This is a genomic window from Agromyces aerolatus, assembly GCF_031432255.1.
Taxonomy (GTDB): domain Bacteria; phylum Actinomycetota; class Actinomycetes; order Actinomycetales; family Microbacteriaceae; genus Agromyces.
Window position 1 is genome coordinate 1 of the sequence record NZ_JAVKGQ010000023.1, and the last position, 43137, is coordinate 43137.

Sequence of the window (43137 nt, forward strand, 5' to 3'; positions counted from 1 at the left end):
CGATGGTACTGCAGGGGGGACCCTGTGGGAGAGTAGGACACCGCCGGACATTCTTCGAGAGAAATGGGCACCCACGACGTTCAACGGCGAACGTCTGTGGGTGCCCATTTTTCAGTTAAGGGCCCAGTGCCCAGATCCCCCAGTAGCGTTGAACAGACAAGCCCCAATAGCGACAGGAACGAGCACGTGACCGATTCGCGTCAACCAGACAAGGACGAGAACCGTCCCGATCGAAACCGGTCGCGCTCGGACGGGGGTGCGTCGCGCGCAGATCGATCAGGCGGACACCGATCCGGTGGAGATCGATCCGGTGGAGATCGATCCGGTGAAGACCGCGGCGGGCGGAACGCGGGCAGCTCTGGCGACCGACGAGGTGCTTCGTCTGGCGGTCAGCGTCGTGACGGCGATCGCGCCGGGTACGGCGGCCGCGGCCGTGATGGAGCGCCTCGCCGCGATGGCGAGCAGCGTTCGTACGGCTCTCGCCGAGAAGGTGGTGACGGGCCGGGATACGGCGGGCAGCGCCGCGGAGACGCGCCTCGCCGTGACGGCGACCGGCCGGGGTACGGCGGTCAGCGTCGAGATGGCGACCGGCCGGGCTATGGCGGTCAGCGTCGAGATGGCGACCGGCCGGGCTATGGCGGTCAGCGCCGCGAAGACAAGCCTCGCCGCGACGGCGACCGCCCCGGCTATGGCGGTCAGCGCCGTGACGGCGACCGCCCCGGGTACGGCAGTCAGCGCCGAGACGGTGCGCCCCGCCGCGATGGCGAGCAGCGCTCGTTCGGTCCTCGTCGCGACGGAAGCGACCGCGGGTCGTATGGTGGCCCTCGCCGCGATGGCGGTGATCGTGGATCGTTCGGCGGTCAGCGCCGCGACGGCGCGCCGCGGCGGGATGGCGACCGGCGCCCGGGTGGCGCCGATCGCCGTACGTCCGGCCGTTTCGACGGCGATCGTCGGGCCCCCGGCGCCTCGCGGCCGCACACCGACCGCACCGGCGCGCCGGAGTACTCGGATCGACCGCGTCACGATGACCCGTTCGTGCCCGACGAGTTCGAGCCGCGGATGCTCGACCGTGGTGCGCGCGCCGAGCTGAAGACGCTGACGAAGGAGAACGCCGACTGGGTCGCGCGTCACCTCGTCGCCGCGTCCGAGTTCCTCGCGACCGATCCCGAGCTCGCGCACCGGCATGCGCTCGCGGCTTCACGGCGGGCCGGCCGCATCGCGGTCGTTCGTGAGACGGTCGCGATCACGGCCTACGAGACCGGCGATTACGCGCTCGCGCTGCGTGAGCTGCGGACCTACCGGCGCATCTCGGGCAACGAGGACCAGCTTCCGCTCATGGTCGACAGCGAACGCGGCGTCGGCCGGCCAGACCGCGCGCTGGAGCTCGGTCGATCGGTCGACCGCGACTCGCTGCCGGCGGCGGTGCAGGTCGGCCTCGCGATCGCGATGTCCGGGGCTCGACTCGATCTCGGACAGTCGGAGCTGGCGCTCGCTGAGCTCGAGATCCCGCAGCTCGATCCCGACCGTGCCTTCAGCTACAGCCCCGCGCTGTTCTCGGCGTACGCCGAGGTACTCGAGGACCTCGGGCGCCACACGGACGCGGCTGAGTGGCGTGCTCGCGCGGTTCGCGCCGAGGAGGCGCTGGGCGGCCCCGCGGAGGCGGAGGTCTTCGAGGTCTTCGAGCTGGACGAGCCGGTCGAGTCGGTTGCCTCGGTCGAGCACGACGGGCCGGTCGAGTCGGATGTCTCGGTCGAGCACGACGGGCCGATCGAACCGGATGCCTCGATTCGAGGCGAATCCACCGACCGCGCCGGTGTCGACGCCGACGTCGAGGTGGCGAGCGTGGACGAGGTCGTGGCCTCGGCGCAGGTCGCGAGCGTCGATGACGTCGTGGGCTCCCGCGAGGTCGCGAGCGTCGACGAGGTCGTGGGCGCCCCCGGGGTCGCGAGTGTCGAGGATCTCCTCGGCACCGCCGACGTCGCAAGCGTGGATGCGGTCGTGGGTGCCGCGGCCGTCCGCGAGGAGGGCGATCCGGCCGACGCGATCGAGCCCGAGGTCGCCGAGCTCCTCGCCGAGACCGACCCCGAGGCGCAGCCCGCCGATGCCGACCCGCGTGAGGAGCTCGCCGATGGCGCTGTTCCGGACGAGAAGTGAGGATGCGGCGCCGCTCGACGGCGCCGACGCCGTGCTCGCGGACCTGGACGGCGTGGTCTACAAGGGCGCACATGCGATCCCGCACGCGGTGGAGAGTCTGAACCTCGCCAAGCGCGAGCGTGCGGTGGGCTACATCACGAACAACGCGTCCAGGAGCGACGCGACCGTCGCGCGTCATCTCGCCGAGCTCGGGCTCGATGTCGAGCCGGCCGACGTCGTGACGTCGCCGCAGGCGGCCATGCATCTGCTCGCCGAGCGGGTCGAGGCGGGGGCGCTCGTGCTGGTCGTCGGCGGCGAGGGCATCGTCACCGAGCTCGAACGTCGCGGGTACCGCGTGACGCGATCGGCCGACGATGACCCTGCCGCGGTCGTGCAGGGCTTCGCGCCCGACGTCGGCTGGACGCAGCTCGCGGAGGCGGCGTTCGCGCTGAATGCGGCGGGATTCGCGAACGAGGCGGGCATTCCGTGGGTCGCGACGAACATGGACTGGACGATCCCGGTCGCGCGGGGGATCGCGCCCGGCAACGGCACCCTGGTCTCGGCGGTGCACACCGCCGTCGGCCGGTTCCCGGTCGTCGCGGGAAAGCCCGAGACGCCGATCTTCGACGAGGCGCGTCGCCGGTTCGGGGCTGAGCGTCCGCTCGTCGTGGGCGACCGGCTCGACACCGACATCCTCGGCGCCCGCCGTGCGGGCATGTCCTCTGCGCTCGTGCTCACGGGCATCGACCGGGCGAAGCAGGTGCTTGCGGCGCCCGAGCAGAGCCGGCCCGACTACATCCTCGGCGACCTGCGCGGACTGCACACGCCGTATCCGCTGATCGAGCGCACGGGGGAGACGACCCGCGTGCGCCGTGCGAAGGTGCGGATCGAGGGCGCGCGCGTCGTGATCGCGGCCGAGGGCGACGACGAGCTCGATCTGCTCCGCGCCGCGTGCGCGGCGATCTGGGGTTCCGGCCGGGCGATCCACGCGCTGCAGGTCCCCGAACGGCTCTACGCGTGAATCCGGCCTCCGCGTGGGTGGCAGCGGGTAGCGTGGAGCGCATGCACGAGGCATCCGACGCTGAGGTTCCCGTCCCGGGCGCGGACCGCGACGCGAGCGCGGCCGCCGAGCACGCCGCCACGGCCGAGCACGCCGTCACGGCCGAGCACGCCGTCACGGCCGAGCACGCCGGCACCTCGGAGGTCGCCGGCATCGAGGCGCTGCCGCTCGCCGAGCGCGCGGGCCGTTACCAGGACGTCGCCGACCGGTTGCGTGCCGAGCTGGAGCGGTCAGACCCGGCGCGTGGCGACGCCTGACATGGCGGGTCAGCGGCTCGACGCCGCCATCGCGGCGCTCGGCCTGGCGAGGTCGCGCACGCACGCGGCGACGCTCATCGCGTCGGGCGTCGTGAGTGTCGAGGGCCGGCCGGTGGTCAAGGCCTCGCACCGGGTCGAGCCCGGTCAGCGCATCGAGGTCGCGAACGCCGACCACTACGTCAGCCGGGCCGCGCACAAGCTGCTGGCCGCGCTCGACGCGTTCGGGGTCGACCCGGCGGGGCGCGTCGCGCTCGACGCGGGCGCGTCGACGGGCGGGTTCAGTCAGGTGCTGCTCGAGCGTGGTGCGCGGTCGGTGCTCGCGGTCGACGTGGGGCACGATCAGCTCGCGACCGAGCTGCGCGACGCGCCCGGGCTCGTGCTCGTCGAAGGCTGCAACGTGCGCCACCTCGACGCGGCCGCGCTCGCCCGCCTGACCGGTGTCGACGACGCACCGACCCTCGTCACGGCGGACCTCTCGTTCATCTCCCTCACGAACGTGCTGCCCGCCCTGCAGGCGAGCGCGGCCGACGACGCCGATCTGGTGCTGCTCGTGAAACCGCAGTTCGAGGTCGGCCGTGGCGGGGTGCGCGAGGGCGTCGTGCGCGATGCGTCCGCCCGGTCCGACGCGGTGATGGGCGTGCTCTGGGCGGCCTTCGACCTCGGGCTCGGCGTGCTCGGCGTCATCGCCTCGCCGATCGCCGGCGGGCACGGCAATCACGAGTATCTCGTCCACCTTCGCGCCCGAGCGGGATCCGATCCGTCACAATGGACAGGACGAGTCGACCAGCTGACCGGAGGAGGGCGCGCGTGACCGAAGGCCGGCACTTCCTCGTCGTCGCGCACACCGGCCGGCAGACCGCCCTCGAGGCGACCGGTGAGGTGTGCGCCCAACTGCTCGAAGCCGGGGCGATCCCCGTGATCGCGAACGAGCACTGGGACGACGTGCACGAGCACGTCCCGACGCTCAACGGCCGGGTGCGGCGGTTCGAAGACCTCGACGGCACCCACATCGAGCTCGTCATCGTGCTCGGCGGCGACGGCACGATCCTGCGTGCGGCCGAGCTCGTGCGCGAGCACTCGGTGCCGCTGCTCGGCGTCAACCTGGGCCACGTCGGCTTCCTCGCCGAGAGCGAGCGCGACGACCTCGACTACACCGTGCGTCGCGCGCTCTCGCGCGACTACACGGTCGAAGAACGCATGACCCTGTCGGTTCGCGTGAAGGCCGACGACGAGATCGTGTACGAGAGCTGGGCCCTGAACGAGGCCACGGTCGAGAAGGCCGAGCGCGAACGCATGCTCGAGGTCGTCATCGAGGTCGACCGGCGTCCGCTGTCGTCCTTCGGGTGCGACGGGGTGGTCATGTCGACGCCGACCGGGTCGACCGCGTACTCCTTCTCGGCCGGCGGGCCCGTCGTCTGGCCGAGCCTCGAGGCGCTGCTCCTCGTGCCGCTGAGCGCGCACGCGCTGTTCGCGCGCCCGCTCGTCGTCGGCCCCGACTCGTCGCTCGCGATCGAGGTGCTGCATCGCACCGAGGCGGCCGCGGTGCTGTGGTGCGACGGCCGCCGCATGTTCGACCTGCCGCCGGGTTCGCGGGTGATCGTGCGCAGGTCGCCCGTGCCGGTCCGGCTCGCCCGGCTCCACGAGGCGCCCTTCACCGACCGGCTCGTGAACAAGTTCGACCTTCCGGTGGCGGGCTGGAGAGGCCCGGTGGGTCGTGAGTAGCGCGACACCGGGCTCGCACGGCATCGAAGGCAGCTCATGATCGAAGAACTCGGCATCCGCGACCTGGGCGTCATCGCCGACGCGACGCTCCCCATCGGCCCGGGGTTCACCGCGGTGACGGGCGAGACGGGCGCGGGCAAGACGATGGTGGTGACCGCGCTCGGGCTGCTCCTCGGCGCGCGCGCCGACGCGGCAGCCGTCCGGTCGGGCGCGAAGCAGGCGTGGGTCGAGGGCCGCTGGTACCTCCCGGGTCAGCCCGTGATCGAGGAGCGCGTCGCCGACGCGGGCGGTGAGCTCGACGAGGGCGAGCTGCTGCTCGGGCGTTCGGTCTCGGCCGAGGGTCGCAGCCGCGCGGTCGTCGGCGGCCGCAGCGCTCCCGTCGGGCTGCTCACCGAGCTCGCCGACGAGCTCGTGGTCGTGCACGGCCAGGCCGATCAGCAGCGGCTGCGCTCCGCGGTGGCGCAGCGGGACGCACTCGACCGGTTCGCGGGCCGTGACCTGCACGAGGTGCTCGAGGCGTATCGATCGGCGTTCGAGTCGTGGCGCGACGATGCGCGTGAGCTCGACCTGCTGCGCGAGGCGCACGACGCGCGACGGCGTGAGGCCGACGAGCTGCGCGAGGCGCTCGACGAGGTCGAGGCCGCCGACCCTCAGCCCGGTGAGGACGACGAACTGCAGGAGCGCGCCGACCGGCTCACCAATCTCGAGGACCTCCGGCTCGCGGCCGCTCAGGCGCATGAGCTCGTCTCGGCCGAGAACCCGGTCGACGACCAGCCCGACGCGATCGGGCTCGTCGAGCATGCCAGACGTCATCTCGAGCGGGTCGCCCCGTACGATGCGTCGCTCTCGCCGGTCGGCGAGGCGCTCGCGAACGCGGGCTTCCTGCTCGCGGACGCGGCGGCCGAGCTCTCGAGCTACGTCGCCGGCCTCGACGCCGACGGGGCGCGCGAGCTCGAGCTCGTGCAGGAGCGGCGGGCGCGCCTTGCGGCGCTCATCCGCAGGCACGGCACGACGCTCGACGACGTGCTGACGTTCCGCGCGCAGGGCGGTCTCCGGCTGCTGGAGCTCGACGGCGACGATGAGCGCATCGGTCAGCTCGAGGCATCCGTCTCGAGCGCCGCCGCCGAGGTCGACCGGCTTGCGTCGCGACTCACCGAACTGCGGACCGACGCCGCGGCCCGCCTCGGCGCCGCGGTGACGACCGAGCTCGCGGCCCTCGCGATGCCCGACGCGCAGCTGCACGTGACGGTCGAGCCCGCGGCGGAGCCCACGGCCTCCGGTCGTGACCAGGTGTCGATCCTGCTCCGCCCGCATCCCGGCGCCGAGCCGCGGTCGGTGAGCCGGGGCGCGTCCGGCGGTGAGCTGTCGCGGGTGATGCTTGCGATCGAGGTCGTGATCGCGGGCACCGATCCGGTGCCGACGTTCGTGTTCGACGAGGTCGATGCGGGTGTCGGCGGCGCGGCCGCGATCGAGATCGGCCGCCGGCTGGCACGGCTCGCGGAGCGTTCGCAGGTCATCGTGGTGACCCACCTCGCGCAGGTCGCGGCGTTCGCGAACAATCATCTGAGCGTGGTCAAGGGCACCGACGGTCAGGTGACCGCGTCGAGTGTGCGGCAGCTCGAGGGCGCCGAGCGCGAGGCCGAGATGGCTCGCCTGCTCTCGGGGCTCAGCGACTCCGAGATCGGGCTCGCGCACGCGCGCGAGCTGCTGGAGATCGCGACGGGTCGCGCCGCATGAGACGCGACCGCGGGCACGGGCCGACCGCGTCCGTACCCGAAGGCGACACGATGGGAGCGTGGAATGCGGCAGGACGGGGCTGAAGCCCAGGAACGTGGCTTAGACTATAAGCCCGTGGTGAATGAACGCGGCGCAGGCCTCCCGAACGCTGAACTTTCCGATGGCGTGACCAAGCACATCTTCGTGACCGGGGGTGTCGTCTCCTCGCTGGGCAAGGGCCTCACGGCCGCGAGTCTCGGCAATCTCCTGACCGCGCGCGGGCTGCGCGTCGTCATGCAGAAGCTCGACCCGTACCTGAACGTCGACCCGGGCACGATGAACCCGTTCCAGCACGGCGAGGTGTTCGTGACCGACGACGGCGCCGAGACCGACCTCGACATCGGGCACTACGAGCGCTTCCTCGACATCAACCTCTCGCAGGCGGCGAACGTCACGACCGGCCAGATCTACTCGAGCGTCATCGCGAAAGAGCGCCGCGGCGAGTACCTGGGCGACACGGTGCAGGTCATCCCGCACATCACCGACGAGATCAAGCGCCGCATGCGGCTGCAGGCGTCGGAGTCGCCCAAGCCCGACGTGATCATCACCGAGATCGGCGGCACGGTCGGCGACATCGAGTCGCAGCCGTTCATCGAGTCGGCCCGCCAGGTGCGGCACGAGCTCGGCCGGAAGAACGTGTTCTTCGTGCACGTCTCGCTCGTGCCGTTCATGGGCGCGTCGGGCGAGCAGAAGACGAAGCCGACCCAGCACTCGGTCGCGGCGCTCCGATCGATCGGCATCCAGCCCGACGCGCTCGTGCTGCGCAGCGACCGGCCCGTCACCGAGTCGAACAAGCGCAAGATCGCGCTCATGTGCGACGTCGACGAGGCCGCGGTCGTGAACGCGGTCGACGTGCCGTCGATCTACGACATCCCGACGATGCTGCACGATCAGGGCCTCGACGCGTACCTGATCGACGCGCTGGGTCTCGGCGAGCGGGCGGCCGACGTGGACTGGTCGGGCTGGAGCGACCTGCTCCGGGTCGTGCACGACCCGAAGCACGAGGTCACCATCGGCCTCGTCGGCAAGTACATCGACCTGCCCGACGCGTACCTCTCGGTCACCGAGGCGCTGCGCGCCGGCGGGTTCGCGAACGACGCGAAGGTCACGCTCGAGTGGATCCCGTCCGACGAGTGCCGCACGCCCGAGGGTGCTGCGAAGCATCTGTCGCACCTCGACGGGATCTGCGTGCCCGGCGGGTTCGGGGTGCGCGGCATCGAGGGCAAGCTCGGGGCGCTGCGGTTCGCGCGTGAGAACGGCATCCCGGCGCTCGGGCTGTGCCTCGGCCTGCAGTGCATGGTGATCGAGGCGGCGCGCAACCTCGCGGGCCTCGAGGGGGCGTCGTCGAGCGAGTTCGACCCCGACACGCAGTTCCCGGTCATCGCGACGATGGAGGAGCAGGTCGAGATCATCGCGGGCGGCGACCTCGGCGGCACCATGCGGCTCGGCCTGTACCCGGCGAAGCTGCAGGAGGGCTCGCTCGCCGCGAGCCTCTACGAGGCGACGGATGTCTCGGAGCGGCACCGCCACCGGTACGAGGTGAACAACGGCTTCCGTGAGCAGATCGCCGCCGCCGGGCTCGTGTTCTCGGGCCTCTCGCCCGACCGCAACCTCGTCGAGTTCGTCGAGCTGCCGCGCGACGTGCACCCGTTCTACATCGGCACGCAGGCGCACCCCGAGCTGCGCAGCCGCCCGAACGACGCGCACCCGCTGTTCCGCGGGCTCGTGGGTGCGGCGATCGACCGTCGGCGGGCGAGCCTGCTGTTCGACGACGTCGCGAGCGCCTGATGCCCGGGCCCGTGCTCGGCGATGAGCGTGCGCCGGTCGAGGTCGTGTCGACCGAGCTCGCGTTCGAGGGCCGGGTGTGGGACGTCCGCCGGGACACGTTCGAGTACGGCGACGCGCAGATCGTCCGCGACTACGTCGACCACCCGGGCGCCGTCGGCGTCTTCGCGATCGACGACGACGACCGGGTGTTCCTGATCCAGCAGTACCGGCATCCGATCGGGTACCGCGACTGGGAGATCCCCGCGGGCCTGCTCGACGTCGACGGCGAGGACGCGCTCGAGGCGGCCAAGCGCGAGCTCGCCGAGGAGGCCGATCTCGTCGCCTCGGACTGGGCCGTGCTCAGTGAGTTCTGGACGTCGCCCGGCGGCAGCGACGAGTCGATCCGGGTGTATCTCGCGCGCGGCCTGAGCGCCACGGCCGAGGCGTTCGCGCGTGAGGCCGAGGAGGCCGACATGCAGACCGCGTGGGTGCCGCTCGACGACCTCGTCGACGCGGTGCTGGCCCGACGCCTCGCGAACTCGCCGCTGATCATCTCGGCGCTGGCCGCGTACGCGGCGCGCGCACGCGACTGGCGCACGCTGGGCGCAGCGGATGCCCCGTGGCCGACCCGCACGCCGGGCCGCGGCGTCGCACGCTGAGCAGACGCGGATGACCGGCCGGGAGATCGACACGTCGGCGCAGCACTATCTGCGGCACCTGGCCGTGGAGCGCGGCCTCGCCCGCAACACGGTCGCGTCGTACACCCGCGATCTCTCGATCTATCGTGCGTTCCTCGACGAACGGGGCCTGGGCGAGCTCGCGGACGTCACCGAGACCGACCTGTCGGACTTCGTGCGCTTCCTCGCGGCCGAGCGCACGCCGCCGCTCGCGACCGCGTCGGTCGCGCGCGTGCTGTCGGCGGTGCGCGGGCTGCACCGCTTCCTGGTCGAGGAGGGCCGGCTCGAGACGGATGCCACGCGCGAGCTGAAGCCGCCGAAGCTGCCGCTCAGGCTGCCGAAGGCGATCCCGGTCGAAGACGTGGAGGCGCTGCTCGCCGCGACCGTCGGCGACGACCCCGCGGCCCTGCGCGACACCGCGCTGCTCGAGCTCATGTACGCGACGGGCGCCCGGGTGTCCGAGGCGATCGGCCTGAACGTCGACGACCTGGTCGACGAGGAGGTCGTCCGGCTGTTCGGCAAGGGCGGCAAGCAGCGGATCGTGCCCGTCGGCAGCTATGCGCGCGCCGCGCTCGACGCGTACCTCGTGCGCGGCCGGCCCGCGCTGTCGGCGCGCGGGCGCGCGACGCCCGCGCTGTTCCTCGGGGCGCGCGGCGGGCGGTTGAGCCGTCAGGCGGCGTGGGAGACGATCACGCGCTCGGCCGAACGCGCCGGGCTCGAGACCTCGGTCTCGCCGCACACGCTGCGCCACTCGTTCGCGACCCATCTGCTGGCCGGAGGCGCCGACGTCCGCGTCGTGCAAGAGCTGCTCGGGCACTCCTCGGTCGCGACGACGCAGATCTACACGCTGGTCACAGCTGACACACTCCGGGAGATGTACACGCAAGCCCACCCACGTGCTCGCTAGAATCGAGCGAGCCGGTCGCTGAGGGGCCGGTGCTGAAGGAGATGAACCGCACGTGACCGACCGCCTCCAGGACACCGGCGAACGCACCGCGCAGACCGGTGCCGTGCTCGGTCCGACCGGTCGGCCGCTGCGCGAGTTCGCGGTGCCCGAGCCGCTCGCGGCGCACGGCCCCGCCCGCATCATCGCGCTCTGCAACCAGAAGGGCGGCGTCGGCAAGACGACGACCACGATCAACCTGGGCGCGGCCCTCGCCGAGTACGGCCGTAAGGTGCTCGCGATCGACTTCGACCCGCAGGGCGCGCTCTCCGCGGGGCTCGGAGTGCAGACGCACGACGTGCCGACGATCTACGACCTGCTGCTCTCGAAGCAGCACGACCCGGCCGACGCGATCCAGCACACGAGCGTCGAGGGCCTCGACGTGATCCCGGCGAACATCGACCTGTCGGCCGCCGAGGTGCACCTCGTGACCGAGGTCGCGCGCGAGCAGATCCTCGCGAGCGTGCTGCGCCGGGTCTCGGCCGACTACGACGTGATCCTCGTCGACTGCCAGCCGTCGCTCGGGCTGCTCACGGTGAACGCCCTGACCGCGAGCCACGGCGTGATCATCCCGCTCGAGTGCGAGTTCTTCGCGCTGCGCGGCGTGGCCCTGCTCATCGAGACGATCGACAAGGTGCGCGACCGGCTGAACCCCGCGATCGAGCTCGACGGCATCCTCGCGACCATGTACGACGCGCGCACGCTGCACTCGCGCGAGGTGCTCGAGCGCGTCGTCGACGCGTTCGGCGACGAGGTGCTCGAGACGGTCATCACACGTACGGTGAAGTTCCCCGACGCGACCGTCGCGGCGACGCCCATCACGAGCTTCGCCCCCGAGCACCAGGCGTCGAAGGCGTACCGGCAGCTGGCCAGGGAGCTGGTCTTCCGTGGCGCCGTCGCCTGACGCGGGCCAGGTCGACGCCACGCAGACGGATGCCTCGGGCTCGGCCGCCGAGCCCGCGTTCCGGGTCGCCCTCACGAACTTCGAGGGCCCGTTCGACCTGCTGCTGTCGCTCATCGCCAAGCACGAGCTCGACATCACCGAGGTGTCGCTGTCGAAGGTCACCGACGAGTTCATCTCGTATCTGCGCGGCCTCGACTCCGAGGAGGAGCTCGACCAGGCCTCCGAGTTCCTGGTCGTCGCCGCGACCCTGCTCGACCTGAAGGTCGCCGGGCTGCTGCCCCAGGGCGAGCTCGTCGACGCCGAGGACGTCGCACTGCTCGAGGCCCGCGATCTGCTGTTCGCCCGGCTGCTGCAGTACCGCGCGTTCAAGGAGGTGGCGCGCTGGTTCGCGGGCGAGCTCGAGGCCGAGGGCCGGCGCCACGCCCGCAGCGTGCGGCTCGAGGACCGGTTCCGGCAGCGCGCGCCCGAGCTGCGCTGGACGCTCACGGCCGACGACTTCGCGGCGCTCGCGACGCTCGCGCTCACGCCGCGCGAGATCCCGGTGGTCGGGCTCGACCACCTGCATGCGCCGTTGGTCTCGATCCGCGAGCAGGCGGCGCAGGTCGTCGCGGTGCTGCGACGCGGGGAGCCCGTGACATTCCGTCAGCTGATCGCGGGCGTCGAGCTCAAGGGCGTGATCGTGGCGCGATTCATCGCGGTGCTCGAGCTGTACCGGCACGCCGCGATCGGGTTCGAGCAGCTCGAGCCGCTCGGCGAGCTCACCCTGCGCTGGGCGGCCGACCACTGGGACGACAACCGACTGGACAGTCTTGGAGCCGACTATGACGAGTGAGATCGAGCGGGCGAGTGAGCTCGAGCGCGACGAGCCGGGCGGCCCGGTCGAGGCGGATGTCTCGGCTGACGCCGAGGTGGCGGGGGAGCCTGATCGCGAACTGTCGGTGGCGACCCCGCTCGACGTGCCCGGTGCGCCGCGGCTCGACCTCGACCGAGCGCTCGAGGCCATCCTGTTCGTGGCCGACGAGCCGCTCGGCGTGGTGTCGCTCGCCGCGGCCGTCGCGCGCCCGGTCGCCGAGGTGAAGGCGTCGATCGCGCGGCTGGTCGCCGATTACGACGGCACCGGCACGTCGGGCGAGCCGCGCACGGACGAGGCCGGCGAGGAGCCGACCGCGCGGCCCGTGCGGCGCGGATTCGAGCTGCGCGAGGTCGGTGGCGGCTGGCGGTTCTACGTCCGCGGCGAGTACGACGCGCTGGTCGCCGGGTTCGTGCTCACGCAAACCTCGACGCGCCTCTCGCAGGCCGCGCTCGAGACGCTCGCGGTCATCGCCTACAAGCAGCCGATCTCGCGTTCGCAGGTCGCGTCGATCCGTGCCGTCAACGTGGACTCGGTCGTGCGCACGCTGCTCGGCCGCGGTCTCGTGACCGAGATCGACACCGACCCCGAGACCGGAGCGATCCGCTATGGCACGACCGAAGTGCTGCTCACGAACCTCGGCCTGAACTCGCTCGACGAACTGCCCCACATCTCGCCGCTCCTCGAGGACGGCCAGGAAGGATTCGACCTTGACCGCGCATGAGCCTCCCACGCACGCCGGCCCGCCCGGCGACGCCGGACGCGAACGACTCCAGAAGGTGCTCGCGGCCGCGGGCGTCGCGTCGCGTCGCGTCGTCGAGCAGATGATCGTCGAGGGCCGGATCGAGGTCAACGGGCGGATCGTGACCGAGCTCGGCTCGCGCGTCGACGCCGCGAACGACCAGGTGAGCGTGGACGGCGTCGCGGTGCAGCTCGACACCGACAAGCGCTACTACAAGCTGAACAAGCCGCGCGGTGTCGTCTCGACGATGCGCGACGAGCAGGGCCGGCCCGACCTCACCCGGTTCACGGACGAACTCGAGGACCGCGTGTACAACGTCGGCCGGCTCGACCAGGACACGAGCGGACTGCTGCTGCTCACGAACGACGGCGAGCTCGCGCACGTGCTCGCGCACCCGTCGTTCGGCGTCGAGAAGACGTACATCGCCAAGGTGCGGGGCACGGTCGAGCCGCGCACCCTCCAGCGGCTCAAGTCGGGGGTCGACCTCGACGACGGCCCGATCGCGATCGACCGCGGCAAGATCCTCAGGTCGGGCAGCGACGAGCGGCACACGCTCGTCGAGGTGACGCTGCACTCGGGGCGCAATCGCATCGTGCGGCGCATGTTCGACGCGGTGGGACACCCGGTCGTCGAACTCGTGCGCCGACAGTTCGGTCCGCTGCACCTCGGCACGCTGCGCTCGGGCGAGCTGCGCGAGCTCACGAAGTCCGAACGCGGCCTGCTGCTCACGCTCGCGCGTGAGGCCGACGCCGAGCGGAAGGGACGTGCCTGACATGGTGGAGTCTCGGCTCAACGGACCGGTGCGCGTGGTCGGCGCAGGCCTCCTCGGCACGAGCATCGCGCTCGGCCTGCGCTCGCGCGGCATCGACGTCGTGCTCGACGACGCGTCGCCGACGCACGTGGCGATCGCGGTCGACCTCGGCGCCGGCCGCGCGGCCGCGCCCGGCGACGCACCCGAGCTGATCGTGGTCGCCGTGCCGCCCGACGTCACCGCGCGCGTGGTCGCGGCCGAGCTCGACGCGTTCCCCGCCGCGATCGTGACGGACGTCGCGAGCGTGAAGGCCGGCATCCTCGCCGAGCTCGTGGCGGCCGGCGCCGACGTGTCGCGCTACATCGGGTCGCATCCGCTCGCCGGCCGGGAACGCGGCGGCCCGCTCGCCGCGCGCGCCGACCTGTTCGCGGGCCGGCCGTGGGTGGTGGCCGCGCACGACGCCATCAGCTACCAGCGCGCGAGCGCGATCGACGACCTCATCCTCGACCTCGGGGCCACCCTCGTCGAGATGACGCCCGACGAGCACGATCGCGGGGTCGCGCTCATCTCGCACGTGCCCCAGGTGGTCTCGAGCCTCATGGCGCGCCGCTTCCTCGACGCGCCCAACGCCGCGCTCGGGCTCGCCGGTCAGGGGGTGCGCGACGTCACCCGGATCGCCGCGAGCGACCCCGACCTGTGGGTGCAGATTCTCGGGGCGAACGCCGTTCCCGTGCGAGACATCCTGATCGCCTACCGCGACGATCTCGACCGCTTCATCGACGCGCTCGCGCAGCCCGCAGCGCCCGGCGCCCGCCGCCGGGTCGCCGAGGAGCTCACGGGAGGCAACACGGGCGTCGAGCGACTGCCGGGCAAGCACGGCACCGACAAGCGCTTCACGACGAGGGTGGTCATGGTCGACGACCGACCCGGGCAGCTCGCGCGCCTGCTCGCCGAGATCGGCGAGATCGGCGTGAACCTCGAGGACCTGAGACTCGAACACTCGCCCGGGCGCCAGGTCGGCCTGGCCGAGATCCAGGTGCTGCCCGAGGCCGCCGAACGACTCACGAACGAGCTGGCCGCGCGCGGCTGGCGGATCGCAGGATGATGCACATGGACTCCCAGGTGGTGTTCCCCTTCGTGGTGGCCGTCGACGGGCCGGCCGGCAGCGGGAAGTCGAGCGTGTCAAAGGCCGTCGCCCGCCGGCTCGACTGGGGCTTCCTCGACACCGGCGCCGCGTACCGCGCGTTCGCCTGGCACGTCGAGGCCTCGGGTGTCGAGCTCGACGACGAGGCATCCGTCGTCTCGTGTCTCGGCAGCTTCGCGTACCGCATCGGCACCGACCCCGCGGGCTATCACGTGCGGGTCGGCGAGATCGATGTGACCGACGCGATCCGCGAGCCGCACATCTCGGGCATCGTGAGCCGTGTCGCGCGGGTGCCCGCGGTGCGGCACCACCTCATCGAGGTGTTCCGCGCGATCATGGCCGCCGAGCTGCGGCCCGGCATCGTCGTCGAGGGCCGGGACATCACGACGGTCGTCGCGCCGGATGCCCCGGTACGCATCCTGCTCACGGCGAGCGAGGCGGTGCGGATGTCCCGGCGGGCCGCCGAGCTCGACGATCAGGATGCCGCGGTGACGGGTGAGCAGCTGCGCGCACGCGACCGGGCCGACTCGAAGGTCGTCGACTTCATGACCGCGGCCGAGGGCGTGACGACCATCGACTCGACCGACCTCGACTTCGAGTCGACCGTCGACGCCGTCGTGGCCGTGATCGACGGGGTCCACGCCATCGGGCACACGCTCGCCGACTGACGGGACCGGCCCGGGTCATCCGCTCGAGCCCCCCCCCGGCTGGTCGAGTAGCGCGCGAGGAACGAGCACGCGTATCGAGACCCCGAGCAGCCGGCGGCGCCGATCCGCCCGAGACGCTGATTGAATAGAGGCGGCGCGTGCGCCGCGGCCCTGACCGTGCGCACGTCCGCCGAGGATTGAGGAGACACGATGACCGATCGCGACGAGACCGGCCGCGACGACGCCGAGTACACGCCCGAGGACGACGACCTCGCCGAGCGACTCGCCGACGTCGACGACGACCTCGCCGAGCAGCGTGCCGCGGCGCTTCGCAGCGGCCTCGAGGAGTACGACCTCGACGAGGACGACCTCGGGCTGCTCGAGCTCTCGGAGGAGGGCGAGGAGGGCATCACCTATCTGCCGGCGCTGCCCGTCATCGCGATCGTCGGCCGGCCGAACGTGGGCAAGTCCGCGCTCGTGAACCGCATCCTCGGCCGCCGCGAGGCCGTCGTCGAGGACACCCCGGGCGTCACGCGCGACCGCGTGTCGTACAAGGGCGAGTGGCTCGACCGCCGGTTCACGCTCGTCGACACCGGCGGCTGGGAGCCCGACGCGAAGGGCATCGACGCGTCCGTCGCCGCGCAGGCCGAGGTCGCGATCGACCTGTCCGACGTCGTGCTGTTCGTCGTCGACGCGGTGGTCGGCGCGACCTCGACCGACGAGCACGTCGTGCGGCTGCTCCGCAAGACGAAGAAGCCGGTGTTCCTCGTGGCCAACAAGGTCGACGACACCCGGCAGGAGCCTGAGGCCGCCGCGCTGTGGAACCTCGGACTGGGGGAGCCGTACCCGGTCTCGGCGCTGCACGGCCGCGGCGTGGCCGACCTGCTCGACGAGGTGTTCAAGGTGCTGCCCGAGGTCTCGGCCGTCGCCAAGCAGGAGATCGGCGGGCCGCGTCGCGTCGCGATCCTCGGCCGGCCGAACGTCGGTAAGAGCTCGCTGCTGAACAAGGCCGCCCGCGAGGAGCGGGTCGTCGTCAACGAGCTCGCGGGCACGACCCGCGACCCGGTCGACGAGCAGATCGAGCTCGGCGGGCGGGTCTGGCGGTTCGTCGACACCGCGGGCATCCGGCGCCGCGTGCACCTGCAGCACGGCGCCGACTTCTACGCGACGCTGCGCACGCAGGCGGCGCTCGAGAAGGCCGAGGTCGCGGTCGTCATCATCGACGTGACCGAGCCGATCTCCGAGCAGGACGTGCGCATCATCGACCTCGTGCTCGAGTCGGGGCGCGCGCTCGTCATCGCGTACAACAAGTGGGACCTGCTCGACGACGACCGCCGCAGGTACCTCGAGCGCGAGATCGAGCAGGACCTGCACCACGTGGCGTGGGCGCCGCGCGTGAACATCTCGGCGCGCACCGGACGCCACCTCGAGAAGCTCGTGCCCGCGCTCGAGACCGCGCTGGACTCGTGGGACACGCGCATTCCCACGGGCAAGTTCAACGCGTTCCTGACGGAGCTCACGCAGGAGCATCCGCACCCGGTGCGCGGCGGCAAGCAGCCGCGCATCCTGTTCGGCACGCAGGCCGCGACGCGGCCGCCGACGTTCGTGCTGTTCACGACCGGGTTCCTCGACCCGGGCTACCGGCGGTTCATCCAGCGCCGGCTGCGCGAGATCTACGGCTTCGAGGGCAGCCCGATCGTGCTGAACATGCGGGTCAGGGAGCGCCGGCAGCGGAAGTAGCCGCGTCGCGCCCGTCGACGATGTCGCGCACCCGGATCGGGCGCGCCGCCGTCATCGGGCGTTCGGCGCGCCTGGCGAGGAGGTACCCGGCCGGGACGTCGGCCTGCAGCGGCTCGACGACGTAGCGACCGCTCGCGGTCGTGACGATGCAGCCGGGTGGGTATGCGCGGGAGAGCGTGGTGGTCATCTTCGGCCATCCGATCTGGGAGCAGATGCTGGTGCCTCGGAGGGATCGCCTCGTCGGCAGCGAACCCTCATAGTATATCAGTACACCTCGGGCTCAGGGAAGCACGCGCTGCATCACGACGCGCCCCGGAGTCGGCCGGGCGACCTCGGTGAACCCCGCGGCCGCGAACATCGACACCGTGCCGTGGTAGAGCTCCGCGGCGCTCGTGCGCGCTCTCGCGGCGACGTCGACCGCGTATGCCTCGACCGTGCGTGCCCCGTGCTCCGCCGCGAAGTCGACCGCGGCGCGCGCGAGCTCGGTCGCGACGCCACGGCCTCGGTGCCGCGGCGGGACGACGAAGCAGGAGAGCGCCCACACGCCCTCGTCATCGAGGTCGGTCCGTTCGGAGCCGAGCTTCACGATCCGGCTCCGTCGCAGCCGGGTCAATGCGGGGCGCGGTTCGATCGCGCACCAGCCCACGGGCTCGTCGCCGTCGTACGCGAGCAGCCCCGGGCCGGGGCCGGGCGAGGCGAGCTGGTCCGCGAGCCGGTCGTGCATTTCGTCGTCGCCGATCTCGCGCCAGTCGCGAGCGGGGATCTTGAACCACTGGCACCAGCAGTGCGCCGCGTCGCCACGCGTGCCGAACACCGACTCGAGGTCGGCGAGCGAGGTGCGCGTCGCGGGGACGATGCGCAGCGCGGGGGCGGTGTCGTCGTCGTTGCCGTTCGCCATGCGAGCACGCTACCGCGGAACGGGGGCGGTTCGGCCCGGGTCTGCGCCACGTTGCGCGCATCCGCGCCACCTGTGCAGGCGCAGATGGCGGGCAAGTGGCGCGGAGGTGGAGATCGTGAACACTGTTCATAATGTTGTAGACTCACGATATGGAGATCACCGTGCTCGACCGGCTGCTGCAGATCGGCGAGCTGTTTCAGCGCGACATGGCGACGCACTTCGCGGGATCGCCGCTCACACCGCAGCGCGTGCAGGTGCTCTGGGAGCTCGCGCGCGGCGGCGCCTGCCCGCAGCATGAGCTCGCGGCCCGGCTCGAGGTCAGCCCGCGCCATGTGACGACGCTCGTGGATGTGCTCGAGGCGGGCGGGTACGTGCAGCGTTCGCCGCATCCGACCGATCGCCGGTCCTTCTTCGTCGGGCTCACGTTGGCGGCCGAGGAGTCCATGCACCAGATGCAGCGCGATCACGAGCAGCTGTCGGCCACCCTGCTCGACGCCGTCGCGCCGGACGACCGTGCCGCACTCGAGCGCGGCGTGACCGCGATCGCCGAACGGCTCAGCGAGCTCGTCGCCGCCGACGAGGCGCGCCGTCGCGCTGAGGCAGAGGCAGCGGCAGTGGCGGACGCAGCGGCAGCCGCGGAAGCGGAAGCGGCGTCATGACCGGGGCGGCGGTGCGCGCGGAGCGCGAGGCATCCGTCTGGGCCCGCGTGCGGAACTTCGCGTGGCGCGCGCTGCTCGTCGAGCTGCGCATCTACGCGAGCATCGGCCGGCTGATCGCGCGCCGGCCCGATCTCGCGCCCGGCGCGGCCGGATTCTCCTACCACAAGCCCGTGCTGACGATTCTCGTGATCTTCATCGTGCTGTCCGCGGTCGAGATCCCCATCATCGACCTGATCGTGCACCAATGGCCGTTCGTGCGCATCCCGCTGCTCGTGCTCGGCATCTGGGGCCTGACCTGGATGGTCGGGCTGCTCGCCGCCTACCTGATGCGGCCGCACACGGTCGGGCCCGAGGGCATCCGAGTGCGCGAGGGGCTCGAGGTCGACGTGCCGCTCACGTGGGACGACATCGCGTCGGTCGCGCTCGACCGGCGCGTCGACGAGCCCAAGTCGCCGCGCATCGCCCCGACGGATGCCTCGTGCACGCTGTCATTGCGCATGCAGGACGAGACGAACGTCGAGATCGAGCTCGAACGCCCGACGCCGGTGCGACTGCCGGGTCTGCCGCCCAGGGGCGGCGTGCACGACGTCACGCACGTGCGGCTCTGGACCGACGACCCGAAGGGGTTCATGGCGGCCGTGCGCGAGCAGATCTGACGCAGGGGGTGGACCTCCGCGGACGACGTGCGCGAAAGTGATCTCGACGCCGCGTTCCCGGGGGAGGATCTCGCATGAGCAGTGACGCCGGTGCATCAGCCGAGACGGCCGGGTCCACCCGGCCCGGCGACCCCGCGGAGGTGCGGTCATCGTGGGTGCCCATGATCGGGCTGTTCCTCGCGCAGATCCTGATGTCGTACAACGTCTCCGCGCTCCCGGTCTCGCTCGGCGGCATGGTCGAGACGTTCGGCGTGCCGCCCACCGACGTCAGCACCGCGATCGTCACGTACGGCCTCGTCGTCGCGGCGCTCGTCATGGTCGGCGCGAAGATCGGGCAGCGCGTGGGCTGGGTCATCGTGTTCCGAATCGTGGTCGCACTGTTCGCGGTCTCTGCGCTGCTCATGATCTTCGCGCCCGGTGTCGGATGGGTCATCCTCGCCCAGGCGCTGGCCGGGGCATCCGCCGCCATCATCGTGCCCTCGCTGGTGGCGCTCATCGCCGAGAACTACCGGGGCGGTCAGCAGGAGGCCGCGATCGGGTCGCTCGGGTCGGCTCGGGCGCTCGCGGGCGTGAGCGCGTTCCTGATCGGCGGCACGCTCGCGACGCTCGTCGGGTGGCGTGAGGTGTTCATCGTCGTCCTCCTCCTCGCGGTCGCGGTGTTCGCGCTGAGCTTCCGGCTCCGTGGGGCCCCGGGAAACCGCGCGATCACGATCGACGTGGTCGGCGCGCTGCTCATCGGGCTCGGCATCGTGGCGCTCACGCTCGGGGTGAACAACCTCAACACGTGGGGCGTCGTCGCGGCGCGGCCTGCCGCGCCGTTCGAGATCCTCGGCCTCTCGCCGGCACCGCTGCTGATGCTCATCGGCCTGGTGCTCGTGCAGCTGTTCTTCCTATGGACGAGGCGCCGCACGAAGGCCGGGCACGTGCCGCTCGTGAGCCTCTCGGTGTTCGGGTCGTCGCGCGAGCGCGCGGCCGTGTACGCGATGTTCGTCGTCGTGGGGCTCGAGGCGGCGCTGAACTTCACGATCCCGCTGTACATCCAGATCGTGCAGGGGCGAACCCCGTTCGACACGTCGCTCGCGATGCTGCCGTTCAACCTGACGGTGTTCTTCACCGCGATGATCGTGGTGCGGTTCTACCGGCGCTTCACGCCCCGGACGATCGGCATGTTCTCGTTCGCCCTCACCACGATCGCGCTGACCAACGTGCTCGTGACCGCATCGCCGAAGGAGCTCGCTGGCGACGTCGGATCGGTGCGCGGCACCACGCAGAACCTGGCCTCAGCGGTCGGCACGGCGGTCGCGGGCGCCATGCTCGTCGGCATCCTGGGGCTGAACGTGGCCTCCTCGCTCGTCGAACACCCCGAGCTGCCGCCCGCACTCGTGTCGCAGGTCGACCTCGACCGCGTCAACTTCGTGAGCAACGACCGGCTGGCAGACGTGCTGTCGGAGACCGACGCGACGCCCGCACAGGTCGACGCCGCGGTCGCCCTCAATGAGGAGGCGCGGCTCAGCGCGCTCAAACTCGGCCTGCTCATCCTCGCGGGCGTCAGTGCACTCGCCATCGTGCCGGCGAGCCGGCTGCCACGGTTCCGGCCGGGCGAGGTGCCGGAGAGCGTCGCGACGGGCGAGGCGGTGACGCCGGAGCCGTCGCGCTCGGCGTGACCGACGCGGTCCGTGCGCCCCCGCCCGGTCAGAGCCCAGGCAGGTGCCGGATGTTCGACCTGGCCATCGCGACCGCCTCGGCGCCGCCGCCCGTCAGGACGATCTTCGACATCGCGAGCGCGAACCCCTTCATCTGCTCGCCCGTGATCGCGGGCGGCAGCGAGAGGGCGCGCGAGTCGGTCACGATGTCCACGAGCGCCGGGCCGTCGTGCGCGAGCGCGTTCGCCACCGAGGCCTGCAGCAGCTTCGGGTCCTCGACGCGGACCGCGTGGAACCCGATCGCGGTCGCGATGCCCGCGTAGTCGACGCCCGGCACGTCGACGCCGAAGTCGGGGAACCCGTTCACGAGCATCTCGAGCTTCACGAGCCCGAGCGTCGAGTTGTTGAAGACGAGCACCTTCACGGGCAGCTGGTAGGCGGCGGCCGTGATGAGCTCGCCGAGCAGCATCGAGAGGCCGCCGTCGCCCGCGATCGCGATGACCTGCCGGCCGGGATACGCGACCTGCGCCCCGATGGCGTGGGGGAGCGCGTTCGCCATCGAGCCGTGGATGAACGAGCCGATGATGCGCCGTTCGGGCCCCGGCGTCACGTAGCGGGCCTGCCACACGTTGCCCATGCCCGTGTCGGCCGTGAAGATCGCGTCGTCGGCCGCGGCGTCGTCGATGACCGAGATCGCGAACTCGGGATGGATCGGCTTCACGGTGTCGACGTCGGTGTAGGTGCCGACCACCGAGCCGAGCAGCTTGTCGTGCTTCTTCAGCATCCGGTCGAGGAAGCTGCGGTTCTTCTTCTCGCGCACCAGCTCGGTGAGCATCATCAGGGTCGCACGCACGTCGCCATGCACGGGATGCGCGACGCTGACGCGACGGCCGAGGTGCGAGGCATCCGTGTCGACCTGCCCGATGACGACCTTCGACGCGTCCGGCAGGAACTGCTCGTACGGGAAGTCGGTGCCGAGCAGGAGCAGCAGGTCGGCGTCGTGGATGCCCGCGTGCGCGGCGCCGTAGCCGAGCAGACCGGTCATGCCGATGTCGTACGGGTTGTCGTACTGGATCCACTGCTTGCCGCGCAGCGAATGCCCGATGGGCGCCTTCACGTGCTCGGCGAACGCGATGACCGCGTCGTGCGCGCCCTCGACGCCGGCGCCGGCGAAGATCGCGACCGTCTTCGCCGCATCGATCGCGTCCGCGAGCGCCTGCACGTCGGCCTGCGCGGGCACGAGCGTCGGCTCCGCGGTCGGCACGAACGCGGGGAATCCGTCGGTGGCGTCGAACTCGGCGATGTCGCCCGACATGATCACGACCGACACGCCGGGCCCGGTGACCGCGTGCCGGATCGCGGAGTTCACGACGCGCGGCGACTGCGTCGCCGTCGAGACCTGTTCGCAGTAGTTCGAGCACTCCACGAAGAGGCGTTCGGGATGCGTCTCCTGGAAGTACCCCGACCCGATCTCCGCACTCGGGATGTGGCTCGCGATCGCGAGCACCGGCGCCTTCGACCGGTACGCGTCGTAGAGGCCATTGATGAGGTGCAGGTTGCCCGGCCCGCAACTGCCCGCGCAGACCGCGAGCTTGCCCGTCAGCTGCGCCTCGGCGGCCGCCATGAACGCCGCGGCCTCCTCGTGCCTCACGTGGATCCAGTCGATGCCGCCGTTCGCGCTCCCGCCGCTGCGGCGCACCGCGTCGACGATCGGGTTCAGCGAATCCCCGACGATGCCGTAGATGTGATCGACGCCCGCGTCGATCAATTGCGCGACGAGCTGGTCGGCGATGGTGCGGGCCACGGGGTCCCCCTCTGATCGGCGTGCGGAGATTCCAGTCTGGCTCGCGTGCGGGCCGCGGTCGAGGGGGTGGCGGGCGGATGTCTCGGGGTGGGCGTGTGCACGAGCACGGCTCCGGATGCCGCTATGATGGTCAAGTTGTCTTCGACGCGAGAGCGCCGGGGGCATCGGGCTGTGGCGCAGCTTGGTAGCGCACTTGACTGGGGGTCAAGGGGTTTACCTCGCTCCGGTCGGCCCGAACAACTGAAAATCTATGCCACGGGCTGTGGCGCAGCTTGGTAGCGCACCTGACTGGGGGTCAGGGGGTCGCAGGTTCAAATCCTGTCAGCCCGACGGGAAAGCCCTGATGAGAAGCCATTTTCATCAGGGCTTCGTCATGCCTGGCGACGGGTTTTCGTTGGTCCCCCTCCGGTCCCCTCGCCGACGCGAGGGCGTATGGGTCGAGAGCCCGGACGGCGGATTTGGGTCTCCGGTAGCCCTTGCCTGTGGATAAGGGGACCAAAAGGGGACCAGAGCGCCCGATCGTGACTTCAGCTACCTGTCACAGGGACCTCGACGCCCCGCGCCGGGTCGGCCCGCTGGCTTTGGCGGATCGGGCGAGGAAGGCGTTGGCCTGATCCGCGGCTGATGCGAGGTGGCGGTCGTCGGGGTGCAGGTATCCGCGCGTGGTCTCCACGGAGGCGTGACCGAGGATGTCCTGGAGGACGTGCAGCGGGATGCCTGCGTCGGCCATCCAGGTAGCCCCGGTGTGCCGGAGTCCGTGGCGGGTGAGGTCCGGCAGCCCGAGATCGCTGACGATCTGGTCCCAGTTCGTAGCGTCCCGCACGGTGGCGGTGGTGAGCGCGCCGCCTTTCGGGCCGACCAGTAGCCGCTCCTTAGGCACCTTGCCCTCGGTGAGACGTTCGAGGATCGGCCGGAGCGGGTCGAGGATCGGGACGCGGCGTTCTCTGCGGCCTTTGGTCTGTTTCGTGATGAGCCCGCCCTTGCCGGGGTATGTCTGCCGGGCGATGACCACGATGTTCTTGTCGAACCGGACGTCGCCTGCCTGGAGGCCGGATACTTCGGAAGAGCGTGCGGCGAGGAGGGCGGCGAGCATGACGAAGTCGGAGTAGGACTGATGAATCTTTCCACATGCCTTAGCTAGTTCCGTCAGAGTGCTCATATCGGGGATCGCGTGAGCACGCGGTGAGGACTCTTCGGCAGGCTGAAGGCGGAAGGCATTTCGGTTCAGGCTGCGCTTGGCACGGTTCTTAGCAGGGTTGATCGCGATGAGCCCGTCGCGGACTGCCTCGTCGAGGATCCGCACGAGCGGCGCGATCGAGTTCTTGATCGTTGACGCCCCGTGGCGCTTCTCCCATACGTCGATAGTGCGGTCGATCACCCCGGCGGTGATCTGCGTGACGGGCAGGTGCCCGAGCGCGGGCAGGACTCGGAGTTTGAGCCCGTACCCGTAGGTTTCGCCGGTGGAGGTTGGGTCGAGACCGCGCGCCCATCGGTCGCCGATTGCGGTGACGAACCCGGCGAGCGTCATGGATACGTCCATGCCCCTGGCCGATGACTGCCGCAGGGAGTCGAAGAACTCGTGCGCTGCAGCCTCGTCAGCGACGATCTCGGAGCGGATGACGCGTCGCTTGCTGATTGGGTCCGTCCAGCGGGCGCGGGCGCGGATGCCGTAGGAGCGACGTTCCAGGTCGGTGGAGATCCTCACGCCGACCGGAGGCACCGGCTTCGGTTGAGCTTGCGGGAGCGGTTTACCCTTCCGGGGCATGGCCGTGCTCCAGGCTCGCCAGCCAGGCGTCGACCGCGTCGATCCGGTACCGGGCGATCCCGCCGAGCATCAGGAACGGGGGCCCCTGGCCTGCGGACCGCCATCTCGACAGGGTCGATTCGGATACCTTGAGGTACGCGGCGATCTCGCGACTGTCCATCAGCGGAGAAACCACGATCGTGCTGCTGTTCTCGTTCATGAGATTTCTCCGGTATCCGGGGCGAGTCCGGCATAGAAGTCCGCCTCAGCCTGGCGGCGTGCGGCGACATCGTCGAGGACGAACTGCACGAAGTCCTGATCTCGGTGAGCGATGATCGTGTCCTCGACTGGGCCTGCTGGGTCCTCGCCGGGCCAGGTGGTCTGCCGGGTGGGGCGGTCTCGGTCGAGGCGAGTTCCGGAAGCGGCGACCCAGTCGCGGAGTCGCTGGCGGGCGTCGGCGAAGTCGCGATGCCAGCCCAGCGGCGCGGAGCCATTCTGCTCAGGATCGTAGGCAGACAGCCAATGGAGATGCAGCGCGCTCAACTCCCACAGCAATTCTGAATGTCGGTACCAGAACGGCGGAACTACCGAAGCAGGTAGGCCGTAGGCGCGGCGCAACCAGTCGACCCAGCGGTTGAGCTCCAGCCACTCGGCCTCGGCCTCCTCTCCGGTCAGGAGGTTCCAGTTGATCGGGTGCGGCGGCTCCGGGATCAACGGCCCGTCGAACTCATCAGCCTCGTCGCTCAGATCGAGTTCGTCGGTCTCGGGGACTGCGTCGTTCTCGTTCATCGCGGTCACTGCCCTTTCACAGCCCGCGTGCCGGCGCAGCGCTCTGGGGCTCGCGGTGAGCGGTAGCCTCGACGGTCTGCCCGGCGGCCTCCTGCGCGACGGCGGTCTGACGCCGGGTGCGATCGACCTCGTAGCGCGTGCGGGCGAGGTCGTGGCCGAGCTTCTTTGCTACGAACTCTTCGGCCGTGACGATCTCGCCGTCCGGTGTGGGACGGTCGTACTCGCGGGTGTAGCCCTCGGCAACGAACTTGTCGCCCTTGGCGAGCCGGACGTGGGCACGTTCGGCGGTCTTCTTGAATGCGACGAGGTCATGGAAGGTCGTCTCGGTCTGCGTGAACGACCCGTCCGGCTCCTTGCGGTAGTGCTCCTGCCCGATCTTGACGTACAGGCGGGCGTCGCCGCGTTCGGTGTAGGTGAGCTGCGGGTCGGAGGCGATGAACCCGGAGAGAGATTGCTGGGTGTGGAGAGCCATCGGACTGTCCTCTTTCTGACATCACGGGCGACCCCACGGCCGGGATCGCCCTTGTATCAGGCAGGTGCGCCCGGATCCTCCAACGGACGACGCTGCAGCAGGTGCTCGATGCCGGTCCGGTCAGCGCGAAGGGTCTTCGCGTCGGGACGGTCGGTCCAGGTCCGCATGCGGGTGACGATGGGCGGTGCAGAGCGCAGCATGACCAGCGCGGTCCCGAACGGCAAGGTACGGATCGTGTCGGGCGGCATGATCGGCACGCGCCGGATCGAGCGCTGCGCGGTGCGGGAGCCGTGGTCTCCGATCGTGGTGGAGTCGGTCACCTCGTCGCGTTCGCCGATGAGGGTGGTCATGTCATGGAGGTCTTTGGAGTTGGAGGCTCCGCCGAGGATGATCTTTACGATGCTGGCGTCCCAGATCGCGCCGGCCGCGTTCTCTGACCACTTCTCGCGCGCCTGGGCGAGGCTTTGGAGCACGGGCATGGTGGTGATTCCGGTGCCGCCGCCCTCCGCCATTAGCGTTGGCAGTGACGGGAGCGGGGCAAGGTTGCCGACTTCGTCGAGCGCGAGCAGCAGCGGAGGGTCGAGGCGGGCTCCGGGGCTGCTCGCGGCGATGCGGCGTGCGGCTTCCACGACATCTTCCACGAACGCCGCTACAAGCGCCGCGCTGTTGTTGGCGCCGGCGCCGGTGGCCAACAGATACAGGGTTCCTTTGGCACGGAGGAACGCTTCGGGGTCGAAGTCCTCATCCGCCCGCGGTGACACGGCATCGAGGACGCGGGGGTCGGCGAGAGCGGCGAGGGCGAGGGAGACGCCCTGCCAGATGGAGTCTCGGGTTCTCGGGTCGGAGTCGATCATCGCCTGCAACGAATCCGCCCACCCTGTCGCCGCTTTCGGGTTCGCGGTGAGTATCGCGACCGCATCGGCAGCGGCGGACGGGTCGAGGGTCCACCGGAACAGCTCTGAGGGTGGCCGATGGTCGAGGGCTGCAGCGTGAAGGAGCGCTTGGAGGGCGGTGCGGGTCTTGCCTTCCCAGAATCCGCCGCCTTCGACACCGCCGGCGGACAGGCCGGTGCCGGCAGCAAGGCCGGTCGCGCGGATGATCGCCGTCAGCGGGTCCTCACACCCCCGGATGGGCGACCAGCGAAGCCCCCCCGGGACGCCTTCGGCGAGGTGCTGCGGGTCGAACACGGCGACCGGCCCGCTCCGCTCACGTGCACGAAGCGTTGCGGTGAGGTTGTCGGGCCGGGTGGAGGTGGTGACCACGGCGCCGGGCGCGTCGAGGATCGTGTTGATGACGATGTGGGCGCCCTTCCCGGAGCGGGGCGGGCCGATCAGCAGGATGGAGTCTTCCACGGACGCCCATACGCTCTTGCCGCGTGAGGTGCCGATCCGGTAGCCGACATTCTCCGGGGCCGGCTGGTCGAGCGAGGGGCGCAGGTGCCCGGCGCGTCGCAGCAGGGCCGCCTCGGATGCGGCTTTCGCGACTTCGGTGCGGGTGGCGATCCCGGCGATCCGGTGCGGGTCGTTCTTGACGTGGCGGCCGTGGTCGCGGAAGAACCGCCACGCCCACCACCCGCCGGCAGCCGCGGCGAGGATCAGGAGCGCGGCGGTGATCCAATATGCGACCGGGTTCAGGGCGGGAGCGTCGAGCGCTGATGCCGGGTCGCCCGGGGTGAGGAAGACGCCGAGGCCGGCGTCGATCCCGCCAGCGGGCAGGGCTGTGCCGGTGATCCAGGCGGCAATCGAGCCGGCGCCGCGGAGGATGGCGGCGAGGATCGCCGCGCTGATGAGGATGCCGATGCCGACGTTGCTCAGTTCGTCCCCGAGCGAGCCCGCCGGCCTGGGCGTGCTCATTCCGGACGGCCGATGGTGAGGGTGCCGGAGATGCGGCCGAAAAGGATCACCTCACGGGTCGGACTGGCCGCGAGCTGATCGGCGGTGATCAGCCCGCGCATGGTGCCGTCTGGGGCGGCGTCGCCGTGGGCGACGATCACGGCGATCGCCACATCCTCGCCCGGCACGAACCCCTCCCCGCGCAATGCCACGAGCTCCGGCACCACACGCGGCACCGACACTGCGGCCTCGGGTTCAGGTCCTGGTTCGGTGCGGTGGGGCTTTCCGGGAGTGATGATGTCGGTGAACACGGTGCCGTCGGCTTCGCGCACCTCGACCCGCACCGGGGACCGGTGCCGCTCAGTGAGCTGGTCAAGCAGACGGGCAAAATCTTCCCGCCGCCAGGCCGGCGCGAACGGTTCCGGCTCCCACGGCGCCCCGTCGACCGTGACACTCATCGCCCCATCGCCGGTGATGGTCATGACCACGTGCGGGAGCACCACGGGCACCGCCTCCTCCTGATGCCGGGTGCCGGGGGCGGTGGTGCGCTTGTAGCGGGGCCGGGCCATCACGCCTCACCGGCCTTGCCCGCGGTCGCCGCAGCCTCGCCGGGCTGGGCGTCACGGGCGTCGGTGGTCATCCGGCTGGTCGTGTCGAAGGTGGCGAGCTCGGCGGGATGGAGCTGGTGCTGCACGACGAAGGAACGGTCCTTGATCCGCCACAGCCCTTGCCCGGTGCCGAGTCCGGGGAGCAGTTTCTGTTCCGTGCCGGTGAGGCCGAGCGCGGTCGCGGTGGAACCGAGCTGGTCGGCTTCCTGCCGGTACACGATCCGGGTTTCCGCGTTCGCGAGCAGCGATGAGGCGAGGGCACGCATCGCGGAGCCTTGATCGCCGACGTTGTCGAGGTCGCTGAGTTTGTGGAAGATCAGCATGTTCGCGATCCCGAAGTGCCGGGCCAGCCGCCACTGGGCATCCATTCTCCGCAGCAGCGACGGGTATGCCATCAGCCGCCACGCTTCGTCGTAGATCACCCACCGCTGCCCGCCGTTCGGGTCCGACAGGGCGGACTCCATCCACGCCGACGAACAGGTCATCAGCACGGAGATCAAGGTGCTGTTTTCCGCGACGCGGGAGAGGTCGAGGGACACCATCGGAAGTGACGGGTCGAACCTCACGGTGGAGGGTCCGTCGAACAGTCCTTGGAGGTCACCGGCGACGAGGCGGCGCAGCGCGTGCCCGACGAGGCGGCCGTCTTCTGCGAGGCGCCCGTCCTCGTCATCGGCAGGGTTCGGGGTGAGGATGCGGTCGACGACCATCGGCAGAATCGGCACCTCCGCCGAGCGCACCGCGTCCCTCATCGCGAGGTCGATGGCGGTGTGCTCCAACGGTGAGAGCGGCCGGTCGAGCACGGTTTCGGCGAGGGCGCCGATGAGGTCGCGGCGACGAGAGGCAACCTGCATCGCCCACTCCGCATCGCTGACGGTGGAGGGCCGGTGGCCTTCATCGAGCGGATTGAGGCGGTTGGACAGGCCGTGGCCGAGGATGATCGCCCGCCCGCCGACCGCTTCGGCGACGGCGGTGTGTTCGCCTTTCGGGTCGCCGGGCACGTACACGCGCCGACCGAACGGCAACGACCGCGTATAGAGCGATTTCGCCAGGCTCGATTTGCCGGAGCCGACGATGCCGGCGAGGACGACGTTGGGGGCGGTGATGATCCCGCGCCGGTACAGCACCCACGGGTCATACACGAATGAGCCGCCGGAGTAGAGGTCTTGGCCGACGAAGATACCGTCCGATCCGAGGCCACCTTCGGCGAGGAACGGGTACTGCCCTGACAGGGTCGCGGAGGTGTCCTGGTGCTTGGGGAGCCGGAACCGGCCCGGAGTCCGCAGCGCCGCCGGCCCCGGCTCGCCGGCGGCGGGCAGATAGGTGGTGTTTCGTCGTTCGGCGCGTTCGGCCTCCCACCGTGCTTTCGTGTCCGCTTTGCGGGTCTCGCGGGCGGTGGTCTCGATCCGGGTCGCGGCCTGACGGCGGGCTTTGCGTGCCCGGCGGCGTTCACCTTCCGGGCCGACGAGCACCGCCGTGTGCAGGCGGCCGTCCTCCGGCCCGGTCACAGCGCCAACCCCCGCGCACTCATAGCTCCCGGCCTCCGGGTGAACCAATCGCCATCGCCGCGCTCCCGGCCCACTGCCGGGGTCGCTGACCGTCCCGACTTGTGCGCGACACGCTCCGGCTTCCGCACCCGCCGTCACGGTCGATGCGGGGGTGATTATGCCGAGGAGCGCGGGGTCGGGCAGGGCGCCGTGCTCGCGCAGCAGCGACACATGCCCGAGGAACGGGTTGTAGGTGAGGGTGTAGACATCCCGCGTCGAGGTCTTGTCGAGCTGCCCGGTCGGGGGCTGGTCGTACACGTACCCGTTCTCGAGCGCGGCCTGCACGGTCTCCTCGCCGTAGTCGAACCCGGCCAGGTGCTCGATCGCCGCATCGGTGCCGTCCCGGTCGATCAGGTCCAGCACCTGGTCGGCGTCGTCGCCTTGGAGGAACACGACGCTGATCCACCGCACCCCCGCCCCCTCACCGGAGACACCTTCCCGGAGGCTTTCGTTTGACAGCTCGGTGGGGCTGGCGGGGTGCCAGGCGATGCGGCCGGAGTGCTGGGATGCGGCATCCAGCCGTGCCTCCACGTCATCGAGCAGGATGCCGGCCTGGTGCAGCTCGTCCGCGGCGGCGAGAGCGAAGGTCGCCCCCGCGTGCTGGTTGCCGGCGTCATCGTGGGCGCGGGCGCGGGGTGCGATGTGCGCAGCAGTGACCTGGTCGAGCACCTGCCGCAGCGACCGGACCCCGGCGAGCAGGTCACCGATCACCGGGTACGTGTCGGCCGGGTTCTCGAAGGCGCGGGTCGCGTGGGCGAGGCCCCGCAGCGCGGCCGACGTCTCACTGGCGTCGGCGAGGGGGTCATCGAAGGTGGGCATGAGCGGGACTCCTCACAAGAAGCGATGGATACGGGTCAGACGGTGCGGCACAGCGGCAGGGCCGAGGCGGTGAACGCTTGGGCTTGCTGGCCGACGAGGCGGCGGGTTTCGCAGGAGGCTTGGATGGCGGCCTGCTCGACGGCGGCGACGGCCGCGTCGAGCTGATCGACGGTCGGGGCGGAGACGGCGACGAGGCCGGAGACGCGCAGGACGCCGTGCCCGGCGGTCAGGTCGGCTTCTTGTTGCAGCACGTCATCGAGTTCGGCGCTGGTGGCGGCGTCTTCGACCTGCCCGATCTTGCGGCGCTGGGCCTGGTCGGAGATGAGTTCGGTCTTCTTCTTCCGCAGGTCACGGGCGGCCTGATCGGCGCGCACCGGGGTGTAGTGCAGGGCGAGGGTGCGGAGGATACCGCCGGTGAGCACGAGCGGGGCGAGGAACCCGGGATACACCTGCGAGCGGGGCCATTCGCTGATCCACAACACCGCATGATGCGCGGAATCGGACCGCAACCGTTCCCAGGTTTCGGTGACGGCGACCGGCCCGGCGGTGGCGAGGTCTCGGCCGAGGTCGCCGTGGCGTTCCAGGGCGGGTGCGGCGGCGGGGTCGTAGGCGCCTCGGAGGATGACGGCGACCTGTCCGGGTGTCAGCCATCCGGTCGAGGTGAGTTCCGCGGCGCGCAGCGCCGTGGTGAGGGTGGTCATCTCCTGCCGCAGCACGGCGGCGGCGCCGCGGATCCCGCCGCCGGCGGTTCTGATCTGCCGGGCGGAGGTCTTCATGTCGAGGGCGACGCTGATCGTGGTCGCGTGCCGCTCCCCGGCAGGCCCTGCCCGGTCGATGAGTTCCGCATAGGTGGTCGCGGCCCAGGAGCCGTCGTCGGTGCCGTGGGTGCGCCACCACTCCGCCAGTCCCGTGCCCGAGTCGGGCAAGGTCCGCTCGGACACCTGGATGCGGGCGATCCTCCCGGACCGGCAAGTGGCGGCGAGCACCCGCCCCCAACCGGAGACGCGGCGCTGCTGCTCTCCGGGGTCGAGCAGCACGAACGCCGGATGGGACACGCCGAGGATCGCGGTGAGGGTCTGCGCGTGCGGGTCGTGGATCATCGCCGCGCCCGTCTCCGGGTCCTCCCATTCCCGAAGCGGTGCCGCATCACCGGGCAGGGCGAGAGTGCCGGCGGGGCGGGGGCGGATGATGCGGCGCCGGTAGAGGAGCTGCCCGAGATACGTGCGGGTCACCCAGCGCGCCACGATGGGCACCCACTCGATCACCTTCCGCCCGCCGGCCGGGATCACTGCCAGCAGGGCGCAGGACGCCCAGACCGGGGCTGTCCACGCGAACCCGAGACCGCCGCCGAGGTAGAGGGAGAACACCACCGTGAGCACGGCGACGCCGAGCACGATGAGCTGAGGCAGGGACAAGCCGAGCATGATCCCGCGCTTGGTCAGGCGGGAGAACTGCACCGCCGCCAGCGGATGCTCGCGCTGTGAGGACGCGTGCGCGTTCGCAGACATCGGTTACTCCTTCCCGGTCGGCTTGGAGGCAGGCGGGGGCGGCGGGTCCGACTTCCGCGGCGCCGACGGGGTCTCCGTGGCCGGCGGTGGAGTCGCGGACGACGGGGCGCCCCCAGGACGTGTGGACGGGGCCGGCGGTGTACCCTGCGCGGTCGGGGGCGGTGGGGAGGGCTGTTCGCCGGCGGCGCCGGCCTGGGCCTCCGCGGCACCGCCGATCGCGTTGCCCGCCTTCGGGCCGGCGGTCGCGGCCCCCACGACCACGGCACCACCGGCGACCACGGCGGCACCGACCGGACCCGCCGCCGCACCGGCCCCAGCACCAGCGCCCGCTCCTGCCCCGGCGCCCGTTCCAGCGCCAGCTCCTGCCGCGGATCCCGCACCCGCACCCGTGCCAGCGGCGGACGGGCCAGATGGCGGACCGGAGGGTGGCGGTGTCGACCCGCCACCACCGCCTCCGCTGCCGGTGGGTTTGCTGCCTGGGTCGGCGCCGCCGTCGAGGACTTTCTGCGCGGTGTCGGCTTTCGGGGCGGACGGCACCGGGACGGGCCGGTTGAGCGCGGACTTCGCTTCCTGCTCGCTGCTCATCGCGTGGTACATGTCGAACCCGACGAAGCTCAGGAACTTGTAGGTGATGTAGGGGGCGAATGCGGCGATGAACATCAGCACCACCCCGGCAATCGGGTCGCTGATCGAGGCAAGGTCCGCTTCGATCGGCGCGGACACTTGGCCGATGGCGACGAGGAAGATCACGACGAGGACGAGCTTGGAGAAGATCAGGGCGATGACGAATGCCGCCCACTTCCCGAACCACCCCTTGGTCGCATCCCACGTCGCCCCGGCCAGCGCGACCGGTCCGAACACGACCGCGACCAGCAGCAGCGCCTTGCGGATCAGCAGGGAGAACCACACGATCGCCGCCGCGCTGACGGCGAGGCCGGCGAGGAAGATCGTCAGGATCGCGCCGACGCCGGGAGCGGTGATGTTGATCGTCGCAAGGCCCGCGGCGAGGAGCCCGATCTGGGTTCCCATCCCTTCCATCGTGTTCCCGGTGGCCTGCACGATCCCGACCGCGAGCTGATCGGTCACCTCCAGCAGCAGGGCCGTAAGTGTGATGACGAGAAACGATCCGAGGACGCTCTTGGCGAGGCCGAGGGCGGCACGGGAGAGGGCGGTGGGGTCGCGGTGGATGAGGCCGGTGATGAGCTGCAAGCAGAAGAACACCAGCATGATGAACACCGCGACCCCGAACAGCACGTTGTACACCCCGACGTACTCGGGGCTGGTGACGTCGACGAGGGTGGTGGTGTCGAACACCGCCCAGACGGCCTCGAACAGCCATGCGGCAGCACCGGCCATCGCCTGGGCGAGCCAGTCGAACGGTGCCGCGACCAGGGATGCGGCGCCCTCTCCGACGGCGTCGCAGACGGAGGAGATGACCGGGACATCGCACACGCTCACCGCAGCCACCCCCGCGGCCGGGAATCATGTCGGGTGCGCATCAGACGGCCTGCCCGACGCCCCAGAAGAAGTTGATCAGCGTCACCGCGGCACCGCAGATGATCGCCGCTCCGCACGAGACGAGTACGCCGACCTTCCCGCGGCTGGCGAGGTGCGGGTTCGAGGAGTTCGCGCCGAACCCCCACACGATCGCGCTGACGATGAGCGCGAGCACGGAGAGGATCAGGCCGACGGTCATGACCGCGCCGACGATGATGCGCAGCTGATCGATGCCGGGAAGTCCCGAGCTGTTGGGGTCGATGTCGATCACGGGATGCTCCTTGACTGGTCGAGACGGGTTCTCGACGGTCAGGTGCACCAGCCGCTTCCATAGAATCGAGGGCATGAGCGACGCGACGGCACGGACGGTGGTGTTCCTGCATGGAGTCGGCGTCGGCCCCGAGTCCTGGGACGCTCAGGTTCGTGCGTTGCCGACCGGGTTCGACGGCATCGCCCTCCCCATGCCCGGGCTGCGGGATGCCGACGAGACGCCGTTCTAGCTGGACGCGGCCGCCCGATCCGTCCGGGACGAACTCGACCGTCGCGAGATCGTTGCGGCGCATCTGCGGTCTGTCGCTGGGGGCGATGGTCGCGACCCGCTTCGCCCTGGACTACCCGGACCGGACCGCGTCGCTCACGCTCTCCGGCGGGCAAGTACGCCCGCCCCGCGTACTGATGGGCATTCAGAACGCGATCATGCGGGTGCTCCCCGAACGGGCCGTCGCCCCGCCGGGGATGAGCAAACGCACCCTCCTCGCCGTTCTCACAGCGGTCGGGGCGACGGACTTCCGGGAAGATCTTTCCCGCATTTCGGCGCCGACGTTGGTGATGTGCGAGAGCAAGGATCGACCGAAGTTGCCGGCCGCGCGTCAGCTCGCCGCCGCGATCCCGAATGCGGAGCTTCAGATCGTCCCCGGGGCGGGGCACGAGTGGAATACGCAGCTCCCGGAGGAGTTCTCTGCCCGCCTCAACCGGTTCCTCACGAGGGTCAACGCCTGACACGCCGGGGCGTTACAGCTGGGTGCCGATGTCGAGGAGGAAGTTGACCCATGCGACTCCGGCGCCGGCGAGGGCGGCGGCGCCGATGGCGACGAACAGGCCGGTGCGGGCTTTCGTCGCGGTCTGGTAGCTGCCGGTGGAGGATGCGATCGCCCAGACGATGGCGCAGATGATGAGCATGAGCACGGCGGTGACGAGGACGAACATGAGCAGCGCCCCGACGATGGAGCGCAGCTCGGCGGCGCCGCCGACGCCGCCGAAGTCGGGAAACACGTCCATCACACGCTACCCCCGGTCGCGGTGCACATGGCAGGGGATGCTTCGCCGCCGGTGATGCCTTCGGCGTGATGGTCGGTGAGCCAGGCGTCGGAGTCGACCGCGTCATGCCCGGCGCCGCCGGGGTGAATTTGCAGGTGCAGGTGCGGGCCGGTCGAGTGGCCGGAGGAGCCGACATCGCCGATGTGCTGGCCCGCGGTCACCGTGTCTTCGGTGGCGACATGGATGCCGTGCGCCCACATGTGCACATACATCGACGCGACCCGTTCGCCCCGGACGGTGTGGTCGATGATGATGACACCGCCGCCCCCGTCGGTGTAGTCCGCGTGCACGACGACCCCATCGGCGACGGCATAGATCGGGGTGCCATCGGCGGCGGCGAAATCGGAGCCGGCGTGGAAGCGGCGCTCTCCGGTGATCGGGTCGCTGCGCCACCCGAACGGGCTGGTCCGCACCCAGGTGCCTTCCGGGAGCGGGAACACGATCCGGGTGGTCTCCGGCACCACTGGCGTATCACCGCCACCGCCGCCGTTGCTGTTGGGGGCCGGCCGGGTGAGGGCGGTGAGGATCGCGTCGGCCACCGGCTGATAGTTCTGATACCGGTCGGGGTAGGCGGATACTTCGACGGCTTGGGCGGCTTCGCCGGGGTCGAGTTGCTGCCAGCCGGGGATGTCGAGCAGCCCCCGCGGGCTCGGGTAGTTCGGTCCGGTGGGGCCGCCGTAGAACGCTCGAGCCTGATAGGTGGGGTCCATGAGTTCTGCGACCGTGCCCCACCCGCTGGCGGGTCGCATCTGGAACAGGCCGAGGCTGTCGTGATCGGAGCCGTTGCCGTCGTTGGGATAGTCGCCGCTTTCCGGGTAGGCGCCGGTGTTGGCGAGCATCCGCAGCGTGGACTCGGTGAGCGCGGCCATGAGCGCGATCTGCACCCCCGGGCGGCCGACGCCTGAGGTCTGCCCGCCGACGGTGATGATCGTCGCCGCATGAGTGAGCTGGGTCCGGTTCAGCGTGACGGTCTCCCCGTTCCGGGTCGTCGCCGTCAACGAGTCCGGGATCGGGCCGACCGCCAGCGACCCCGGCGCGCACACCGCCGCGGTCGCCGACGTCCCGGCGAGCGTCGCCACCCCGATCAGCGAGATCGACGGGGCGAGCAGGAGCAGGGCGAGAGTTGCCAGCGCAAACTTCCTCACGACAGTGTCCTCTCTCGTTAGCGGAGGGGGTTGTCGAGTTCGGAGAGCCGCAGCACCTCACACTCACCCGCACCAGAACTCGCGTTCCGGCTGGGTGGGGTGTAGACGAGGAACACGGTGAATGCCACCGGGCGGGAGGCAGACACGGGTGCGGTGCCCCAGGTGCCGTCGCGATGCCGGGTCCCCTCGATCGTGTACGCGACCGCCCCGGCCGGGATCTGACCGGGCGCTGCCTGTGTGACAGCCGTCTCCCACGCTTCCGGGATGAATACCTGGTCGATGGTCAGCCATTGGCGGGTCGCGTACTGGCGCAGCTGCGCCCACGCGTCGGTCGTGGGGAGGTAGGCGCGGACGTCGCCGACGAACGCGTCGGCCTCGCTGACGTGCGCGGCGTCCGCAAGCACCTGCGCGTACTCCGATGGGCTGTGCCCGGCGGCCGTGTCCCAGGTGAACAGCGCCTCCGCGACCGCGTGAGCGAACGCCTCCGGCCCCAGGTTCTGATCCAGCGCCTCCAGCTCCCTCCCGGGTGCCGGGCCGGGTCGCACCGGCGAACTGGTGGAGTGGTCCGGCGGCGCCGGATCGGTGGGGGTGGCGGGGCCGCGGACCAGTCCGTAGATGCCGACGCCGACAAGGATCAGCAGGGCCAGGCCTGCGGCGGTGGCGGCGATCAGGACGCGGCGACGGCGACGATCAGAGGCGGCGGAGTCCATGACACGGGGTTCCTTCCCAAACGGCAGGTCGTGGTTGCCAGGAAGGTGCACACCCCGCACCCCGCCGGGATGGGCGGAGTGGTCAGGCGATGTGCTCGGCCTGGTCCTTCCGGGAGGCACGGGCGGCGTCGGTGAACGCGAGCGTGCCGGCGATGGTCTGCTCGAACCGGGTCCACTGCTCCGGAGTGAGGGCGGGGCCGACCTCGGCCGGGTCGTAGTGGGTCCACCATTCGGTCATGTCGTCCCAGGTCGCCAGGAACACGCTCAGCGGGAACGGCACCGGGGCGCCGCTATTCACCGCCGTCAGCGTCGGACGCTGCGGCTTCTTCTTCCCGGTGGCTTTGGCGGCCTTGACGCGGGCGAGCGCGGCCTTCGCCAGCTGCTCCAGCTCCGCCGCCCGTGCCTGCTGCTCTCCGGACCGTACCTGCGCGGCTTCGGCCCGTGCCTGCTCACGCACCGCGGCAGATTGGGCGGGGTCGGCGGCGAGCTGGTCGAGTTCCGCGAGACGCAGTTCGGCGTTCACGCGCAGGTGGGAGGGATGGACGCTGCCGCCGGCCCTGATCCGTTCGACCTCCTCCGTGGCGCGCTGCCGGACCGTCGCGGGCTGGGTGGGGTCGGCGGCGAGGTCTTCGAGTCGGCCGATGCGCTCGAGCGTCTTGTGGGAGTCGCGGCCGGTGACCATGATCGCTGCCTGCGAGCGGGACTTGCCGTGCTCGAACTGCGGTGGTGGCAAATTTCCACCACCGCCTTCTCCGTCATCGCCAGCGGGCCGGAACCGGGTGGCTTTCTGCCGGCGGGCGGCGTCCTCGGCCAGCAGCACTTTCAGTTCCCGGTAGAGGGCGGCGGCTTCCAGTTGGGTCAGCGGCTTGTGCAGCACGTTCTCGTCCTGCTCGGCGAGGAGTTCCCCGAGCCGGTCGGAGATCCCGCTGCGCACCCACACGTTGATGGTCTTGATGCCGAGCTGGTGGATCGCCGCGAGCCGGCGGGCACCGCAGATCAGGTGCCCGTCGAGGGTGATCGTGATGGGCTGGAGCAGCCCGTTGCGGCGGATCGACTCGACCAGGGGTGCGAGGTCGCCGTAGTCCTGCCGGTGCCGGCGCCCCACGATGATGGAGTCGACCGCGCGCTCCAACTCGATATGCCCCGTCGGCACCGTGCTCATGCCGGATCGCCTCCGAGGCGTGGCGCGGCAAGCCCGGCCGCGATCACCAGATCATCGTCGATGAGGAGTGCGCGCAGGGGCTGGCCGATCAGCAGGCGCACGAGCATGCCCCGCCCGGTATTGGTGTGCGCGAGGGCCGGGTCGGGGGTGCCGAGCACGATCCGCAGCAGCGCGGTCCACGAGGTGCCGGGCAGGTCGAGAAGGGCGCGGGCCTGCCGGTCGCGGCGGAGCACCTCGAACGCCGACGCCCGCGAGGAGGTCTCCGCGAGCCGGGTGGTGATGTACTCGACCGCCGCGCGCGCCGTCGCCGGTTCCCACCCGACCCACGACAGGAACGCGATCGTGTCCTCGACGGCGGCGGTGACGTTCATCACCCGCTCCCGCACCCCAACTTCCTCGTCCTCGTCGTCGTTCGGGTCGGTGAATGGGTTGAAGCGGAAGGCCGGGTGGTAGTCGGGCAGCGGGTTCTCTCGGTCGCTGAAGCGCTCCGCGTCGTGGAACACCGAATACTTCGGGCGGCGCGCCTGATGCACCGAGCACAGCAGCCCGTTGCCGCGTTCTTCTCCGATGCAGGTCACCTGCACTGCCCGCGTCACGACGGCCCACGGGTCGTCCGCCCGCCGGGTCGCCGCCCCGCGCATCGCCTCGAACCCGGCCGATGCGGCCTCCCACGGGTCCAGGCCGTGCTTGCGGGCCAGGGCGGCGTACTTGTTCGCGGCGTGCTCCATCAGTGCCGCCGCCTCCGGGTCATTCCGCCACGCTCCACGGCCGGCCTCATGGAGCCGGGTGAGGAGGGCGCGCAGCGCCTCCGAGTCCTCGAAACGATCCCTGCCCACGTGGGTGCGGGGTGTTGCAGTGTTCATTCGGCACCTCCTGACAGGCAGGTGCGCACGCGCTCCCCAGCAGGCGTGCTCGCAGGTCGGCTGGGGACGGTCATGACGGTTACCCGAGCCCGATCCCCGAGCGCGACACCCACGAGAACTGCTCCCCGCCGCCGCGACCGAACGCGGTCACCGGCGGCAGTCTCCGTGCCCGCTCACTGACGAACCGTGCCCCCGACCGCGCACTGCTCCGTGCGGCCCGGTAGGTCTGGCCGGGCACGTGGCGGGCGCGGCGGGCGAGCTCGGCCTGAAAGTCGATGCCGCGCCCGGCGACCCGACTCGATCGGGACGCCATCAGTTCCGTCGGCCGCACCCACTCGACCCCCGGCCGCGCCTTCGCCGCCGCGCCGGGTTCGGAGGTGCGGGCGGTAGGCGATGGGTCGCGGTGACGGGCCAGCACCGACGCCTCACCCTCACGCGATGCCTCACTCGCGTGCGGCGTCTCGTCGGCCTGACCCGGTTCACGCGCCGCGCGCTCGTGCAGAGCAGTGTGGTGGCCGGTGCGGGTGTTCTGGTCGTCGTTCATGGCGTCTCCTCATCGGTGTCTGGGGCGGTGAGTTCGGGGCGGGCGAACCAGCGGCCCACCGTGGACGGGTGCACGCCCAGACGCCGGGCGATCGCCTTGTTCGACCAGCCCTCCTCATCCCGAAGCCGAGCCGCGAGCTCCCGCACCGGCACCCGCCCCGACTCCGCCGGCTCCGGCTCCGGTCTTGAGGCGATCACTTGCAACTCAGGCCCCTCATCATTCGGCGGCGCACTCGTCGCGTCGACGGAGCCGGGCGAAGCATCGTCGGGTGCGGGGCGGGTGATGATGACGGTGAGGTGTGTGATCGCCAGCAGCACCAGCGGCGGCACCGCCGCCACCGACGCCGCCAGCACACCCGGTACGTCCGCGTCCGCGGCGACAACAGCATGGATCGCGTTCGCCGTGACAGACACCAGCGCGCCGGCAGCGAGCAGCACCCACGGATACCACGCCGACCGCTGACGGGCGAGGGCGACGACGGCGACCGTTGCGACGACGATGATCCCGTCCACGATCAACGGCCACGCCCACGCCTGCCCCGCATCGATCCCAGACCGGCGCGCCAAATCCGCGAGCGCCGTGAAAGACAGCCAGAACGCGCCCGCCGCGATGAACACCGTCCCCGCGACCGCCGTCGCCACCGCCACCCGGCCACCCCGCAGCCGCGCCGCCGCCGGCATTGTCGAGGTCATGGCAGCACCCGTCCAGCAAGATGCAGCGCCGGCCGGCGAGCATCACCGGGCCCGGGGCGGGAGGGCTCAGGGTGGGTGTGGGTGGCGCGGTAGGCGGAGCGGATCGTCGTGACGACCTCCCGCGGCGGCAACCCGACCTGTTCGCCGGCCGGCGCCAGCGCGTCCACCAGCTCCGGCAACGACAACCCTGCCTCGGCCAGGCGGCAGGAGGCCCAGAACAGGCCCCGGTTTCGTTCGCCCTCGGCACGCATCCCCACCCACGCAGCCAGACGCTTCGCATCCTCCGAACGGAGCGGGCCACGCACCCGATGCTCGGCAGGGGCAGGGCGCGGATCGAGGAAGTCCCGCAGCCGGCCCGCATCCACGACCCCCGGTGCTCGGTCGGCTCCCGCAGCGACCGCGTACCCGGCGGGGCCGTGCGCGGTGGTGACGACAGAGGGCGGGACGATGACGTATCCGCCGGTGCCACGGAAATCCACGCGCGCCGCCGCGGCCTGCCACGACGGTTGCGGCCGGCCAGGGTCTGCCGGGTAGTACAAGTGCGCGCCGCCGGACGGGGTGCGCACCACCGCCACCCATCCGTCCACCAGGCCCGCCCGTCGGGCGCCGCCGAACGCGTCGAAGCCGCTGCCGCCCGGCTTGCGGTCGACATCGACGACATCGACACCCGACGCGCTGCCGGTGGGGATGCCGATGTTCGCATTCGGCCACCGCCGCCACCATGACGCCACCTGGGACAGGTCGGTGGTCGCTTCGTGGAACCCGTGCGAGGTGAGCGGACGCTTCTCGCCGGGCACGCACGGGAACACCGGCACCCCGGCATCCGCGAGCCGGACCGCAGCCCGCGGCAACGACGATTGGTCGAGCGCGGCGAGGACACTGGCGACACTCATCACAGGCCCCTCACCAGCGCATCCGCGACCCGCCGCGGCCGCGGCCGCTCCGCCGGCCGGCCCGCACCTGGCTCCTGGCGTGCGGCGGCGCGTGCGACCGTGGCGGGTTCACGCGCAAGACCGGGCGGCTCGCCGGTGCCGACCTGGACTGTGGGTAGGGCGTCGAGGATCATTCCGGCGGTCTTACGGACGCGTTCACCGGTGGCCTGCACGACCTCCGCCGACTCTTGGTCCTTCACCGTGCCCGCCCACCCGGAGACGTACGGGATCGTGTAGGCGGTGGTGTCCATGCCGTGTGCGGCGCCGATCATCAGCGCGACCGATTCCGCCTCGACCTCACCGACCCCGCGATGCCCGGCCGCGTCCGGATTGTCCGGGCCATGCAGCAGAACATGCGCGAGCTCATGCGCGAGCGTCTTCACCTGCGCCGCGTCGTCCATATTCGACCGCACCGCGACCGTCCGATTCGTATAGTCCGTGACGCCGTTCGCACCGCCGATCATGCCCTCGTGATCGACCCGCAGCACCGTGAACCCCTCGGCCTCCACCAGCACCGTAAGCCCCTCCCACAGGCCGTCCGGCGCCTGCCCCTCCAACAGCACTGGGCTCGGCCGCTCCGGCACCGGGTCGCCGCTGGTCTGCGACACATCCCACACATACGCCGACCTCACCCCGACCATCCGGGACCGCGTCACCTCATCGGGCTTCGGCTTCTCGAACCGCCCGAGACGACGCCAGGACTCCGGATCGGCAGGGTTGCTGGACGCGAACCGGCCCGTGACCGGCGCGAAGATCATGTACCCCGGCTGCCCCTTCTCCACCTGCCGGCCCAGCGTCTGCCACTGCTTGTACCCAGCCACATACGACGGCTCCGAAGCGGTGACCCGACCGTGCTCGTACGCGTCGAGATGCTGGGCGAAGATCAGCAACGTGTTCCGGAACGAGCGCGCCCGGAACCGGACCGCGAACGCGAGCGCTCTGGCCCAGTCCTCGCCGGAGACGAGCTGTTCGACCGCGCCAGTCAGTCGCTCGTGCAGCTCATCGAGCAGGGCTTCCCTCGCGGCTTGGGCTTGCTTCCGCGTCTTCGCCATCGTCGTGTCCTCCCGATACTTTGAGCACCGGGCCAGTCGGACTCGGTGACCATCAGGTACGCCGGGGACACCAGCAGCGACAGACGGACAACAGAACAGACGATGTGACCGTCAGGCACGAAGGTGAACCCAACGAGTCCCCACCGGATTACCAGCCAAGAGCGACACACAGGGCATGGCGTGGCGAGGATGCGGATGTGTGTATCGGCGCCGCGGCGATCTGTATCGCAGCTTCAGGCAACGGCTCTCTGCCGGACCAGTGCGCGATATCGCGTCGGCGTAACGCCGACGGCCTGGCGGAACATCCGAGCGGCGTGACCGCGGCTATACCATCCGACGTCCCGCATCGCTTGCTCAATGGGCAGGTCGGTCTCGCGGAGTAGACGCGCCAATCGTTCCGCACGCATGGTCATGAGGTAGGTCATTGGCGACTTCCCATAAGCGTCCACGAAGACGCGGCCGAGCTGGGAGGAGGACAGATGTACGGCGTCGGCAAGGCGCTGGAGTGTCCACCGTTGTTCTGGTGCATCGCTGAGCAGGTCGGCGGCCTGCCGGGCTTCGTTGCGCAACGGTGCGAACTGACGATGTGACGCGGGGCCGAGGTGTGGGGCTTTGCGTTGGGTCGGGGATCGTCGTACCGGGGTTGTCCTCACGTAGGGTGTGATCACGTCGAGCACGGCGAAGAGTAAAGCCTGGAGTCTGTAGAACTTTTCCGGTGATGGCCCGTCGAGGCTGAGTGCGACCAGCTCGTCCAGCCAGGGCATCAGCATTCCGGCGCGGTCTTCGCCGAGGTGGAGTATCTGTGCTGGTTCGGAGTACAGCTCGTCTGCGAAGTCCTGCGCGTCGAGGCGGTCGGCGAGAAGCGCGGCGTGCTGCCAGAACACTTGGTCGATGATGTAGTCACGGTCGAGGTAGAGGGTGGTCACTGTGATCGAACCCTCAGGCTCACTACCGCATAGCGTGTTGGCGGAGAGCGCGATGACGTCACCGACGTTGACGGGTTTCTCACCGAACTCGCTGAACAAGATCGCTGATCCGGCACGTGTGAAGATAAGCCGGACACAGTCGTAGGTACGAGGTGAATCGGCCTGACTTTCGTTCCGTTCTTCAAGTAAGGATGGAACACGATGAACA

At 70.8% G+C, this 43137-nt stretch carries 45 protein-coding genes and 2 tRNA genes; 24 read left to right on the forward strand and 23 right to left on the reverse strand.

Annotation, left to right across the window (positions count from 1 at the left end):
* The first annotated feature begins 295 nt into the window (after positions 1-295).
* The 17 genes from RH864_RS18100 (at position 296) to der (ending at position 17113) form a co-directional block, all read left to right on the forward strand.
* Entirely contained in the window at positions 296-1090 is a 795-nt protein-coding gene (locus RH864_RS18100; RefSeq protein ID WP_310518978.1) for a hypothetical protein, read from the forward strand.
* On the forward strand, positions 1036-2154 hold the full coding sequence (locus RH864_RS18105) for a hypothetical protein (RefSeq protein ID WP_310518979.1): 1119 nt from the start codon (positions 1036-1038) through the stop codon (positions 2152-2154). Before RH864_RS18100 ends, RH864_RS18105 begins: the two co-directional genes overlap by 55 nt.
* Positions 2129-3154, forward strand: coding sequence for an HAD-IIA family hydrolase (locus RH864_RS18110; RefSeq protein WP_310518980.1), 1026 nt, complete (start codon positions 2129-2131; stop codon positions 3152-3154). Before RH864_RS18105 ends, RH864_RS18110 begins: the two co-directional genes overlap by 26 nt.
* A 41-nt stretch (positions 3155-3195) precedes the next feature.
* The gene (locus RH864_RS18115) at positions 3196-3450 is read left to right on the forward strand and encodes a hypothetical protein (protein ID WP_310518981.1); all 255 of its coding nucleotides are present in this window, start codon (positions 3196-3198) and stop codon (positions 3448-3450) included.
* 1 nt (position 3451) lies between these two features.
* The gene (locus RH864_RS18120; protein ID WP_310519016.1) at positions 3452-4261 is read left to right on the forward strand and encodes a TlyA family RNA methyltransferase; all 810 of its coding nucleotides are present in this window, start codon (positions 3452-3454) and stop codon (positions 4259-4261) included.
* Positions 4258-5172 carry an NAD kinase gene (locus RH864_RS18125; RefSeq protein WP_310518982.1) on the forward strand — a complete coding sequence of 305 codons (915 nt, stop codon included), beginning with the start codon at positions 4258-4260 and terminating at the stop codon, positions 5170-5172. The genes RH864_RS18120 and RH864_RS18125 overlap by 4 nt, the downstream gene beginning before the upstream one ends.
* Before the next feature lie 36 nt (positions 5173-5208).
* A complete protein-coding gene (gene recN, locus RH864_RS18130) occupies positions 5209-6909 on the forward strand; it encodes a DNA repair protein RecN (RefSeq protein ID WP_310518983.1) in 1701 nt (566 codons plus the stop codon).
* Between the two features lie 63 nt (positions 6910-6972).
* Complete coding sequence (locus RH864_RS18135; RefSeq protein WP_396130008.1) at positions 6973-8736, forward strand: CTP synthase; 1764 nt, start codon at positions 6973-6975, stop codon at positions 8734-8736.
* Complete coding sequence (locus tag RH864_RS18140; protein ID WP_310518984.1) at positions 8736-9374, forward strand: NUDIX hydrolase; 639 nt, start codon at positions 8736-8738, stop codon at positions 9372-9374. Before RH864_RS18135 ends, RH864_RS18140 begins: the two co-directional genes overlap by 1 nt.
* A gap of 10 nt (positions 9375-9384) precedes the next feature.
* Positions 9385-10299: a site-specific tyrosine recombinase XerD gene (gene xerD, locus RH864_RS18145; protein WP_310518985.1), complete on the forward strand. Its 915-nt coding sequence runs from the start codon at positions 9385-9387 to the stop codon at positions 10297-10299.
* A gap of 52 nt (positions 10300-10351) precedes the next feature.
* Complete coding sequence (locus RH864_RS18150) at positions 10352-11239, forward strand: ParA family protein (RefSeq protein ID WP_310518986.1); 888 nt, start codon at positions 10352-10354, stop codon at positions 11237-11239.
* Positions 11223-12071: a segregation and condensation protein A gene (locus RH864_RS18155; protein WP_310518987.1), complete on the forward strand. Its 849-nt coding sequence runs from the start codon at positions 11223-11225 to the stop codon at positions 12069-12071. Before RH864_RS18150 ends, RH864_RS18155 begins: the two co-directional genes overlap by 17 nt.
* Positions 12061-12813, forward strand: coding sequence for an SMC-Scp complex subunit ScpB (gene scpB / locus RH864_RS18160; RefSeq protein WP_310518988.1), 753 nt, complete (start codon positions 12061-12063; stop codon positions 12811-12813). Before RH864_RS18155 ends, scpB begins: the two co-directional genes overlap by 11 nt.
* A complete protein-coding gene (locus tag RH864_RS18165; RefSeq protein WP_310518989.1) occupies positions 12800-13603 on the forward strand; it encodes a pseudouridine synthase in 804 nt (267 codons plus the stop codon). The genes scpB and RH864_RS18165 overlap by 14 nt, the downstream gene beginning before the upstream one ends.
* A 1-nt stretch (position 13604) precedes the next feature.
* On the forward strand, positions 13605-14687 hold the full coding sequence (locus RH864_RS18170) for a prephenate dehydrogenase (protein WP_310518990.1): 1083 nt from the start codon (positions 13605-13607) through the stop codon (positions 14685-14687).
* Between the two features lie 5 nt (positions 14688-14692).
* The gene (gene cmk, locus RH864_RS18175) at positions 14693-15394 is read left to right on the forward strand and encodes a (d)CMP kinase (protein WP_310518991.1); all 702 of its coding nucleotides are present in this window, start codon (positions 14693-14695) and stop codon (positions 15392-15394) included.
* Positions 15395-15583: 189 nt separating this feature from the next.
* Positions 15584-17113 carry a ribosome biogenesis GTPase Der gene (der, locus tag RH864_RS18180; RefSeq protein WP_310518992.1) on the forward strand — a complete coding sequence of 510 codons (1530 nt, stop codon included), beginning with the start codon at positions 15584-15586 and terminating at the stop codon, positions 17111-17113.
* Here the strand turns inward: der and RH864_RS18185 are convergent.
* Both RH864_RS18185 and RH864_RS18190 read right to left on the reverse strand, forming a co-directional pair.
* Positions 17088-17300 (reverse strand): hypothetical protein, encoded by a 213-nt coding sequence (locus RH864_RS18185; protein WP_310518993.1) that lies wholly within the window; start codon positions 17298-17300, stop codon positions 17088-17090. The genes der and RH864_RS18185 overlap by 26 nt on opposite strands.
* Positions 17301-17393: 93 nt before the next feature.
* Complete coding sequence (locus tag RH864_RS18190; protein ID WP_310518994.1) at positions 17394-18011, reverse strand: GNAT family N-acetyltransferase; 618 nt, start codon at positions 18009-18011, stop codon at positions 17394-17396.
* A 149-nt stretch (positions 18012-18160) separates the two neighbouring features.
* On the opposite strand from RH864_RS18190, the gene RH864_RS18195 reads away from it, so the two are divergent.
* From RH864_RS18195 to RH864_RS18205, 3 genes are all read left to right on the forward strand, one after another.
* Positions 18161-18670: a MarR family winged helix-turn-helix transcriptional regulator gene (locus RH864_RS18195; protein ID WP_310518995.1), complete on the forward strand. Its 510-nt coding sequence runs from the start codon at positions 18161-18163 to the stop codon at positions 18668-18670.
* Entirely contained in the window at positions 18667-19326 is a 660-nt protein-coding gene (locus RH864_RS18200) for a hypothetical protein (protein WP_310518996.1), read from the forward strand. The genes RH864_RS18195 and RH864_RS18200 overlap by 4 nt, the downstream gene beginning before the upstream one ends.
* A 74-nt stretch (positions 19327-19400) precedes the next feature.
* The gene (locus tag RH864_RS18205) at positions 19401-20990 is read left to right on the forward strand and encodes an MFS transporter (RefSeq protein WP_310518997.1); all 1590 of its coding nucleotides are present in this window, start codon (positions 19401-19403) and stop codon (positions 20988-20990) included.
* A gap of 28 nt (positions 20991-21018) precedes the next feature.
* Here RH864_RS18205 and RH864_RS18210 read toward each other — a convergent pair whose 3' ends face one another.
* On the reverse strand, positions 21019-22773 hold the full coding sequence (locus RH864_RS18210; protein ID WP_310518998.1) for a pyruvate dehydrogenase: 1755 nt from the start codon (positions 22771-22773) through the stop codon (positions 21019-21021).
* Positions 22774-22938: 165 nt separating this feature from the next.
* On the opposite strand from RH864_RS18210, the gene RH864_RS18215 reads away from it, so the two are divergent.
* Both RH864_RS18215 and RH864_RS18220 read left to right on the forward strand, forming a co-directional pair.
* Positions 22939-23009, forward strand: a tRNA-Pro gene (locus tag RH864_RS18215).
* A gap of 20 nt (positions 23010-23029) precedes the next feature.
* Positions 23030-23103, forward strand: a tRNA-Pro gene (locus RH864_RS18220).
* Between the two features lie 208 nt (positions 23104-23311).
* Here RH864_RS18220 and RH864_RS18225 read toward each other — a convergent pair.
* The 10 genes from RH864_RS18225 to RH864_RS18270 all read right to left on the reverse strand — a co-directional run bounded on the left by RH864_RS18225 (position 23312) and on the right by RH864_RS18270 (position 33857).
* The gene (locus tag RH864_RS18225; protein ID WP_310518999.1) at positions 23312-24478 is read right to left on the reverse strand and encodes a tyrosine-type recombinase/integrase; all 1167 of its coding nucleotides are present in this window, start codon (positions 24476-24478) and stop codon (positions 23312-23314) included.
* 43 nt (positions 24479-24521) lie between these two features.
* A complete protein-coding gene (locus tag RH864_RS18230; RefSeq protein WP_310519000.1) occupies positions 24522-24737 on the reverse strand; it encodes a helix-turn-helix transcriptional regulator in 216 nt (71 codons plus the stop codon).
* Positions 24734-25306, reverse strand: a complete 573-nt coding sequence (locus tag RH864_RS18235) for a hypothetical protein (protein WP_310519018.1) — start codon at positions 25304-25306, stop codon at positions 24734-24736. Before RH864_RS18235 ends, RH864_RS18230 begins: the two co-directional genes overlap by 4 nt.
* Before the next feature lie 16 nt (positions 25307-25322).
* The gene (locus tag RH864_RS18240) at positions 25323-25778 is read right to left on the reverse strand and encodes a single-stranded DNA-binding protein (RefSeq protein WP_310519001.1); all 456 of its coding nucleotides are present in this window, start codon (positions 25776-25778) and stop codon (positions 25323-25325) included.
* Positions 25779-25834: 56 nt separating this feature from the next.
* Entirely contained in the window at positions 25835-27631 is a 1797-nt protein-coding gene (locus tag RH864_RS18245; protein WP_310519002.1) for a type IV secretory system conjugative DNA transfer family protein, read from the reverse strand.
* Positions 27628-28179 carry a hypothetical protein gene (locus RH864_RS18250; RefSeq protein WP_310519019.1) on the reverse strand — a complete coding sequence of 184 codons (552 nt, stop codon included), beginning with the start codon at positions 28177-28179 and terminating at the stop codon, positions 27628-27630. Before RH864_RS18250 ends, RH864_RS18245 begins: the two co-directional genes overlap by 4 nt.
* Positions 28179-29723, reverse strand: a complete 1545-nt coding sequence (locus RH864_RS18255; protein WP_310519020.1) for an ATP-binding protein — start codon at positions 29721-29723, stop codon at positions 28179-28181. The genes RH864_RS18250 and RH864_RS18255 overlap by 1 nt, the downstream gene beginning before the upstream one ends.
* Before the next feature lie 893 nt (positions 29724-30616).
* The gene (locus RH864_RS18260) at positions 30617-32089 is read right to left on the reverse strand and encodes an SCO6880 family protein (RefSeq protein ID WP_310519003.1); all 1473 of its coding nucleotides are present in this window, start codon (positions 32087-32089) and stop codon (positions 30617-30619) included.
* Positions 32090-32092: 3 nt separating this feature from the next.
* A complete protein-coding gene (locus tag RH864_RS18265) occupies positions 32093-33547 on the reverse strand; it encodes a conjugal transfer protein TrbL (RefSeq protein ID WP_310519004.1) in 1455 nt (484 codons plus the stop codon).
* A 40-nt stretch (positions 33548-33587) separates the two neighbouring features.
* On the reverse strand, positions 33588-33857 hold the full coding sequence (locus tag RH864_RS18270; RefSeq protein ID WP_256534660.1) for a DUF6112 family protein: 270 nt from the start codon (positions 33855-33857) through the stop codon (positions 33588-33590).
* A 73-nt stretch (positions 33858-33930) separates the two neighbouring features.
* Between RH864_RS18270 and RH864_RS18275 the strand changes: the two genes are divergently transcribed.
* Together RH864_RS18275 and RH864_RS18280 are read left to right on the forward strand one after the other, a co-directional pair.
* Positions 33931-34086 (forward strand): alpha/beta fold hydrolase, encoded by a 156-nt coding sequence (locus tag RH864_RS18275; protein ID WP_310519005.1) that lies wholly within the window; start codon positions 33931-33933, stop codon positions 34084-34086.
* A complete protein-coding gene (locus tag RH864_RS18280; RefSeq protein ID WP_310519006.1) occupies positions 34064-34585 on the forward strand; it encodes an alpha/beta fold hydrolase in 522 nt (173 codons plus the stop codon). Before RH864_RS18275 ends, RH864_RS18280 begins: the two co-directional genes overlap by 23 nt.
* 12 nt (positions 34586-34597) lie before the next feature.
* Here RH864_RS18280 and RH864_RS18285 read toward each other — a convergent pair whose 3' ends face one another.
* From RH864_RS18285 to RH864_RS18330, 10 genes are all read right to left on the reverse strand, one after another.
* Positions 34598-34864 carry a DUF6112 family protein gene (locus RH864_RS18285; RefSeq protein ID WP_310519007.1) on the reverse strand — a complete coding sequence of 89 codons (267 nt, stop codon included), beginning with the start codon at positions 34862-34864 and terminating at the stop codon, positions 34598-34600.
* Positions 34864-35772, reverse strand: coding sequence for a M23 family metallopeptidase (locus tag RH864_RS18290; protein WP_310519008.1), 909 nt, complete (start codon positions 35770-35772; stop codon positions 34864-34866). Before RH864_RS18290 ends, RH864_RS18285 begins: the two co-directional genes overlap by 1 nt.
* A gap of 293 nt (positions 35773-36065) precedes the next feature.
* The gene (locus tag RH864_RS18295) at positions 36066-36758 is read right to left on the reverse strand and encodes a hypothetical protein (RefSeq protein ID WP_310519009.1); all 693 of its coding nucleotides are present in this window, start codon (positions 36756-36758) and stop codon (positions 36066-36068) included.
* A gap of 82 nt (positions 36759-36840) precedes the next feature.
* A complete protein-coding gene (locus tag RH864_RS18300; protein ID WP_310519010.1) occupies positions 36841-37920 on the reverse strand; it encodes a ParB/RepB/Spo0J family partition protein in 1080 nt (359 codons plus the stop codon).
* Positions 37917-38783, reverse strand: coding sequence for a hypothetical protein (locus RH864_RS18305; protein WP_310519011.1), 867 nt, complete (start codon positions 38781-38783; stop codon positions 37917-37919). Before RH864_RS18305 ends, RH864_RS18300 begins: the two co-directional genes overlap by 4 nt.
* Before the next feature lie 79 nt (positions 38784-38862).
* The gene (locus RH864_RS18310) at positions 38863-39327 is read right to left on the reverse strand and encodes a hypothetical protein (protein ID WP_310519012.1); all 465 of its coding nucleotides are present in this window, start codon (positions 39325-39327) and stop codon (positions 38863-38865) included.
* Complete coding sequence (locus RH864_RS18315; protein WP_310519013.1) at positions 39324-40019, reverse strand: DUF2637 domain-containing protein; 696 nt, start codon at positions 40017-40019, stop codon at positions 39324-39326. The genes RH864_RS18310 and RH864_RS18315 overlap by 4 nt, the downstream gene beginning before the upstream one ends.
* Complete coding sequence (locus RH864_RS18320) at positions 40016-40912, reverse strand: bifunctional DNA primase/polymerase (protein ID WP_310519014.1); 897 nt, start codon at positions 40910-40912, stop codon at positions 40016-40018. Before RH864_RS18320 ends, RH864_RS18315 begins: the two co-directional genes overlap by 4 nt.
* The gene (locus tag RH864_RS18325) at positions 40912-42003 is read right to left on the reverse strand and encodes an ArdC-like ssDNA-binding domain-containing protein (RefSeq protein ID WP_310519015.1); all 1092 of its coding nucleotides are present in this window, start codon (positions 42001-42003) and stop codon (positions 40912-40914) included. The genes RH864_RS18320 and RH864_RS18325 overlap by 1 nt, the downstream gene beginning before the upstream one ends.
* A 233-nt stretch (positions 42004-42236) precedes the next feature.
* On the reverse strand, positions 42237-43055 hold the full coding sequence (locus tag RH864_RS18330; RefSeq protein ID WP_310519021.1) for an AraC family transcriptional regulator: 819 nt from the start codon (positions 43053-43055) through the stop codon (positions 42237-42239).
* Positions 43056-43137: the final 82 nt, after the last annotated feature.

What these genes read in the sequence shown, in the direction of transcription:
- RH864_RS18275 (WP_310519005.1), top strand. Translation starts at nt 33,931, where the DNA reads ATGAGCGACGCGACGGCACGGACGGTGGTGTTCCTGCATGGAGTCGGC.
- RH864_RS18170 (WP_310518990.1), top strand. Translation starts at nt 13,605, where the DNA reads ATGGTGGAGTCTCGGCTCAACGGACCGGTGCGCGTGGTCGGCGCAGGC.
- RH864_RS18295 (WP_310519009.1), bottom strand. Translation starts at nt 36,758, where the DNA reads ATGGACTCCGCCGCCTCTGATCGTCGCCGTCGCCGCGTCCTGATCGCC.
- RH864_RS18320 (WP_310519014.1), bottom strand. Translation starts at nt 40,912, where the DNA reads ATGAGTGTCGCCAGTGTCCTCGCCGCGCTCGACCAATCGTCGTTGCCG.
- RH864_RS18120 (WP_310519016.1), top strand. Translation starts at nt 3,452, where the DNA reads ATGGCGGGTCAGCGGCTCGACGCCGCCATCGCGGCGCTCGGCCTGGCG.
- cmk (WP_310518991.1), top strand. Translation starts at nt 14,693, where the DNA reads ATGGACTCCCAGGTGGTGTTCCCCTTCGTGGTGGCCGTCGACGGGCCG.
- RH864_RS18240 (WP_310519001.1), bottom strand. Translation starts at nt 25,778, where the DNA reads ATGGCTCTCCACACCCAGCAATCTCTCTCCGGGTTCATCGCCTCCGAC.
- RH864_RS18140 (WP_310518984.1), top strand. Translation starts at nt 8,736, where the DNA reads ATGCCCGGGCCCGTGCTCGGCGATGAGCGTGCGCCGGTCGAGGTCGTG.
- RH864_RS18230 (WP_310519000.1), bottom strand. Translation starts at nt 24,737, where the DNA reads ATGAACGAGAACAGCAGCACGATCGTGGTTTCTCCGCTGATGGACAGT.
- RH864_RS18205 (WP_310518997.1), top strand. Translation starts at nt 19,401, where the DNA reads ATGAGCAGTGACGCCGGTGCATCAGCCGAGACGGCCGGGTCCACCCGG.
- RH864_RS18200 (WP_310518996.1), top strand. Translation starts at nt 18,667, where the DNA reads ATGACCGGGGCGGCGGTGCGCGCGGAGCGCGAGGCATCCGTCTGGGCC.
- RH864_RS18325 (WP_310519015.1), bottom strand. Translation starts at nt 42,003, where the DNA reads ATGGCGAAGACGCGGAAGCAAGCCCAAGCCGCGAGGGAAGCCCTGCTC.
- RH864_RS18250 (WP_310519019.1), bottom strand. Translation starts at nt 28,179, where the DNA reads ATGGCCCGGCCCCGCTACAAGCGCACCACCGCCCCCGGCACCCGGCAT.
- scpB (WP_310518988.1), top strand. Translation starts at nt 12,061, where the DNA reads ATGACGAGTGAGATCGAGCGGGCGAGTGAGCTCGAGCGCGACGAGCCG.
- RH864_RS18310 (WP_310519012.1), bottom strand. Translation starts at nt 39,327, where the DNA reads ATGAACGACGACCAGAACACCCGCACCGGCCACCACACTGCTCTGCAC.
- RH864_RS18290 (WP_310519008.1), bottom strand. Translation starts at nt 35,772, where the DNA reads ATGGCCGCGCTCACCGAGTCCACGCTGCGGATGCTCGCCAACACCGGC.
- RH864_RS18115 (WP_310518981.1), top strand. Translation starts at nt 3,196, where the DNA reads ATGCACGAGGCATCCGACGCTGAGGTTCCCGTCCCGGGCGCGGACCGC.
- RH864_RS18110 (WP_310518980.1), top strand. Translation starts at nt 2,129, where the DNA reads ATGGCGCTGTTCCGGACGAGAAGTGAGGATGCGGCGCCGCTCGACGGC.
- der (WP_310518992.1), top strand. Translation starts at nt 15,584, where the DNA reads ATGACCGATCGCGACGAGACCGGCCGCGACGACGCCGAGTACACGCCC.
- RH864_RS18300 (WP_310519010.1), bottom strand. Translation starts at nt 37,920, where the DNA reads ATGAGCACGGTGCCGACGGGGCATATCGAGTTGGAGCGCGCGGTCGAC.
- RH864_RS18305 (WP_310519011.1), bottom strand. Translation starts at nt 38,783, where the DNA reads ATGAACACTGCAACACCCCGCACCCACGTGGGCAGGGATCGTTTCGAG.
- RH864_RS18260 (WP_310519003.1), bottom strand. Translation starts at nt 32,089, where the DNA reads ATGTCTGCGAACGCGCACGCGTCCTCACAGCGCGAGCATCCGCTGGCG.
- xerD (WP_310518985.1), top strand. Translation starts at nt 9,385, where the DNA reads ATGACCGGCCGGGAGATCGACACGTCGGCGCAGCACTATCTGCGGCAC.
- RH864_RS18315 (WP_310519013.1), bottom strand. Translation starts at nt 40,019, where the DNA reads ATGACCTCGACAATGCCGGCGGCGGCGCGGCTGCGGGGTGGCCGGGTG.
- RH864_RS18185 (WP_310518993.1), bottom strand. Translation starts at nt 17,300, where the DNA reads ATGACCACCACGCTCTCCCGCGCATACCCACCCGGCTGCATCGTCACG.
- RH864_RS18285 (WP_310519007.1), bottom strand. Translation starts at nt 34,864, where the DNA reads ATGGACGTGTTTCCCGACTTCGGCGGCGTCGGCGGCGCCGCCGAGCTG.
- recN (WP_310518983.1), top strand. Translation starts at nt 5,209, where the DNA reads ATGATCGAAGAACTCGGCATCCGCGACCTGGGCGTCATCGCCGACGCG.
- RH864_RS18190 (WP_310518994.1), bottom strand. Translation starts at nt 18,011, where the DNA reads ATGGCGAACGGCAACGACGACGACACCGCCCCCGCGCTGCGCATCGTC.
- RH864_RS18195 (WP_310518995.1), top strand. Translation starts at nt 18,161, where the DNA reads ATGGAGATCACCGTGCTCGACCGGCTGCTGCAGATCGGCGAGCTGTTT.
- RH864_RS18245 (WP_310519002.1), bottom strand. Translation starts at nt 27,631, where the DNA reads ATGAGCACGCCCAGGCCGGCGGGCTCGCTCGGGGACGAACTGAGCAAC.
- RH864_RS18280 (WP_310519006.1), top strand. Translation starts at nt 34,064, where the DNA reads ATGCCGACGAGACGCCGTTCTAGCTGGACGCGGCCGCCCGATCCGTCC.
- RH864_RS18135 (WP_396130008.1), top strand. Translation starts at nt 6,973, where the DNA reads ATGCGGCAGGACGGGGCTGAAGCCCAGGAACGTGGCTTAGACTATAAG.
- RH864_RS18235 (WP_310519018.1), bottom strand. Translation starts at nt 25,306, where the DNA reads ATGAACGAGAACGACGCAGTCCCCGAGACCGACGAACTCGATCTGAGC.